Annotated in this window: 53 protein-coding genes (1 of these 53 running past the window's edge); 5 read left to right on the top strand and 48 right to left on the bottom strand. The window is 49.4% G+C overall.

Features of this window, described 5'->3' with window-relative positions:
* Both DWY93_RS11085 and DWY93_RS11080 read left to right on the top strand, forming a co-directional pair.
* A protein-coding gene (locus DWY93_RS11085; RefSeq protein WP_117470619.1) for a TAXI family TRAP transporter solute-binding subunit crosses the window boundary here: on the top strand, positions 1-646 show its 3' portion. 368 nt of this gene lie to the left of the window's left edge; 646 of the gene's 1,014 nt are visible here — the last part of the coding sequence; its start codon lies beyond the left edge, outside the window; it ends in the stop codon at positions 644-646.
* Positions 647-793: 147 nt separating this feature from the next.
* Positions 794-1,414, top strand: coding sequence for a DUF1836 domain-containing protein (locus DWY93_RS11080; protein WP_117470618.1), 621 nt, complete (start codon positions 794-796; stop codon positions 1,412-1,414).
* 82 nt (positions 1,415-1,496) lie between these two features.
* Here the strand turns inward: DWY93_RS11080 and DWY93_RS11075 are convergent, their stop codons facing one another.
* The 36 genes from DWY93_RS11075 to mtaB all read right to left on the bottom strand — a co-directional run bounded on the left by DWY93_RS11075 (position 1,497) and on the right by mtaB (position 41,199).
* On the bottom strand, positions 1,497-1,817 hold the full coding sequence (locus DWY93_RS11075; RefSeq protein WP_021905286.1) for a YerC/YecD family TrpR-related protein: 321 nt from the start codon (positions 1,815-1,817) through the stop codon (positions 1,497-1,499).
* A 194-nt stretch (positions 1,818-2,011) separates the two neighbouring features.
* Complete coding sequence (locus DWY93_RS11070) at positions 2,012-2,845, bottom strand: Cof-type HAD-IIB family hydrolase (RefSeq protein ID WP_117470617.1); 834 nt, start codon at positions 2,843-2,845, stop codon at positions 2,012-2,014.
* A gap of 34 nt (positions 2,846-2,879) precedes the next feature.
* Positions 2,880-4,502 carry a phosphoenolpyruvate--protein phosphotransferase gene (ptsP, locus tag DWY93_RS11065; RefSeq protein WP_117470616.1) on the bottom strand — a complete coding sequence of 541 codons (1,623 nt, stop codon included), beginning with the start codon at positions 4,500-4,502 and terminating at the stop codon, positions 2,880-2,882.
* Between the two features lie 15 nt (positions 4,503-4,517).
* Positions 4,518-4,775, bottom strand: a complete 258-nt coding sequence (locus DWY93_RS11060) for an HPr family phosphocarrier protein (protein WP_117470615.1) — start codon at positions 4,773-4,775, stop codon at positions 4,518-4,520.
* A gap of 14 nt (positions 4,776-4,789) precedes the next feature.
* Complete coding sequence (locus tag DWY93_RS11055; protein ID WP_117470614.1) at positions 4,790-6,898, bottom strand: PTS transporter subunit IIABC; 2,109 nt, start codon at positions 6,896-6,898, stop codon at positions 4,790-4,792.
* Between the two features lie 115 nt (positions 6,899-7,013).
* The gene (locus DWY93_RS11050) at positions 7,014-8,168 is read right to left on the bottom strand and encodes a M23 family metallopeptidase (protein WP_117470613.1); all 1,155 of its coding nucleotides are present in this window, start codon (positions 8,166-8,168) and stop codon (positions 7,014-7,016) included.
* 65 nt (positions 8,169-8,233) lie between these two features.
* Entirely contained in the window at positions 8,234-8,650 is a 417-nt protein-coding gene (locus DWY93_RS11045; RefSeq protein WP_015554986.1) for a DUF3842 family protein, read from the bottom strand.
* 48 nt (positions 8,651-8,698) lie between these two features.
* The gene (locus tag DWY93_RS11040) at positions 8,699-9,613 is read right to left on the bottom strand and encodes a ketopantoate reductase family protein (RefSeq protein ID WP_117470612.1); all 915 of its coding nucleotides are present in this window, start codon (positions 9,611-9,613) and stop codon (positions 8,699-8,701) included.
* Positions 9,614-9,616: 3 nt separating this feature from the next.
* Positions 9,617-10,603, bottom strand: coding sequence for a TPM domain-containing protein (locus DWY93_RS11035; RefSeq protein ID WP_015554988.1), 987 nt, complete (start codon positions 10,601-10,603; stop codon positions 9,617-9,619).
* Complete coding sequence (locus DWY93_RS11030) at positions 10,603-11,700, bottom strand: TFIIB-type zinc ribbon-containing protein (protein ID WP_117470611.1); 1,098 nt, start codon at positions 11,698-11,700, stop codon at positions 10,603-10,605. The genes DWY93_RS11035 and DWY93_RS11030 overlap by 1 nt, the downstream gene beginning before the upstream one ends.
* Positions 11,701-11,769: 69 nt before the next feature.
* Positions 11,770-13,092 carry an SPFH domain-containing protein gene (locus DWY93_RS11025; RefSeq protein ID WP_117470610.1) on the bottom strand — a complete coding sequence of 441 codons (1,323 nt, stop codon included), beginning with the start codon at positions 13,090-13,092 and terminating at the stop codon, positions 11,770-11,772.
* A 91-nt stretch (positions 13,093-13,183) separates the two neighbouring features.
* Positions 13,184-14,017, bottom strand: coding sequence for a deoxyribonuclease IV (locus DWY93_RS11020; protein ID WP_015554991.1), 834 nt, complete (start codon positions 14,015-14,017; stop codon positions 13,184-13,186).
* 3 nt (positions 14,018-14,020) lie between these two features.
* A complete protein-coding gene (locus DWY93_RS11015) occupies positions 14,021-14,959 on the bottom strand; it encodes an ABC transporter permease subunit (RefSeq protein WP_117470609.1) in 939 nt (312 codons plus the stop codon).
* On the bottom strand, positions 14,949-15,899 hold the full coding sequence (locus DWY93_RS11010; RefSeq protein WP_015554992.1) for an ABC transporter ATP-binding protein: 951 nt from the start codon (positions 15,897-15,899) through the stop codon (positions 14,949-14,951). Before DWY93_RS11010 ends, DWY93_RS11015 begins: the two co-directional genes overlap by 11 nt.
* Complete coding sequence (locus DWY93_RS11005) at positions 15,899-18,376, bottom strand: hypothetical protein (protein ID WP_117470608.1); 2,478 nt, start codon at positions 18,374-18,376, stop codon at positions 15,899-15,901. Before DWY93_RS11005 ends, DWY93_RS11010 begins: the two co-directional genes overlap by 1 nt.
* A 272-nt stretch (positions 18,377-18,648) precedes the next feature.
* A complete protein-coding gene (locus tag DWY93_RS11000) occupies positions 18,649-19,785 on the bottom strand; it encodes a HAMP domain-containing sensor histidine kinase (protein WP_117470607.1) in 1,137 nt (378 codons plus the stop codon).
* On the bottom strand, positions 19,775-20,479 hold the full coding sequence (locus DWY93_RS10995; RefSeq protein ID WP_117470606.1) for a response regulator transcription factor: 705 nt from the start codon (positions 20,477-20,479) through the stop codon (positions 19,775-19,777). Before DWY93_RS10995 ends, DWY93_RS11000 begins: the two co-directional genes overlap by 11 nt.
* A 278-nt stretch (positions 20,480-20,757) precedes the next feature.
* Positions 20,758-22,440: a M3 family oligoendopeptidase gene (locus DWY93_RS10990; RefSeq protein WP_117470605.1), complete on the bottom strand. Its 1,683-nt coding sequence runs from the start codon at positions 22,438-22,440 to the stop codon at positions 20,758-20,760.
* A 62-nt stretch (positions 22,441-22,502) separates the two neighbouring features.
* A complete protein-coding gene (locus tag DWY93_RS10985; RefSeq protein WP_021905303.1) occupies positions 22,503-22,994 on the bottom strand; it encodes a DUF5721 family protein in 492 nt (163 codons plus the stop codon).
* Between the two features lie 267 nt (positions 22,995-23,261).
* Complete coding sequence (locus tag DWY93_RS10980; RefSeq protein ID WP_117470604.1) at positions 23,262-24,236, bottom strand: peptidylprolyl isomerase; 975 nt, start codon at positions 24,234-24,236, stop codon at positions 23,262-23,264.
* A gap of 16 nt (positions 24,237-24,252) precedes the next feature.
* The gene (locus DWY93_RS10975) at positions 24,253-24,840 is read right to left on the bottom strand and encodes a Maf family protein (RefSeq protein ID WP_165860005.1); all 588 of its coding nucleotides are present in this window, start codon (positions 24,838-24,840) and stop codon (positions 24,253-24,255) included.
* Positions 24,841-24,984: 144 nt separating this feature from the next.
* Positions 24,985-26,373 (bottom strand): glycine--tRNA ligase, encoded by a 1,389-nt coding sequence (locus DWY93_RS10970; RefSeq protein WP_117470602.1) that lies wholly within the window; start codon positions 26,371-26,373, stop codon positions 24,985-24,987.
* A 142-nt stretch (positions 26,374-26,515) separates the two neighbouring features.
* Complete coding sequence (locus DWY93_RS10965) at positions 26,516-27,157, bottom strand: hypothetical protein (protein ID WP_117470601.1); 642 nt, start codon at positions 27,155-27,157, stop codon at positions 26,516-26,518.
* Positions 27,158-27,280: 123 nt separating this feature from the next.
* Complete coding sequence (gene recO, locus DWY93_RS10960) at positions 27,281-27,934, bottom strand: DNA repair protein RecO (RefSeq protein WP_015555001.1); 654 nt, start codon at positions 27,932-27,934, stop codon at positions 27,281-27,283.
* Positions 27,935-27,937: 3 nt separating this feature from the next.
* Entirely contained in the window at positions 27,938-28,840 is a 903-nt protein-coding gene (gene era, locus DWY93_RS10955; RefSeq protein WP_015555002.1) for a GTPase Era, read from the bottom strand.
* Positions 28,841-29,435: 595 nt separating this feature from the next.
* Positions 29,436-32,369, bottom strand: a complete 2,934-nt coding sequence (locus DWY93_RS10950; protein ID WP_181968537.1) for an insulinase family protein — start codon at positions 32,367-32,369, stop codon at positions 29,436-29,438.
* Between the two features lie 257 nt (positions 32,370-32,626).
* Positions 32,627-33,448, bottom strand: coding sequence for a YdcF family protein (locus tag DWY93_RS10940; RefSeq protein WP_181968536.1), 822 nt, complete (start codon positions 33,446-33,448; stop codon positions 32,627-32,629).
* Positions 33,449-33,591: 143 nt separating this feature from the next.
* Complete coding sequence (locus DWY93_RS10935; RefSeq protein ID WP_015555005.1) at positions 33,592-34,821, bottom strand: U32 family peptidase; 1,230 nt, start codon at positions 34,819-34,821, stop codon at positions 33,592-33,594.
* A 70-nt stretch (positions 34,822-34,891) separates the two neighbouring features.
* Positions 34,892-35,551: an O-methyltransferase gene (locus DWY93_RS10930; protein WP_117470599.1), complete on the bottom strand. Its 660-nt coding sequence runs from the start codon at positions 35,549-35,551 to the stop codon at positions 34,892-34,894.
* Positions 35,548-35,952 carry an endolytic transglycosylase MltG gene (locus DWY93_RS10925; protein WP_015555007.1) on the bottom strand — a complete coding sequence of 135 codons (405 nt, stop codon included), beginning with the start codon at positions 35,950-35,952 and terminating at the stop codon, positions 35,548-35,550. The genes DWY93_RS10930 and DWY93_RS10925 overlap by 4 nt, the downstream gene beginning before the upstream one ends.
* Positions 35,953-36,122: 170 nt before the next feature.
* Positions 36,123-37,790, bottom strand: a complete 1,668-nt coding sequence (locus tag DWY93_RS10920) for a ribonuclease J (RefSeq protein WP_117470657.1) — start codon at positions 37,788-37,790, stop codon at positions 36,123-36,125.
* Positions 37,780-38,265 (bottom strand): Fur family transcriptional regulator, encoded by a 486-nt coding sequence (locus DWY93_RS10915; protein WP_181968271.1) that lies wholly within the window; start codon positions 38,263-38,265, stop codon positions 37,780-37,782. Before DWY93_RS10915 ends, DWY93_RS10920 begins: the two co-directional genes overlap by 11 nt.
* A gap of 213 nt (positions 38,266-38,478) precedes the next feature.
* The gene (locus DWY93_RS10910; protein WP_015555009.1) at positions 38,479-38,748 is read right to left on the bottom strand and encodes a DUF1292 domain-containing protein; all 270 of its coding nucleotides are present in this window, start codon (positions 38,746-38,748) and stop codon (positions 38,479-38,481) included.
* Positions 38,749-38,884: 136 nt separating this feature from the next.
* Positions 38,885-39,319 (bottom strand): Holliday junction resolvase RuvX, encoded by a 435-nt coding sequence (gene ruvX, locus DWY93_RS10905; protein WP_117470598.1) that lies wholly within the window; start codon positions 39,317-39,319, stop codon positions 38,885-38,887.
* A gap of 90 nt (positions 39,320-39,409) precedes the next feature.
* On the bottom strand, positions 39,410-39,673 hold the full coding sequence (locus tag DWY93_RS10900) for an IreB family regulatory phosphoprotein (protein ID WP_021905317.1): 264 nt from the start codon (positions 39,671-39,673) through the stop codon (positions 39,410-39,412).
* A 200-nt stretch (positions 39,674-39,873) separates the two neighbouring features.
* Positions 39,874-41,199, bottom strand: a complete 1,326-nt coding sequence (mtaB, locus tag DWY93_RS10895; RefSeq protein ID WP_117470597.1) for a tRNA (N(6)-L-threonylcarbamoyladenosine(37)-C(2))-methylthiotransferase MtaB — start codon at positions 41,197-41,199, stop codon at positions 39,874-39,876.
* 201 nt (positions 41,200-41,400) lie between these two features.
* On the opposite strand from mtaB, the gene DWY93_RS10890 reads away from it, so the two are divergent.
* Complete coding sequence (locus tag DWY93_RS10890; protein ID WP_015555013.1) at positions 41,401-41,637, top strand: PTS HPr component phosphorylation site; 237 nt, start codon at positions 41,401-41,403, stop codon at positions 41,635-41,637.
* 277 nt (positions 41,638-41,914) lie between these two features.
* Here DWY93_RS10890 and thiI read toward each other — a convergent pair whose 3' ends face one another.
* From thiI to DWY93_RS10865, 5 genes are all read right to left on the bottom strand, one after another.
* On the bottom strand, positions 41,915-43,096 hold the full coding sequence (gene thiI / locus DWY93_RS10885) for a tRNA uracil 4-sulfurtransferase ThiI (RefSeq protein ID WP_117470596.1): 1,182 nt from the start codon (positions 43,094-43,096) through the stop codon (positions 41,915-41,917).
* Between the two features lie 128 nt (positions 43,097-43,224).
* Entirely contained in the window at positions 43,225-44,388 is a 1,164-nt protein-coding gene (locus DWY93_RS10880) for a cysteine desulfurase family protein (protein ID WP_117470595.1), read from the bottom strand.
* Between the two features lie 190 nt (positions 44,389-44,578).
* Complete coding sequence (locus tag DWY93_RS10875; RefSeq protein WP_117470594.1) at positions 44,579-45,334, bottom strand: 16S rRNA (uracil(1498)-N(3))-methyltransferase; 756 nt, start codon at positions 45,332-45,334, stop codon at positions 44,579-44,581.
* Positions 45,334-46,290 (bottom strand): 50S ribosomal protein L11 methyltransferase, encoded by a 957-nt coding sequence (prmA, locus tag DWY93_RS10870; RefSeq protein ID WP_117470593.1) that lies wholly within the window; start codon positions 46,288-46,290, stop codon positions 45,334-45,336. The genes DWY93_RS10875 and prmA overlap by 1 nt, the downstream gene beginning before the upstream one ends.
* 452 nt (positions 46,291-46,742) lie before the next feature.
* The gene (locus DWY93_RS10865; RefSeq protein ID WP_021905324.1) at positions 46,743-47,444 is read right to left on the bottom strand and encodes a demethylmenaquinone methyltransferase; all 702 of its coding nucleotides are present in this window, start codon (positions 47,442-47,444) and stop codon (positions 46,743-46,745) included.
* Positions 47,445-47,825: 381 nt separating this feature from the next.
* Between DWY93_RS10865 and DWY93_RS10860 the strand changes: the two genes are divergently transcribed.
* A complete protein-coding gene (locus DWY93_RS10860) occupies positions 47,826-48,776 on the top strand; it encodes a LysR family transcriptional regulator (protein ID WP_117470592.1) in 951 nt (316 codons plus the stop codon).
* 74 nt (positions 48,777-48,850) lie between these two features.
* On the opposite strand, the gene DWY93_RS10855 is transcribed toward DWY93_RS10860, so the two are convergent.
* From DWY93_RS10855 to DWY93_RS10830, 6 genes are all read right to left on the bottom strand, one after another.
* Positions 48,851-49,999, bottom strand: coding sequence for an amidohydrolase family protein (locus DWY93_RS10855; RefSeq protein ID WP_181968535.1), 1,149 nt, complete (start codon positions 49,997-49,999; stop codon positions 48,851-48,853).
* 92 nt (positions 50,000-50,091) lie between these two features.
* Entirely contained in the window at positions 50,092-51,594 is a 1,503-nt protein-coding gene (locus DWY93_RS10850) for a tripartite tricarboxylate transporter permease (protein ID WP_117470590.1), read from the bottom strand.
* 15 nt (positions 51,595-51,609) lie between these two features.
* Positions 51,610-52,071 carry a tripartite tricarboxylate transporter TctB family protein gene (locus tag DWY93_RS10845; protein ID WP_117470589.1) on the bottom strand — a complete coding sequence of 154 codons (462 nt, stop codon included), beginning with the start codon at positions 52,069-52,071 and terminating at the stop codon, positions 51,610-51,612.
* A gap of 76 nt (positions 52,072-52,147) precedes the next feature.
* Positions 52,148-53,236, bottom strand: a complete 1,089-nt coding sequence (locus DWY93_RS10840) for a tripartite tricarboxylate transporter substrate binding protein (RefSeq protein WP_117470588.1) — start codon at positions 53,234-53,236, stop codon at positions 52,148-52,150.
* A gap of 178 nt (positions 53,237-53,414) precedes the next feature.
* Positions 53,415-54,398 carry a 2-hydroxyacid dehydrogenase gene (locus DWY93_RS10835; RefSeq protein WP_117470587.1) on the bottom strand — a complete coding sequence of 328 codons (984 nt, stop codon included), beginning with the start codon at positions 54,396-54,398 and terminating at the stop codon, positions 53,415-53,417.
* 15 nt (positions 54,399-54,413) lie between these two features.
* Positions 54,414-55,412, bottom strand: coding sequence for a 4-hydroxy-2-oxovalerate aldolase (locus DWY93_RS10830; RefSeq protein WP_181967975.1), 999 nt, complete (start codon positions 55,410-55,412; stop codon positions 54,414-54,416).
* Positions 55,413-55,547: 135 nt separating this feature from the next.
* Here DWY93_RS10830 and DWY93_RS10825 point away from each other — a divergent pair, with 135 nt between their 5' ends.
* Complete coding sequence (locus tag DWY93_RS10825; RefSeq protein WP_117470585.1) at positions 55,548-56,513, top strand: LysR family transcriptional regulator; 966 nt, start codon at positions 55,548-55,550, stop codon at positions 56,511-56,513.
* A 45-nt stretch (positions 56,514-56,558) separates the two neighbouring features.
* Here DWY93_RS10825 and DWY93_RS10820 read toward each other — a convergent pair.
* Positions 56,559-57,671: Ldh family oxidoreductase (locus tag DWY93_RS10820; protein ID WP_207658701.1), on the bottom strand; the 1,113-nt coding region annotated here is incomplete at its 5' end.

Genomic DNA, 57,671 nt, shown 5'->3' with positions numbered 1-57,671 from the left:
GGTCATCGCAGCCCTCTATCCAAGCATCTCGAATTGGATGGCCCGGGATGATTCCGGTATTTTTTACGTGCATGATCTGAAGGGGAATAAACTTGGGGTCGGTCCTCATGATTCCACCACGGAGCTCGCCGCAAAGATCTCCCTGAGTGTTCTCGGTGTCACGGAACAGAATTCCACCCTTGTCAACTGCGGCCTCGGCTCGGGCGCTGAGGAGGTTAAAAACATGACCCTCGACGCGATCCACGGGTTTACCGGTGTGCCAATTTCCGGACTCGCAAAGCTGGCGGACGCGGTTCCGTGCCATCTTTTAAAATACACGGATTCTGAGCTCCGCTCCATCATCCGCTCCAATCCATTCTATTATATGGAGGAGATCCCCGCCGGTACCTACAACGGTCAGGACGAGAATGTTGCGACCTTTGGGATCAAATGTCTCCTCTGCGTCAGCGAGAACATGAGCGACGATCTCGTCTATGAGATCACCTCAATCCTCTACGAGAACCGTGACCGCTTAAAGGATCTCCATCCCGCCCTCTCCTATGCCTCACAGACGGGATTCATGTACGAGGATCTTCCGATCGAGCTTCATCCGGGAGCTGAACGGTATTATGCGGAACAGGGACTGCTGCAGGAGCATAGCAGATAACTCTTTTCAGTATAAAAGTATAAACAGTCGAAAGCGCACCATCCGGGATATCGTCCCCGGATGATGCGCTTTTTGTTTAAAATCATCTTTGCCCCTTGTCATATAGTTTTTAATACTATATAATAGATGGATGAAAGGAGTTTCACCATGAGAACGAATGAAGAACGACTGAATGAGCTGCTTGCCCACCTGGACAGCCTCGACCACATTCATGTGGATGAGATCCCGCAGATCGACCTCTATATGGATCAGGTGACGACCTTTATGGAGAAGCACCTCGGTGAGTTAAAGCGCTACCCGGAAGACAAGGTTCTGACAAAGACTATGATCAACAACTATGCGAAAAACAACCTGCTTCCATCCCCGGTACGGAAAAAATATACCCAGGAACATATCCTGCTTCTGGTATTTATCTATTATTTTAAAAATCTGCTGAGCTTCACGGATATCGAGACGGTTCTTTCCTATATTACGGAGAACCATTTCGGCACATCGGAATCCTCCCTGGCAGAGATCTACACAAAGATCTTCTCCATGGAACATGATCAGATGGATCGGCTGAAGGATGATGTGAAAGAGAAATTTGAGAAGGCGAAAGAGACGTTTCCCCCTGCTGCGGAAGGTGCCGCGGACCCGGAGAACGAGGAATCGCTGCAGCTCTTCGCGTTTATCTGTGAGCTGGCGTTTGATGTGTTCCTGAAGAAGCAGATGATCGAACGGCTGGCGGATGAGCTTCGGGCCAAGAATCCGCCGAAGAAAAAGAAATAATTCAAAAAGACCTTCCTTCAGAAGCAATCCCCATTTTGCTTCTGTCAGAAGGCCTTTTTTTACATATTAAAAATACTTTCTCTTATTTCTCCGCGCCGTTCTCATCATCGAGTTTCTCGAATCCAAGGCGCTTGAATACCATATCGTATCCGTCACTTCCGTAATTTAAAGACCGGTTTACACGGCTGATCGTTGCGGTGGAAGCACCTGTGCTCTCCGCGATATCGAGATATGTCCGTTTTTCCCTCAGCATCTTCGCAACCTCATAACGCTGAGATAAGGACAATAGTTCATTCACCGTGCAGACGTCCTCGAAAAAGGCATAGCACTCTTCCGGCGTCTTCAATGTCAGAATCGCCTCAAAAAGGTGATCAACTGCGTCTGTCTTGATTTTCTTATTCATGTTTACTGTTACCCCTTCTGCTTCATATTTGCAGCAAGCTCAGAACAATATTTTTGCTGCATCTTTATGGATCATTTCGTTCAACGCACTAATCACAGTTTAACACGTTAGATTCAAAAAGTCCAGTGTTTCTGCATAAAAAAGCAAAAAGAGTTATGGCTGCCATATCCCGTTGGAATATAAGCAGCCATTTTCTATGCCAACATAAATTTCTCCACAACCAGCCCAACACCGTCATCGTTGTTGGACGCCGTGATATAATCCGCCGCACTCCGCACCGGCAGGACCGCATTTTCCATGGCAACACCGAGGCCCGCATACTTGATCATCGTGAGGTCATTGTAACCGTCCCCGCAGGCGATCATCTGCTCTTTCGTGAGTCCCAGGACTTCCAGCAGGCGCTCCAGACTCTGAGCCTTATCGATTCCCTTCGGCAGGACCTCAAGAAAGAACGGATCTGAGCGGTAAATGCTGAAATTTTTTCCCATGGCCGCCTTCACCTTCGGCTCCACCATCGCAAGGTAATCGCCGTCCTCCATCATAAGAAATTTCGGGACCTCAAAGTTTACATATTCCTTCATGTCCTCCGGTTTCCAGAGCTCCATCCCGTTGATCCGGCTCTCCAGCCTTCCGTACGGGGACTCCGGATTTGAGGAAATGATCCTGCTGCCCTCGTATGTGGCGATGTCCACCTGATGTTCCTCTGCAAGCCCAATGATCTTCTTATTGGCAGAAACCGGCAGAGATCTCGCAAACACGGTCTCCCCGGTCTTGCAGTTGATGATCCGTCCGCCGTTGAAGGAGAGAATATACCCGCTGTACTCGTCCAGGCGCAGCTCTTTCGCAAGCGGCATCACGCCCTGGGTCGGGCGTCCCGACGCGAGAACCACCTTTTTTCCGCGCTCCTGCGCCTTCATAAGTGCCGCCTTCGTCCGCGGTGTGACCACCTTGTCCCGGTTTGTCAGCGTGCCGTCCAGGTCCAGTACGATGATCTCGTATGGACCTGCCATATTTTTTTCTGTCTGCATTTATGACTCCTCTATGCGCAGGATGCGCTCGATTTTATTTTGTAAGATCCGTCTGTCTGATCTTCTCCCGCACTTTTAACAGGAAGGACGGGGACACCGACAGTTCATCGATTCCCATCTTCAAAAAATCTTCCGTGAGATCCGTCTCCGCGCCAAGTTCACCGCAGATTCCAACCATACAGCCGTACTTATGGCCACTCTCCGCCACAAAGCGGATCAGCCGCAGCACCGCCGGATGTTTCGGATCGTAGAATTCATCCAATTTCTCGTTTTGTCTGTCGATGGCTAACGTGTACTGGACAAGGTCATTGGTTCCGATACTGAAGAAATCCACCTCTTTTGCCAGATCCTCGCTGATGATCGCCGCCGCCGGGGTCTCGATCATGATGCCGATGGCCACATTGCCGAATGGAACGCCCTGTTCCTTTAGTTCATCACGGACAGAGGCCGCGATCTCCTTCGCCTTCTGGACTTCCCAAAGGGATGCGATCATTGGGAACATGATGGAAATCTTTCCGAATGCGCTGGCGCGATAGATCGCCCGAAGCTGGGTTCGGAAGATTTCTGGTCTTGTGAGGCAGATCCGGATCGCGCGGTAGCCCATCGCCGGGTTTTCTTCCTTCTTCAATTTAAAGTAGTCCGCCTGCTTGTCGGCGCCGATGTCCAGAGTGCGGATAATGACCTCTTTTCCCGCCATCATCTCCGCCACCTGACGGTATGCTGCAAACTGCTCTTCCTCCGTCGGGTATGTCTTCTTCTCAAGATATAAAAACTCACTCCGGAACAGGCCGATGCCCGCCGCGTTGCTCTTTAAGACCTCCGCAACATCGGAAACATCCCCGATATTGGCGTAGAGCTTCACCTTCGTTCCGTCCAGGGTGACATCCTCTTTGTCCTTTAATTCCTGCAGCAGGCGCTCTTTTTCTTCCTCCGCCTGCTTCTTCTTCTCCATGGCAGCCAGCGTCTCCTCGTCCGGATCCACATAGAGCATTCCCGTCTCGCCGTCGATGACCGCCATCTTTCCGTCCCAAGCTTCCTTGACATCCACGGACACAAGAGCCGGGATGTTCATGCTGCGGGCCAGGATCGCCGTGTGGGAGTTCGGGGAACCCTGCTCGGTGATAAATCCAAGCAGCATGTCCTTTTCCAACTGTACTGTCTCACTGGGGGCCAGGTCCTCCGCCATCAGGATCACTGGCTGGGTTAGGAAGCCCGACTCCACCGCGTCACCGGAGAGTATCTTTACAAGGCGGTTCGTGATATCCTTCACATCCGCCGCCCGTGCGCGGAAATATTCATCCGACATATCCGCGAAGAGACGATAAAAGTTGTCACCGGTCACCGCCGCCGCGTACTCCGCATTCGTCTTCTGGTTTCTTATAATGTTCAGCACAGAATCACGGTAGTCCGCGTCCTCCAGCATCATCATATGGACCTCAAACACCGCCGCCCCCGTCTCTCCTACCTGTTCGCAGGCTTTCTCATGGAGTGTCTTTAATTCGTCCTCCGCGCACGCCACAGCCATCTCGTACCGTTTTACCTCCGCCTCGGTATCCTCCACCGTCCGGCGCTTTACCTGGCTTTCCGTCTTTCTGTGGTAGAGGATCGGCCCGATCGCTACCTTATTTAAGATTGATTTTCCTTTTATGATCTCCATACTCATATATCCGCCTTACAGTTTTGCCTGAAAAAAGTCCTGTACCGCCTCTGCCGCCTCTTTTTCGTCCGGACCGACGGTCTCCACGGTGACCGTCTGACCGTGACGGATCCCGAGGGCCATCACCGCCATGAGCCTTTCGGCATCTGCCTGTTTTGTCTCTGTCTTTATCGTGATCTTCGACTGGAATTCCTTTGCAAGCTTCGCAAGCTCTCCCGCCGGTCTCGCATGAATTCCGATCTCGTCTGTAATTGTATACTGAAATGTCTCCATAATCAACCCACTTCCTATTTTTCTTTATTATGCAGCTCTAAAAAAGGTTCCCCGCTCCGGATCTTTCCGCGCTTTAAAATATGAACTTCCAGGCAGTCCGGAAGATCTGTGAAAAGAACCGGGGATGCCAAAGATGGAACTTTATCTTTGATTTTCTGAATATCTGCCTTCAAAAGCTTATCCCCGGTCCGTACATGATCCCCATCGTGCACAAAAGCCTCAAAGCTATCTCCTGACAACGATACTGTATCGATTCCAACATGGATCAACATCTCATGTCCAGCATCAGTCTGGAATCCGATTGCATGCTTTGTCGGGAATACAAATGTTACTGTCCCGTCCGCCGGTGCGTACACATATTCATCATCCGGAATTACCGCCGCACCGTCCCCCATCATTTTTCCGGCAAATGCTTCATCCGGGACTTCCGAAAGCGGGATTACGGTTCCTGTCATGGGACTTTTTATAAGTTCATGACTATCACCTTCCTCACTTTCATCCCCGTACTTTCCCAGATACTCTTCCAGATCCGATTTGATAACCGACACCTGCGGACCATAGATGATCTGAACACCTTTTCCTTTTTTGATGACACCGGATGCCCCGGTCGCTTTTAATACGGACTCGTCTACTTTTTTCTCATCCTTTACGGTGCACCGGAGTCTCGTCGCACAGCAGTCCACATCCGTGATATTGTCCGGCCCGCCAAGCCCCTCAAGGATCTCCCTGGAACGTGTTCCCGTCTTCCCCGCAGATTTTTCCCTGCCGGCCTGTCCGGGACCAGTTCCTTTTCTCTCTTCCTTCCTCTGCTCCACATCGCTTCTCGTATAGAGCTTCGCCGCAGCCCCCACTTCCCGCCCCGGCGTCTTATAGTCAAGTTTCCGGATCAGAACCAGGAACACCGCGTAGTACATGAGAAAATAGAAGACTCCGACCACAACGATCCAGAGCCACCCGGTCTTTTTGTTTCCTTGAAGGATTCCAAACAGAAACAGGTCGATGAGCCCACCGGAGAATGTCATTCCGACTCCAACGTCGAGCATGTGCATCAGCATGTACGCCAGTCCTGCGAACACGCAGTGGATCCCGTAGAGAAGCGGCGCGGTAAAGAGGAATGTAAACTCCAGCGGCTCTGTGATCCCCGTGAGCATGGAGGTCAGTGCCGCGGAGAGGAGAAGTCCCGAGACCTCCTTTTTCTTTTCCGGGAGCGCCGCCTGGTACATGGCCAGGGCCGCTCCCGGAAGTCCGAAAATCATAAGCGGGAACTTTCCTGCCATAAACCTTGTGGCCTCCACGGAAAATCTCGTATTTCCTGGGTCCGCAAGCTCCGCGAAGAAGATGTTCTGAGCACCTTCCACGATTTTTCCGCCGATCTCCATGGTGCCGCCCACTGCGGTCTGCCAGAACGGGATATAAAACACATGGTGCAGGCCGAAGGGGATCAGGGCACGCTCCATGAAGCCGTAAAACCATGTTCCAGGATACCCGGAGCGGAGCACGAAGCCGCCGACTCCTGAGATCGCCGCCTGGACCGGAGGCCAGATAAAGTACATGAGAATTCCCACGAGGACATAGAACAGGGCGCTCACGATGGGGACGAATCTTGTCCCGCCGAAGAAGGACAGCACCTGTGGGAGCTCGATCCTGTAATACCGGTTGTGGAGCCATGCGGTCCCAAGTCCCACCAGGATTCCGCCGAACACCCCCATCTGCAGGGACTGGATCCCCGCCACCATGGCACCGGCCCCCTCTTTTAAGGCATCCGTCCCACCGTTTACCGCGATCATCGCACCGATGGCCGCATGCATGACGAGAAAGGAGATGACCGCAGCCAGCGCAGCCACTTCCTTCTCCTTTTTTGCCATGCCGATGGCGATGCCCATGGCAAACAGGATCGGAAGGTTCGCGAACACGATATCCCCCGCCTGACTCATCACCGTGAACAATGCGTTCCAGAAGGTTCCCGGTCCCATGATCCGCGTGAGTCCGTACGTTTCAAGCATCGTGGTATTCGAGAAGGAACCGCCGATACCAAGCAATAGTCCCGCCACGGGCAGCAGTGCGATCGGCAGCATAAACGACCTCCCGATCCTCTGCAGGACGCCAAAGACCTGATCTTTCATGAATCTCACCCTTTCGTTTCTTTATTAAGAAAAAAGTTCCGGAAAGTGGTACCGGAACTTTCTTACCTGGGTTATTATGGGGAGATTTCTGAAATTCTATCCATGCTTCCCGCCTTTATTCAGTCGTTGGACCTTCACTTTCCTCCGGCTGTTCTAAATTTTCTGTACCTTCTGAGCTCTCTGGAATCCCGGGGTCCTTCATATTATAGACTCTCGTCCACTCTTTCGTCCCTTCCACCTTCACCGTCTCACTCTGGTTCATCCGCAGAAATTTCACGATCTCATAGCAGTTGATCCAGATCTCATTGTTTCCTTCTTTCTGTGACTCATCAAAAATGAGCTGGATTCCGAAGTGAAGGTGCGGTGTCGTGATATTGTTTGTATTCTCCGTGGTGCTGTACCCGGTCCTGCCGAGATATCCGATCACATCGCCTGCCGTCACGATACTGCCCTCTTTTAAATTCGACTGATACGGGTAGTTCTGGCGCAGATGGGCGTAATAGTAATACCTCTTTTTATCAAAACTCCGTATTCCGATCCGCCAGCCGCCGTACTGGTTCCAGCCCAGAGCCTCCACATACCCGGATTCCACCGCGATCACCGGCGTCCCCACCTGTCCCATCATGTCATGGCCCAGGTGCTTCCTCTTAAATCCGTAGGACCGGGACGCGCCGAAATCGTCAAAATCGCTGTAGGGAAAGTTTTTCGCGATCGGCGAGAACACCTTCAGACCATATTTTCTGAGCCAGACCTTATTATTGCCGCTCTCCTGCTCAAAATACCCCACCATGCCATCCAGGACCGCCCCATATGCCTCCCGGTAATAAGCATAATACTTCATGTCCTTTGTGATTTCCTCCATTGCCGCCCCGGACTTCAGTTTCTCCACCACCGCGTCCAGATCCGCCTGCCGGAACCGCTCAAAATCTCCGCCATACTTCGCCCCGAGATATGCCAGCAGCTCCACCCAATTAAAATGCACCTCTTCCTGCACCGTCCCCATGTCCAGCCGGAACGCCTTCTCCATCACGTCCGCCGGAACATTAAATTCCACCCAGTGGATATATTTTTTCTTTTGGCTGTCCCCCGCTTCCCCGGCTTTTTCAGGCTCCCCAGCCCGACTGCCTTCACCGCTCTTCTCCATCACCGCATATGTATTCTCCGCCGCCGCTTTTCTGCTCTGAACGCACAGGGAAACCGTCAAAATAAAAAGGATCACCAGCTGTGCCCCGATCACTGCTGCCGATCCCGAATGCTCTTTTTTCCTCATGGCACACTCTCCTTCCCACATACATCCCAGTGTATGCGGACAGGCAGAGAATTATGCCATGAAACCTATATCTCCCCACGGCGGATCTTCAAAACTTCCTCCACCGCAAGCTTCACATACTCCCCCATAGAAATATCCCTGCAGCCCACGACAAAGTGCTGGCAGCGGTTTACGGGGATCAGAACTTTTTGGGCCAGGCTCTGGCCAATGGCGACGGCCATTTTTGGCGTGATCTCACCCATGAGGGAATCAGCGATGACGATTCCCATGGGACCGACAATGATGTCGGCGGTGCGGCTTGTGACTACCGCCGGGTTTTCCCCTGTGGCGCCGGCATCCGCCCCCGCCTTCAGCATTGCTGCTGTGGCAATGCTGTTCGTTCCGATCGCCAGGATCTCATCTTCCGGGCAAAGCTTCTTTAACTGTTCCACCAGGCCTTTGCCCATCTTTCCGCCCTGACCGTCTATTACCATGATCGTCATGTGTTTCTTGTTCTCCTTTGTCTGAATGATAGCATTGACTCACCGCGCTCAATCCGGAGCGCCTTCTAATTCCTTCAGCTTCTCATATAAAAACGTATTCACAGGAAGAGAAAATCCCTCTTTCTTTGCGATCTTAAGCATCGTTCCCGCGAACAGGTCCACCTCTGTCGGGCGTCCTGCCAGAACATCCTGGCACATGGAGGTATGTCCCTCCGGGTTTAAGGTCGCAAGAAGCTCCAGCCAGTAATCGATGTCCGCCTCCGTAAGATCAATGTCCTGGGTGTCCGCCACACGGAGAACCTCCCGCATGGCCTCGATCATCATGGTACGCGCCTCTCCCTCTTTCTGGATCAGGCTGTATGGCGCACCGTAGACCGCTGTCACCTGATTCACACCGGTGTTTAACATGAGCTTGTTCCACTGTTCCCGAAGAATATCATCCGGAACCTTGTAGGCCAGCCCCGTCCGGTCAAAAAGCTCCGTCACCGCCTTCAGCTTCTCATCATGGCTCCTGTCCTTATTTCCGATGGTGATATAACCCATATTTTTGTAGGTGACCTCATTTCCGTCCTTTCCTGCGTCCATGCCCTGCACGCAGGCGTAGAGCACATGATCCGCGCCGTAGGCTTTCTCGATCATCTCCTCGCTGGAAATTCCATTGAGTACCGACAAGAACAGGGTATGCTCCCCGACAAACGGCTTCACGGTCTCAAGCGCGCTCTCCATTCCCATGAACTTCACCGCAAAGATAATGAGATCCGCCGTCACCGCCTCCGCCGGAGACCGGTAGGAAAATCCACAGGCTTCCCCGTTGCAGACCATATCCGCGCTCCGGTAGCGGTTTACGCGCCCCTCATCCGCGATAAAAAAGACATTCTCATTTCCCATCCGTTTTTTCAGATAATTTCCGTACATGACGCCGAGAGCGCCCTGTCCGATAATTCCGATCTTTTTGATCTCCATAACTTAAAACTTCCTTCCTCCGCCGCCATGGCTGCTTCCTCCATAGCTGTGGGTGGATGATCTTCCGCCGCCGGAAAAGCTTCCTCCGCCTGACCCCGGTCTGTTATTCTTTTGTGTCTGGATCACCTGCTGGGTGATATAGGATGTCAGCAATGCATCCGCCAGGACATTCCCCATGGTGAACCGGCTGTCTCTCCGGTAAGAGAGTTTAAAGTTTGCGGCCATCCGCTTATCTTCCCCGTGAAGACCGTAGCTTCGAAGTACCGATGCCACCGCAGTACCCCCGCAGACCGCCGCCACGCCGAGGGCGATCAGGATCTCATACCATTCGATATGGTGATAACGGCTGATCTTTCCCGTCTCCGTGTCATAGTTGTACTGATCTCTTGAAATCCCGTTGGAATAGCACTTTTCCGTATCCGTCAGAAACGCCGCCGCTGCCCCGTAGTAATCGGCATCTGCCGCGTAATTATAAACATCGTCCAGAACATCATTGATGCGGCTGTCCGTCATGTAACGGATCATCTGTCCGTTTGTAGATATGTAGAGTTCCCTGTTATCCATATCGATGAGAAACAGGATTCCCGAGTGGTCGGAACCGGTTCCGAAACCGCCTTCCATGTAAAATCCGTCCGCGAACACCTGGGCGGAGTCGGAATTCTCCTCGGTGGTGACGATGACTGCTTCCATCTTCATCGTATCTGAAAGGACCTGTGCCTGCTCAGAAAGCTGTTTTTCTTCCTCATCGGTAAACAGATCCGCCATGTCGTAGACATCCGCATAGCTCTCCGTTCCCTCTGCCATCTGATAGGCATCTTCTCCAGCTGCCGCAAAGGCGGTTCCTGCCAGAAGCACTCCAAGAGCACTCGCTGCAAAGACAGTTCTCGCCGCTGTCTTTACAGCATGAAAAACGTTTTCCACCGCACTTAACTTTCTTCCGTTCTCCAGGCTGTTCCCTGCTGTTTTTCCATTTATCTGCTTTGTTTTCATTACAGGAACCACCCCCCGATCATCAGAATCGCCGCAACCGGCACAAAGATCTCCAGGAACAGTTTCACAAGTTTTCCCTTCGCCACCGGGAGCTTTCCGCAGATCTTCCCTGTCTGCCCGTTCATGGCAAAGTAGTAGAGCTCGTCTTTTCCCGCCTTATCCCGGTAGGTCAGGATCCACACCGGAAGCAGGGCGTAGTGCCATCTCGCGTCCCGGATATCTGTATCGCTCTGATCCACCTGCACCGAGGAATACTGTCCCATGATGTCAGCCTTCAGCTGCTCCACCGTATACTGTTTTACCTCGCTCTCCACCTCCGGGGTCAGGGACTCTTTCTCCATGTCCCGCTTCTCCGCCTGAAAACCGGAGAGGTATCCCATATCAAAGGGCTGGAGTTTTTCCATGTCAAAAGGCAGGACGCCTTCCACGAGAGCGCTGTTATTCTTCTTAAGCGCGTTTCTCGTGACATTCTTTACATCAAGCTGTCCCGCACGTTCCATCCGGTATTTTTTATGCTCCGTGTAGCGGATATTTCCCGTCACCCAGGTCCGGTTCTTCTCGCCTTCCGCCTGGATCCTTCCGTCGACCCTGCAGCTGTACATCAGGTACGGGAAGTACACACCAGAAAACTTCTCGATCTGGTCCTTCGAGAAGAAGTCGTCCGGGATATATTTTTTCTTCTTGATCCAGTCAAGGAATATCCCCGTTGCTTTCTTCTTGTCCATGGCAAAGGGGATCACATAGTCCGGCAGGAATTCGCCGGAAAGCTTTCCTGAAAGCACTACCGGGTTGTGACAGTAGTAACAGAATGTTGCCGCCGTCGTTGCGTCCGTCACGACCTCCGCGCCGCAGCTCGGGCAGATATAGACCAGGGCATCCTCGTTCTGATTCGTGCTGCCCGCGTTATTATTCTGTGCTGTATCTGCCGCACTGCTTTCCTCCTGCGTGCCGCTGGTCTCCGTAGATTTTAACGCCGCGGCTTCCATCTCTTCTTTCGTAAATTCCGACATGCAGAACTCACAGCAGAACTTCTGCTTCTTCGGATCAAAGACCACCGAGCCGCCGCAGTTGGGGCATTTATAACTTACAAGTGCCATTTTCTTTCCCCCTGTATCTGGCTTAAGCTTCCCATCTGCCCTAAAAGGCAGCCAGGAAGCTTACATTTTTTACTGTCTCGGTTTTCCGCAGTTCGCACAGAAGTTTCCTTTATTTTCCTGTCCGCAGGAGCAGGTCCAAACGGCATCCGGGCGTTTCTTTCCGCAGTTGGAGCAGAAATTGCCTGTATTCTCCTGTCCGCAGCTGCAGGTCCAGGATCCGCTCTCCTCCGGTTTCTTCTTTCCGCAGTTGGAGCAAAAGTTTCCGGTATTTCCTTCCTGTCCGCAGGAACAGGTCCATCCGGATAACGGTGCCATCTTCGCCGGACCGCCGGATGCCTGCTGTGCCTGGTCTGCCATAGCAGGATTTCCCTGCTGTCCCTGTCCGGCTGCCATGTTAAACAACCCCTGGGTGTTGAATCCGCCGTTCTGGGCTGCCATATTCATTCCCGCAAATGCCATCATCGGTCCTGTGGAGGTATTCTTTGCCGCGCTCTGCATCGACTCAGCCTGTGCGCTGACTAAATGCGCCGCCGCCATTCCCGGGTTTCTGAATGTGGCATTTCTCTGGAGTTCCTTGATCATCGCCTCATCTTCCTCAGAGGCCTTCACGGAGCTCACACCGATCTTGCTCACAGTAATTCCGTATACATCGTCCCAGCTGTCGGAGAGGATCTCGCGGAGCGCGTTCGCAAGCTCCACCGTATGACCCGGAAGCGCACTGTAGCGGACTCCCATCCCGGAGATTTTCGCGAAGGCCGGCTGCAGAGCTGTCAGAAGCTCGCTGCGGAGCTGGGAATCGATCTTATCTCTCGTGTAATCTTCCTCGATATTTCCACAGATGTTCTTATAGAAGAGGATCGGATCCACCATTCTGTAGGAATATTCGCCGTGGCAGCGGATCGCGATGTCCACGTCGAGGCCGATATTCTGGTCTACAACACGGAACGGGACTGCGTTCGCTGTGCCGTACTTGTTTCCGACGATCTCCTTCGTGTTGAAGAAGTAGACTCTCTGGTCCCTCGCCGTGTCGCCGCCCATGGTGAAACGCTTTCCAAACTGCTTAAAGCTGTCCCCGATGCTCTTTCCAAGGTTTCCGTAGAAAATACTCGGCTCTGCGGAGGTATCATAAACGAACTCACCGGCCTCCGCACATACCTCGACGATAGCGCCCTGGTCAACGATCATCATGCACTGTCCCTCGTTGACTGCGATGATGGAGCCGTTAGAGATCAGGTTGTCGCTGCCCTTTGTGTTATAGCTTCTCTTTGATTTCCGGTTCTCACCTTTCTTTACAAGAACGTCCGCCTCCATGGACGGGCAGTAAAAATACTCGCGCCACTGGTCTTCCAGCACACTCTTTAACGCGCCGGCACCAACTTTTAAAATACCCATATCCCGTTTCCTCCTTTTATCACTCACCGGTCGGATTCCTGGACAGCGGTTTTCGCCGCCTATACCCGCCGGTCCGGATTTTTTCCGAAAATTATCCGATCCTATGATCTTTCAAGAACCTGATCTCCGCTGCATACCCCGGAAGCTCATTCGGCGTCTCCAGGCAGAACGGCAGATTCCTCAGCGCCGGATGGTTGATCACCCGCACAATTGCCTCCGCGCCAATTTCACCTTCCCCGATCCGGGCGTGGCGGTCCTTCCCGGCTCCCCGGACATTCATGCTGTCATTTAAATGGACCGCTTTCAGGCGTTCAAGCCCCACAACACGGTCAAATTCCGCCAGCACTCCGTCGAGATCATTCACGATGTCATATCCGGCATCCCATACATGACAGGTATCCATACATACACCCATCTTATCAGAAAGTTCAACTCTGTCAAGAATTTCCCGAAGTTCCTCAAAACTTCTTCCGACCTCGCTGCCCTTTCCCGCCATGGTCTCCAGGAGCACCGTGGTGTGAAGCTCCGGCTTCAGGATCTCATTCAACATCTCCGCGATATAGGTGATTCCAACCTCCACACCCTGCTTCACATGGCTTCCCGGATGGAAATTGTAGAGGTTTCCGGGAACCGCCTCCATGCGCTCCAGGTCATCCGCCATGGTCCGCTTCGCGAAATCCCGGATTTTTTCATCCGCTGAGCAGCCGTTCAGTGTGTATGGCGCATGGGCCACCAGAGTCCCCAGCCCCAGCTCCTCTTTTAGTTTCAGGAACGCTGCGATGTCCTCATGGTCTAACGGCTTCGCGCTTCCGCCCCTGGGATTTCTTGTAAAAAACTGAAACGTCGTCGCGCCGATCTTTTCCGCGTCCTTTCCCATGGCAAGGAATCCCTTCGCCGAGGAAAGATGGCATCCGATATAAAACATTGTCTATGACCTCCGTCCTGTTCCTGTGGGCTTTCCAAAGGAACCTGTTTTTTTCGATCTCTCCGGCTTTAAGAAAAATACCGCTCCCCAGGTAAAAAGCACAGAGAGCACCGCCTGGATCACCAGACTGCAGAATACCCAGTGGTTTGTGATAAAATTTCCGCCGTTGTCACCGAGGAGATGTGTGATCGTAAAGTTTCCGCCGCCACCTGCCACCTGATTCTCCAAAAGCTCCGCGAACATGATTGCCGGATTCAGGAGAAGAAGGTATACCGACGCTCCGGAGCTCGCCTTCGGGATCGTCTCCCCGGAATTGAGCGCCATCGTGCTGATCTCTGTCTCGGAGATATTGAGGAGGAACACATTCAGCATGTATGTTCCAACGACAACAACTAACATGATCCCGTAAGTGATCACATTGGAGAATGTGGACCGCTTCATGAGGGAGGACGCGAAGATTCCGAGGCTTCCACAGTACAGCGCCCCCACCACATAGCTCACAAGAAGGATCATGAGATCCCCTGAGCTGATACTTCCATAGATAAAGGTCAGCATCAGGATCGGCAGACTCGATACCACTAAGATCATAAGCTGGGAGAATGCGGACATGAGCTTCCCGACAACGATCTCCACAGGACGGATCTTCGTGGTAAACATGAGTTCCAATGTGTGCCGCTCCCGCTCCCCGCTGATGCTGGCGGAGGTCAGAGCAGGCATGATAAACATCAGAAGCATAAATTCCAGCGCTGCCACAAAGGCGTAGAGCTGGAGAAAATTTTCATAGCGCACCGAGCCGCTGACCTTCACCTGGGCGATGCTCTGGTACATGTTTAAGAGTGCCACCACAGCCAGGATCCCGTTGAAGATCATGATGATGAGCGGAATCCGGAAGCTTCTCGAACGTACCAGCATTTCCCTCTTATAGACCGGATTATTCTTCACTCGTCATCACCACCTTTTCCATATCATGATCCGTGATCTGCATGAAGATGCTCTCAAGGTCACCAGGCTCTCTCCAGAATCCGCAGATTCCAATATTGTGGGCCACAAGTTTTGCAAGCAGCATCGCCTCAGCGTCTTTTCCGCCGTGGAATCCCACGACGATATCGTTTCCCTCCACCGTGATGGTCTGGACCTCCGGCTCCGTTCGGAGAAACTTCACCGCTTCCCAGACATTCTCCACAACCTGGATCCGGATCGGGTTAGAGTCATTCACCTTCTTTAAGATCTCCCCCATGTTTCCCGATAGGACGACCTTTCCGGCATCGATGATCCCGATATCCGTACACATCTGGGCCAGCTCTGAGAGGATGTGGGAGCTGACCACGATGGTTTTTCCCTCAGCGCAGAGTTCCTTTAAAAGCTCCTTAAACTCGATCCTGGCTCTCGGATCCATGCCGGACGTGGGCTCGTCTAAAACAAGGAGCTTCGGATCGTGGATCATGGCCCGCGCCAGGCAGAGTCTCTGTTTCATTCCCCTGGACAGGCTGTCCACAAAGAATTCCTCTTTTCCCGCGAGTTTTACCTGTTCCAGAAGCTTTGTGCACCGCTCTCTCGCCACAAGGCCGGAGAGTCCGTAGCAGGAGGCGAAAAAGTCCATGTATTCCCAGACTTTTAAGTTGTCGTAAAGTCCGAATTCATCCGGCACATAGCCGAACTCATTTTTCACCTGCCCGCTGTAGAGGAACGCGTCCTTTCCGCCGATCATGACGGTTCCCTCATCTGCTTTCAGGAGTCCCGTGATAATGCGGATCGCCGTGGTCTTTCCGGCTCCGTTCGGTCCGACAAAGCCATAGAGCGCCCCCTCCTCCACTTCCATATCAAGCCCGGAGAGAGCCTCAAAATTTCCGAATTTTTTTTTCAGTCCCTGTATCTTCAACATCAGCTTTCCCTCCCCGTCACCATCAGGAGTGGAAGTGTCTGGCTCACTCCGATTTCCGCATTGCTTCCGGCTGTGTAGCGGACCGTGATCTTTCCGTCGGCAGCGATATAATCTGCCAGCTCTTCCCTTGAGAAATCCTGTTTCCGGATATCCACCGGGTCATAGCTTCCTGTCTTTTCGTTGTAAAAACTCGTCTCCCCGGAGAATGGGCGGATATAGGAATACTGGTTGCCCTGGAAAAAGTCGTCGGACACCGGAAGAAATGAGAATTTCTCGATCACAATGTCCGTTCCCGGGTCATATTCCACCACCACCGGGTCTGTCCCGTAGAGGATCATGGAATTTCCATAATTTGCCCCTATACCGGAGGTCACGGATGGTTCCCGGATCTGACCGCAGCGGTAGACCTCGCCATCTGTTCCCATGGCGCAGTCGATCTTCTGGGTGTAGAAGGTCCTTCCGTCCCAGTTTTTTCCGAAGAGATCGTCGTTTCCCTCATAACCTTCCGGGAGGAACGCGCCGAAGCGCACCTCGCCATTGTAGGACGAGTAGTAACGATCCGTAAAGTATCCGCTGAGGTTGGATTTCTGGACATTTTTAATGTACTCCTCATCGGAGTCTTCCTGACGGTCCGGCGTTCCGGTCAGGGTGTCCGAAAGCATCCATGTCATGCCCAACGGCCATACCTTTAACGGCTCCCGGTTGAATTCCAGATACTGTCCCGGTTCCATGTTTCCAATGATCAGCACCTGGCCATAGAGATAGACTGCCGCGTTCTCAAGCGTCACAGGGAGCTTGTTCTCCACATGCCCCGTGATTGTCCCGTCCGACACAGCAAAGTCCGCCTCCACATTTCCAGCCCCCAGGTCTTTCTGCCGCTCCAGAAGGAAAAATCTGGAATCGAAGGCCTTGGACTTCCGACTCCAAAGCACGGTCTGGTCTGCCTCTTTCCGGATCCCGATGGATGCCTGGCGCTTTTTCGGGTAGTCTTCCAGCTGGTTCATGTCGTAGCGGGCGCTCCTCGTAAGGGGTGTGACCCTGTAATCCGTCGGAAGATCCACGGTAAATCCGCTGCTGTCCGGAGTCCGGACGTTTAAGAAGGTCATCTCCTCCGCGCTGTCCCCGGATGCGTCCAGGATCGTCGCTGTCGTGCAGAATTCACTGGTGAATCTCGTCTTAAAACCCATTCCCCAGATCACGACACAGGAGGCTGCGGAAAAAACAAGCACTGCAGTCCCGTAGTACCGGTTGATCCCACGCTTCTTTAAAAGAATATACAGCCCGGGTCCCACGATCACCAGATATCCCACAACGATGATCCCGTAGACCGCAAGATTGGGGATCCGTTCCCCGTTTCCCCCGCTGACAAGATTGTAGGCGTTCCAGTAATCAGCATCGCCGCCCTGGGAATAATAATAGATCGTATTCAGTTCATCCTCGTTAAAGATCTCACTGAGAAAATACGACGCGAAGGACGGGTTCTTTTTCGCAAAGCCGGAGAGATCCGACAGGCTTACCCCGTAGACACCGATGGTCCCCTTTCCGTACTTCATGGTCTTAAGAAGCGGCGTTCCATCCGTCACCATCCGCTCTTTGGCCCCGGAGATCACAGGTTCCGTGTAGGTCACGCGGACTTCCGAGTCCTCAGGACTGTTTTTCGTGTATTCCGTTCCCATGCCGACCAAGAGAACCTCCGGATCCCTTAAGCTGACCTTCGGCTCTGCCTCTCCCAGGATATCCAGGGTCTTATCCCTGTCTCTTCCCGTTCCGATAAGCAGTGTTCCGCCATTTTCCACCCATGTGAGGACGGCTTCTTTCTGGACATCATTCAGTGTCCGGCAGTCATATCCGTTTATGAGGAGCACATTAAACATGGAAAATCCCCGGGAATCTTCCGGGAAGTCTTCCCCTGGGATCTCAACGACCCGTGTGGTGAGCATTCCATAATTCAGCCCAATCCCGTCAATCCATGAGAGACTTCCTGACTTGTTCTCCAGGACACCTGCAAACAGACGGTTTTCGTCCTTAGAAACGTCAAATTCCATGGAGGTCTCCCCCATGGTCTTCTTCTTCCCGTCTTTTAATGTCAGGTGGATCGTCCCGCTCTTCTGTCCTAAGGGGACATAGAACTCCATCGTCTTCGTCTCCGCCGGTCCCACCTCTACTTGGTACGAATACTCGTATTCCTCCGTGCCTTCATCGTTATCACTCTCCAAAGTAGAGACAGTAAGTGTGCCGGAAAACGGTGCCTCCGTCTGGCCGTAGATGCTGACCTTTATGGGCACAAAGCTTCCGGGCTTCGCATTTCTTCCGTAAACTGCCGTGATGTCCACCGCCACCGGCACAGAATTCTGCGAGCTGGACTCCATGTTTGTGCTGAAGCTGTCCTGGTCCTGGGCAAAGGCCGGGAATGCCCCCGCGGACAGGACCAGGGCCGCAAGACAGCCAAACAGCAACTGTTTCTTTTTATTTCTCATACATTCTTCCTATCATTGATCAACGGGTATCCCTGTTCAGTATTTTCGTTACAGTTCAGCCATGCGCTGATTTGAATGAGAAAGTGTGTTGCAAGCTTGCTTGCATAAGCACTTTTTCATCCAAATCAGCATATGGTGGAACCACCAAGCTTCTTGTTTTCATGAATATGAAAACAAGAAGATGTAATGGCTGAACTGTAACGTATTTTCAGCTGTTTTTCTGCCGTCAGAGCAGGAACTATGCGTTTTTGCTGAACAGCTGTTATCTCTCTTTACTGGATCATACCAAAATTTTCTTTATTCACATCAAAATCCACCTTCAGCTTCACCGTGAACACCGTTCCGTTCAGGTCGCTGGCCACGGAGATCGTTCCGCCGTGCATGTCCACGATATTCTTTGCGATGGCAAGACCAAGACCCGTTCCGCCTGTCTTTGAGGACCTCGACTGCTCTACCCGGTAGAACTTGTTGAAGATCAACGGCAGTTCCTCCGCCGGGATCACATAGCCATAGTTCGTGACAGACACCGTGACGATATCGTCCTTCGCGAATACCTGGATCAGGACCTTCTTTCCCTCGGCACCGTACTTGATGGCGTTGTTGATCAGATTATCAAAAAGTCTCGCCAGAAGGTTTCCGTCCGCCGTGATGATCTGGGACGGGACATTGCTCTTGAGCTCATAAGTCAGGTCCTTGTCCGCGAAGCTCGGATAAAATTCCTCCAAAAGCTGCCCTAAGAGCTTTACGATATCCACCTTTCCAACATTCATGGATATCTTTCCGTAATTCATCTTCGTGAATCCGAACAGGTCCTCAATGAGTTTTTCCAGACGCTTTGCCTTCACATAGGCGATATCGATATACTTTTTCTGCATATCCAGGCTGATGGCCGGTCCGGAAGACAGGAGTTCCAGATAACCGATAATGGAAGTCAACGGTGTCCTTAAGTCGTGGGCCACGTTCGTGATCAGCTCATTCTTCGTCCGCTCCGACTCTCGTTCCTTATCCATGAGCTTCCGGATATCCGCTTCCATCCGGTTCAGGTTCGATGCCATGGCGGAGAACTCGTTGTCCCCCACCACCTCGATCTGGGTGTTTAAGTCGCCCTCGGAGATATTCTGGATCGCCACCGCGATCTTCCCTATATACTTCATATTTTTCTTCTCGATCATGAGAAACGCCAGCGCAAAGATCCCGATTCCAACGATCACATAGAGGATCGTGGTGATCGTACCCATCTTAAAGATCTGCAGGATCAACAGATTCGCGTATCTGGTCTGGTCCAGGTACGCCAGAAGGAAGTTCATATTCATGATGAGGAACGCGTCCACCAGACATGCGATCAGGGCACTGTAACAGATGTTCACCGCGATCTGCCTGTAAAAGCTTCTGCTCCAATCATTTTTCAATTTTGTATCCTACCCCCCAGACCGTTGTGATGATCTTATCCTGTCTCGTGTCCTCTTTCATCTTTCCGCGGAGTCTCCGGATATGTACCATGACGGTGTTGTTTGCCTCGTATACTTTCTCGTTCCATACCTTCTCAAAGATCTCGTCGGTGCTGAACACCCGGCCGGGATTCGATGCTAAAAGATACAGGATATCGAACTCGATGGGCGTCAGCTTGATCTCCTCGCCATAGACAACGACCTTGTGGTTGTCTTTATTGATGGAGAGGCCGCGGATCGAGATCTCGTTCTTTGCCGCTTTTCCGGTGCTGCTGTTAGGGTTTAACTGGGTGTAGCGGCGGAGCTGGGATTTCACGCGGGCCGTGAGTTCCAGCGGGTTGAACGGCTTTACCACATAATCGTCCGCGCCGGTTCCCAGACCCAGGATCTTATCAAGATCCGTGGATTTTGCGCTCAGCATGATGATCGGAATATTGTTGGTCTCGCGGATCTTCCTGCACATCTCAAGACCGTCCATTCCCGGCATCATGATGTCTAAGAGCACCAGATGGATCTCCTCCTGATCCAGGATCTCCAGCCCCTCTTTCGCGTTATTTGCCTTAAATACTTTATATCCATCGCTGACCAGATAGATCTCTATAAGGTCCGCGATCTCTTTTTCATCATCCACTACCAGGATATTGATCTGCTCCATGATTTTTCCTCCTTTTAGACTTATTCCTAATATCCCTATCGTATCATATTTCGACCTTTTTTTCCTTACTTTTTTCTGAAAACTAATGAGTAAATGTTACAATTTTTTCCGTTCTCTGGAAGGTTTCCAAAAAACAGCGCACTTTGCTGAATGAACGCCATGTCTTGTGTATACACGCTCATTATCTGTGTATAAAAGAGGCAGCAGAACTACTCTAAAAAGAATATGTCCCACTGCCTCATTTTAGATTTTAATTCTGTTTTCTCCGTACAGTACTTTTATAACCCTAACTCCTCGAACACACCTTTCAGGATGATCTTCACAGAACCATCCTCCAGCACCTTGTGAAGTCCGCTGTATTTCAGAAGGTCGAAGTATCCCATGGATCCGCCCGCTGCGCAGAGCTTATAATAATCTGCCCAGGCTGCCTTCCGGTCTTCCTTCATCTTTGTGTAGAACTCAAAGGCGCCCATCTGTGCCATCGCGTAATCTACATAGTAGAACGGATACAGGAAGATATGCTGCTGTTTGATCCAGAATGCTCCACTCTCGAGGAACTCATTTCCTGCATAATTTCTCCAGGGCATGTAGATCTTCTCCAGACCGCTCCAGACTGCTCTCCGCTCCATTGTGGTCATTTCCGGATTTTCAAATACCTTATGCTGATATTCGTCTACGCAGAGCATATACGGGATCTTCATAAGAGCGTCTGCCAGATGCTCTTTGCGGTATTCCTCCGCCTTATCTCCAAAGAAATTCTCCATCCACGGATAAGTCCAGAGTTCCATGCTCATGGAATGGATCTCATTGATCTCACTGGTGGAATGACATAATTCCGGGGTCTTCTGGTATTTTGCCGCTGTAAATCCTGCAAACGCGTGACCGGCCTCATGGGTCAGAACATTGACATCTGCGTCGGTTCCGTTAAAGTTTGAAAAAATAAACGGTGCATGATACTGCGGGAGTGTCGTACAGTATCCGCCGGCGCGTTTTCCGTGCTTGGAGTCCAGATCGAAAAGCTCATGCTCCATCATGAAATCAAAGAACTCTCCGCTCTCCTTGGAAAGCTCACGGTACATCTTCTGGGCTTCGCCGACAAGATATTCCTTATCTCCGATCGGAACCGGATTTCCGGACGGAGAAGCGATGGATTCGTCATAATAATAGAGTGTATCGATCCCAAGAGCTTCCTTCTGACGCTCGTACAGCTTTGCCGCTGCCGGAACCACGACCTCGCGGACCTGTTTCCGGAATACCTCCAACTCCTTTTCCGTATAGTCAAAACGACGGCGGCGCAGATATCCCATCGGAATAAAGCTCTTAAATCCAAGCTTCTTTGCCATACCGGCACGGACCTTTACAAGACCGTCATAAACTTCCTCTAACGTCGGCGCAATTCCCTCATATAGCTTTGCCCATGCCTCAAACGCCTCTTTTCTCTCCGCACGGTCTGTGCTCTGCATGATCTTTAAGAGTCCGTAGTTTCCGATCTGCTCTCCCTTAAATTCCACGGTAGCAGCCGCCTGCGTTTTCATAAAGCGGCTGACAAGCTCCGCCTCTTTCACCTGATCATCCACAATGGATTCGTCAGAAAGCTGTTTCTGGGCCTCCATGTTCTGGATCAGGATCGCGCCGAATTCTTTTTCCATCTCAGCCTTAAACGGAGATGCCACGATCACCTCGCCCATCTCTTTTTTCAGGATTTCATATTTCGGCATCTGGCTGTTGAAATATACCATCTCCGCCTCATAGAATTCATCTAAAAGATTGATCGTATTCCGGATATGGGCGACAGTCTTTGATGTCTCAAGCTCCGTGTCGGCTTCCACATAATCCATATAGGCATTCCGAAATTCCTCGTAGTTCTTTGCTTCCTTCAACACTGCGATATCCCCCGATACGCGCGCGAAGATTTTTTCCATGTCCGGACGGACATACTGAAGCTCTGCAAATTTTTTCATGATAAGTAACCCCTTTCCCCAAGTTTCTCATCCCGTTCCCTGCTGCCCGCAGGGGCGGGTGCCTAACTAAAGACTACCCCGTTCTTTTTTAAGAACTTCTTTACATTCTCATCCCACTCGTTCTCTAACGTCCTGTCCAAGGTAAACTGCTTCATGGACGTCCCCGTAACGCAGATCATCTCGTGGTTCTCATACTGGATATTGATGTAAAGCCCGCCGACCTGATCCGGATAGATTCCCGGGACTTTCCCGGCCACGAACCGGTCCCTGGCGGATGGGGGCATCTGAAATACAATGCGGAAGCTCTCCGGAAGCCGTTTTCCCTTGATTAAGGAGTAGCAGACCGGCTTTAAGGTCTTCCATGAAGAGTACTCTTCGATCCTGTTTTCTTCCAGTTCCTCTTCGGAAAAATAGCCCTGACGAACCTTTCCGTCGATCGTGAACTGGTTGTAGGTCACGATCTCCGCTTCCCGCACCAGAAATTTATCAAAGATCTCCCCAATGAAAAGCCCTGCCGTAAACGCTTTCTGCTCTTCGATCTTTAATGCAACCATTATTTACCTCCGCATGTTGTTTCCCTGATTATGTCTGGAACTTTTTACCTGTTCCATATCTGTCCTGCTTAAAATAGTTACTGTTCACGCTTTGCGCAAACAGTAACTGATTTTGCCGATGCTTCGCATTCCGAATCGGCAAAATCCACTACCACCACTGTATTGTACGGAATTTTCAGTTCAGAAAATTCCTACCCGTGTACAGTAACTTAAAATATACTCTTATGTCATTACAGCTGTGCGGACCTGGTGAATATTTTTAAGCTGTTAACTGTCTGTACCTTTACATACTGTTTCAAATATCTCGAAAAAGTCCGCCGATGTCCTCTCTCCATCTGTTATCGAGAGATTCTTCCACAGGCTGTCATCCTTCGCGAGATGGACCTTCGCCGCGTACTCCGAGTAGGTCTCGTAAAACACCTCATTCCTCTTCTCCCGGACCATCTCTTCCTTCCGGGCCTTTGTGGCAGCTTCATCGTAGTCGTTGACGCAGCGCAGGATATAATATTTTCCATCTGCCTCGATCACATCGCTGGTCTCCCCTGTGGCCAGGGCGTAAGCAGCCTTTTCGTAAGCCTCCGGTCTCAAGCCTCTGGAGATCTTCTTCTCGATCTCCTGATCCTCGGAGACCCCCTTTGCGACGGTCATAAAGTCGGTTCCTTCCATCTGGACTTTCTTTAACGCCTCATCCGCCTGATCCTTATCGGAGAGCACGATCTCATCCACGGTGATGACCTTCGCCTCGCTGTCGCTGACTTCCAGGTTGACGCTGCCCGTCAGCGTCTCCACCAGTTTTTCGGTCTTCCAGTAGTCTTCATATAAAGATTCTACCACATCTTTGTCGATTTCGGAACTCTCCCCGGCGTTTTTCAGTTCTTTCATGTACTGAGCCGCTGCCTGTTTTGCCAGTTCCCGCTCTTTTCCGGAGAGCGTGACTTTTTCCTCGTCCGCCATGCGGCTCATGGTCTTTAATTCCTTTAAGAAATCATGGATCTGGGACAGCAATGTCTCCTCGAAGGTAGTTCCAGACTCGTCCACCACCGTATCCCAGATCTTGTCTGTATATAATTCTTCATAACGGAGCCGCTCCGTGGTGACGATCACCATGGTCTCGGCTTTCCCGTACTCTCTTTCACTTTTTCTGCCAGAAAGCAGCGTTTCCTTCACGCCGCATCCGCAGACGACTGCTGCCGCGAGGACGACCGCCGCAAGCGTCCGTCCCCATCGGTTCCATTTTCCCATATTTCTGTCTCCACTTCTACACAGCGCCAAGTTCTTTCAATTTCTGGTACACTAAATGCACCGGAAGTCCCATCACATTCGCGTAGGATCCCTTTAATCCCTCAATATATCTCGCAAAAAATCCCTGGACCGCATAAGATCCCGCCTTGTCCATGGGCTCCTCGGAATCCGCGTACTCACGGATCTCCGCCTCTGTCATCGTGGACACGTTCACGTCCGTCTCATCGTAGAAAGAAACAACGGTATCTTCCTCTCCCGCAGTTCCTTTTTTCACGATGCACACGCCCGTATAGACCTGATGGCTGCGTCCCGCGAGTCTTTTTATCATCTCATATGCCTCTTCATGGCTCTTCGGTTTTCCGAGGATCTTTCCATCTGCCGCAACGACCGTATCAGATCCTAAGACTACCGCGCCTTCCGGCATATCTTCCGCAACATCAACGGCTTTCTGCTCCGCAAGGCTCATAACTACCACCGAGGGCTCATCCGATGTGATCTTCTCCTCCACGTGGCTCACGATGATCTCCGGGACGATTCCGATCTGCAGAAGCAGTTCTTTCCGTCTTGGGGAACCGGATGCCAGGATGATTCTCTTCTTTTCCATCTTGTTTTTCTTTCCTTTATGTCTTTCCTGCACGGACAGTTTCATACTCAAACTATCGCATTTTTCTATTTTATAGAAGAAAGAGGCGGTCTGACATAAGATCCAGCCGCCTCATCCTGTCCTAATCACTGATTTTTCCAGTAATTAGAAGCTTAATTTTTCCTCAAAATAGCTCTTTAACTCTGCGATCGGGATACGAACCTGCTCCATGGTATCTCTGTCACGAACGGTTACAGCTCCGTCTGTCTCAGAATCAAAGTCATAGGTTACGCAGAATGGCGTACCGATCTCATCCTGTCTTCTATAACGTTTACCGATATTTCCTCTGTCATCGAACTCACAGTTATAGTACTTGGAAAGCTCTGCATATACCTTCTCTGCACCCTCGTTTAACTTCTTGGATAACGGAAGGATACCAACCTTCACCGGTGCAATCGCCGGATGGAAGTGCATAACGGTACGCACATCTCCGCCCTCTAATTCTTCTTCGTCGTATGCGGAGCAGAGGAATGCAAGTGTCACACGGTCTGCACCAAGAGACGGCTCGATTACATACGGAATGTATTTCTCATTTACTTCATCATCAAAGTAAGACATATCCTGACCGGATACATTCTGATGCTGCGTCAGGTCATAATCGGTTCTGTCTGCGATTCCCCAAAGCTCTCCCCAGCCGAACGGGAATAAGAACTCAAGGTCTGTGGTTGCCTTACTGTAGAAGCAAAGCTCTTCCGGAGAATGGTCGCGGGCGCGCATCTCGTCCGGCTTGATGCCGAGATCCTGCAGCCACTTGATACAGTACTGTTTCCAGTATGCGAACCAGTCAAGGTCTGTACCCGGTTTGCAGAAGAACTCTAACTCCATCTGCTCGAACTCTCTGGTACGGAATGTGAAGTTACCCGGTGTAATCTCGTTACGGAAGGACTTACCGATCTGTCCGATACCGAACGGAACTTTCTTTCTGGATGTTCTCTGTACGTTCTTGAAGTTTACGAAGATACCCTGTGCTGTCTCCGGTCTCAAGTAAACCGTGTTCTTTGCATCCTCGGTAACGCCCTGGAATGTCTTGAACATTAAGTTGAACTGACGGATATCTGTGAAGTCATGCTTTCCGCAGCTTGGACACGGGATCTGGTTATCATCGATATACTTCTTCATCTGCTCCTGGCTCCAGCCGTCGATCGGAGTCTCCGGCTCAACGCCTTTCTCTGCCATGTAGTCCTCGATGAGCTTGTCGGCACGGAAACGCTCTTTACATGCCTTACAGTCCATTAACGGATCGGAGAAACCGCCGATATGTCCGGATGCTACCCATGTCTGGGAGTTCATTAAGATCGCGCAGTCAACACCTACGTTGTACGGATTCTCCTGAACGAATTTCTTCCACCATGCGCGCTTTACGTTATTCTTAAGCTCTACGCCCAGATTGCCGTAATCCCATGTGTTTGCAAGACCTCCGTAAATCTCGGAACCCGGATATACAAAGCCTCTGGATTTCGCAAGTGCTACAATTTTTTCCATTGTCTTTTCCATTGTGACTCTCCTCTTGATCTCTTTCTGTCCGTGCTGGTCTGCGCGGCAGAGTAATTCTTCTATTGTAACTGTCCAGCCCTTCAAACAGTGTTTTCTTACGGCCGGCGCAGGAAAACGCGCAGACCAGCTGAACAGTTTTTCACTATTTAAATATAATATAGGACGTCTCACCTTCCGGTGTCTCGGCCATACTTCCGTTAAGGGTCACACCCTCAGACACATACCGGACCTGTCCGTCTGTCTGGATCTTTGCGCTGCCCTTCACACATACCACATAGAGCTTTTTCTGTTTTGTTATATCCACAGCGGAGACCTCGGTATTCTCGTCTCCCGCCTTGTAGAACGTGGATCCGACGATATAGCCCTTTTCCACCCCATCCGGAACGGAAACGACATCCAGGCTCTCAATCCGGATCCCACTCTCAGTATCCGGATATTCCTCCGCGAAGCGAAGATATTCCTCCGCATCCGGAAATGTGATGAGAAGCTTTGCGGTTCCGTCTTTCACGGTGCATTCCGCGATCTCAGCCTTTTTTTCGCTGCTTCCGGACTGATTTCCACTCTCAAACACGCCCAGCATTTCTTCTGCGTAAGCTTTTAATTCATCAGCACTGTAGTAATCATTCTCGTAGGACTCCACATCCGCGCTTGTGACGGTGCCTTCCTTTGTGACATAAAGGCTGGACTCCGTCGGGGCAAATGCGGTCGTTCCGTTTCCTCCGCCGCAGCCATTTAAGGCAAGCGAAAGAAGGAGAATGGCTGCTGCCGTCTGTCCTTTTTTCATGAATTCCTCCTTATCCCTAAAAATCCGTAACGCTCCAGTACCTTCATCGTTACGCACGGATATTCCGGTATCTCCGACTGTACGAATAAGCCGCACAGATGTCCGCTATTTTTAAGGATTACCCTATTTATATACAAGAACATCCAAAATGTCAAGTGAATGGAAGGTTTTATCTACGAATCGCCGCTTATTTTCCGCTACGCACTTCGTAAATTCTTCCAGAACTTTCTCTGTGACCGTAAAGGTATAGAGCTTTTCCACCGGCGACGCAAGGACGTACTCCCATGTATAGATCGTGGAATCTTCCAGTCTTCCCAGAGGCTTTTCCATATACTCACCGTTGATCTCCATGAGTTTCAGTTCGAAGACTGCCCGCACAAGGCGATTGGGGATCGCGCTTTTCAAGAGCGCCCTGAGGGACTGATAGAGAAGCTTTAAGGTCTCCACTGCCTCCAGATTTTCTCTCCCGTAGTAGTCCGCAAACTCCAGAAAATAGGAGCCGTAACACGCCGCCTCCATATCCTCCGTGATCTCCCGGAAGTAGTTCTGTACATCCACAGAGACGAGAGAGTAGGCATCCCGGCCCTCATAGAGAGCAAATGTGCCGAATACAAAAGGCGCGGATGCCGCCATCAGCGTGCTTCCCGGTCTTCTTGCGCCTCTGGCGAAAGCCGTGATCTTTCCCCGTTCACAGGTCAGGATCACAAGTCTTCTGTCGTATTCGCCCGCCGGGGCGGATTTGATGACCATCCCGGTCAGAATCACCTGTTCTCTCATATCTTAAATGTCTTTCGAATTATAACCGTAGTTCTTCATGTAGAGCTCGGAATCTCTCCATTCCTTGCGGACCTTGACCCAGAGCTTTAAGTTGACCTTCGTGTCCATAAGGTTTTCGATCTCGATCCTGGCGGAGGTACCGATGCGTTTTAACATCTGGCCGCCTTTTCCGATGACGATTCCCTTATGGGACTCACGTTCGCAGATGATCGTCGCGTCGATATCAAACATGCCGTTATCGCGCTCTGTCATGCGCTCGATGGTAACTGCGATTCCGTGGGGGATCTCGTCAGACATCATGCGGAGTGCCTTCTCGCGGATCAGCTCCGCGGCGATCTGGCGCATCGGCTGGTCTGTGACAGTGTCCTCATCGTAATACTGCGGTCCTTCCGGCAGATACTGGAAGATCGTGTGAATCAGGGTATCCGTGTTTGTCTTCTTCATCGCGGATACCGGGATCACCTCTTTAAAGTGATACGCGTCCTTATAGGTCTCGATAGTCTTTAAGATGTCCTCTTTCTTCACCGTATCGATTTTGTTGATGACGAGGATCACCGGCGTCTTTACCGTCTGCAGCACCTTTAAGATATGCTGCTCGCCGGAACCGATGTAGGTTCCCGGCTCCACGAGCCATAAGATCACATCCACTTCGCGCAGCGTGTGCTCCGCTACATTCACCATGTACTCACCAAGCTTGTTTTTTGCCTTGTGGATACCAGGTGTGTCCAGGAAGATGATCTGACCGTGCTCATCTGTATACACGGTCTGGATCCTGTTTCTCGTGGTCTGCGGTTTTTCCGATGTGATCGCGATCTTCTGTCCGATCAGGTGGTTCATCAGCGTGGACTTACCAACGTTCGGGCGTCCGATCAATGTCACAAAACCAGATTTATATCCCTTTTTCATGAAATCTCCTTAATTCTTTTATATGTATCTCTCCCATACCGAATTGCTCCCGCATCTACGCTTCGCTCCGGTCGGTGCTGGACATGTGCCACCGGCACATAGCACCTTCAAAAGCATTCGTAATCCGCTCATTTTTCTTCGAAAAATGGCTACTTACTCATGCTTTTGGCGGGCCAAAAGGTCAAAACTTCTCCTGCAGGCAAGCCTGCGTCGAAGTTCCGGCCTTTTTTCCCTTGGTATTCTCTCTCATACCAGGTTGCTCCGCACTGCGTGCTCCCGCAACCTTCAAAAGCATTCGTAATCCGCTCATTTTTCTTCGAAAAATGGCTACTTACTCATGCTTTTGGCGGGCCAAAAGGTCAAAACTTCTCCTGCAGGCAAGCCTGCGTCGAAGTTCCGGCCTTTTTTCCCTTGGTATTCTCTCTCATACCAGGTTGCTCCGCACTGCGTGCTCCCGCAACCTTCAAAAGCATTCGTAATCCGCTCATTTTTCTTCGAAAAATGGCTACTTACTCATGCTTTTGGCGGGCCAAAAGGTCAAAACTTCTCCTGCAGGCAAGCCTGCGTCGAAGTTCCGGCCTTTTTTCCCTTGGTATTATGCAAACAGCGGCTTGATCTCCTTAAATATCTCGCTGTCTGCCTTGATCTTATCCTCATTTCCGACCACGCATACCGCGCCAGTCTCAAGGATCGCCTTCGTGATCGGTGCAAGGGCGCGGATGTCTTCCACAGTCGCGTTTAAGATCTCCTCGCGCTCCTTCTTCAGCATCTCGTCCGTCACTCCGGAATACCATGCGGAGAGTCCGCGGCTTCCCTGTAAGGACGGAGTCAGCGGTGTGTCGATATCGCTGATGGTTCCGATGACATATTTTGTCATGGTGCGCTCATCCGCCTCGAAGTTCTCAAGATAAGCCGGAATGCCGAGATAGATATCATCGCTCTTCTTCACTTCCGGATCGCGATAAGAGACAAAATATCCCTCGCCGGAACGTCCAATGCCGCTCATACAGCCGTAAGCGCCGCCCTTCACGCGGATGTTGATCCAGAGGTAATCGTAGCTCAGCATCACCTTCAGGATCCGAAGCGCGCCTGTGTAGGAATATCCGCTTCCCGCGAAGGTTCCACAGTGTGCCACATAGTTGACCTTTGAGGAGGAAGTAAATCCCTCGTTTAAATTCTCCTTCGGTGCCGTAAACGGATAGATTTTTCCGCTGCCCGCCGGAAGCTTCTCAGAGAGCTTCTTCATAGCATTCCCGAGGTAAGAGAATCCCTCGTCGTCCGCCGTGTAGCTGACGGTCATGTTCTCCCTTGTAAAAAGAGCTTCCATCACACGCTTCAGACCTGCGATGATCTCGCTCTTCTTCTCGTCAAAGTTCTTCGCACAGTCCTCCAGGAACTTAAAGTATCCAATCCCGCCTGTCATATCGTTATAGTAGGAGGTGTCAGAGAAGTAGGATGTGGCTCTCGCGACTGCCGCCGTGTGGCCAGATCCCATGAGTTTCATCTGGGACTTTGATTTTCCCTCGCTTAGGATCTCGTTTAACCGCTTCTCATCATCGAGAACAGAGCGGTTAAGGATCTCCTCCAGGATCTCGAAGCCGAAGTCAAGCTTCTCGTAGAGCACTCTCGCGCTGCAGACAAAGACACCTGTGAAGCTTCCTGCCTTTGTGAGATCCGGGTAAGATGTCACGGAGAAGGAAATTCCACCGCTGTTTAAAAAGATCTCGCTGCTTAAATCGCTGTAGCTGTAATTTTTCGTATCCACATATCCAAGGACAGATTTTAAGAGTCCGAGATACGGCAGGTCCTCCATCGGAATCCGGTCCGTGTTGAAGAGGACCTTCAGATAACCGATCCCTGACGTGAACATGTTGTGGCGGACCACTGTGATGCCGTCCAGCTTCGTCTCCTCGAAGATCAGCTTCGCCGGTTCCCTTCCGATCTCCTCTCTCGTGAGCATCGGGATCTTCTCGAGATCCTCCTTCGGTGACGGGGTATCCTGGTATTCCTTTAATTCCTTCGTCTGGCGTACCAGAGTCTCGATCTCCTCTTTAGAGAGACTGTCCTTATATTCTTTTAACTTTTTCGCCGTCTGCTCCTCGATCCGTGCGGCGAGGTTCTTCTTCGGGCTCGCGATCACAACAGCCTCGTACGGGTTGTCAAGAAGGTATGTCCTGATCAGTCCCTCAAAATATCCGCTGTCCGCGCCTTTCTTCAACGCCGCGAAGGTGTCCTCATACTCTAAGTGCATCATCGGATCGCCGCCGTAGAGCCAGCTGTCCAGGCACTGGAGACCGTACATGAGTCCCTTCGGCGTGGAGCCATAATCCGCCTCGCGGTACTGGAATTCATAGTTGTTGATTCCGGCTTTCAGGCACTTTTTGTCGATGCCGCCGTCCGCGAGCTTCTTTAACTCCGCCTTTACGATCTTTACGAACTCGTCCTTCTGCTCTCTCTCCGCGTTCTTCGCGATCACGGAGAAATACGGCTGTAAGATCCCATACTCGTAGCCGCCCATGATGTCATCGCCAATCCCGGCATCCAGAAGCGCTTTCTTAAGCGGCGCGCCCGGGGCATCTAAGAGCACATACTCCAGGATCTGGAATGCCACGTACTCCTTCGGGGAGAGTTCATTTCCCGCCTGGGTATTGATGGAAAGGTAGGTCGCGTGGTCAAGGCTCTCGGACTCGGATACGGAGTAGAAGATCTCCCTCTCGATGGGTTCCTTGAATTTCTTCTGGATCTGGATCTCAGAATCGATCTCTTTTCTGTCGTACTTTCCGAGGTACTCCTCATCCAGCCATCTTAATTTCTCCGTCATGTCCATATCGCCGTAGAGGTAGATATAGCTGTTGGACGGATGATAATATTTATGATAGAACGCGAGGTAATCCTCGTAGTTCAGCTTTACAATGTCTTCCGGATCTCCGCCGGACTCCACGCCGTAGCAGGTATCCGGGAACATTGCCGTATGGATATAGCTGTCCAGGACACTCTCCGGGGAGGAGAACACGCCCTTCATCTCGTTGTATACAACGCCGTTGTAGGTGAGCTCGCCTTCTGGCTCTTCCAGCTCGTAGTGCCAGCCTTCCTGCATGAAGATTTTCTTCTCTTTTCCGATATTCGGGTGGAAGACCGCGTCCATGTAAACGTCCATGAGGTTCTGGAAATCAGTGTCGTTGCAGCTTGCGATCGGATAAACGGTCTTATCCGGGTAAGTCATGGCGTTTAAGAAGGTGTTTAAGGATCCCTTGACGAGCTCCACAAATGGATCCTTCACCGGGAATTTATCAGATCCGCAGAGCACGGTATGCTCGATGATATGCGGAACGCCGGTGCTGTCTGACGGCGGCGTCCGGAAACCGATACAGAATACTTTATTATTGTCCTCGTTGCTCATGAGGAATATATTTGCGCCTGTTTTTTTATGCTCTAAGATCATACCGTCGGAATTCAGTTCCGGGATATGTTTTACCTGCCGAAGCCGGTACGCGTCAAGGGCTTTGACTGATTCAATCTGGCTCTCCATATCTGAATGTCCTTTCTGTTGTGCTTTAGGCTATAGTTGTAACCGGATCGCTCCGCACTTCGTGCTTCCACGTCTGCGCTCCGCTCCGGTCGGTGCTGATCATGTGCCACCGGCACATAGCACCCTCAAAAACATTCGTAATCCGCTCATTTTTTCTGCGAAAAAATGGCTGCTTACTCATGTTTTTGGCGGGTCTCAAGGTCATGCCCTCTCCTGCAGGCAAGCTTGCGTCGGATTCCTGACCTTGATGCCCTTATTTACATATTTCCCACAAATTTATCTTTTAATATCGCAAAACACTCTCTGACACAAAAATGTGCAAAAAGCACCGGATCCGACTTCGCGGAAATTCCGCTGACATTCGGGATTCCGACGTGTCTTGCGATTCCTTTTGCCCGGAGTTCGTGGAAATTGCTGGTGAGGATGCCCACGCGGATCGTGATTTCCTCATCCGGCGGAAGAAGGTAACCGTATTCCGCCATGGCCGCGCGCAGCGTTGCCCGGCGGAGACGTTCTCTTTCCGTAATCAGAATCTTACTGTATACCATATTTTCGTAAGTGCTGCGGGACGATTCCTCTAAGAGGAGCTGGTAATCCGGCACCCCACGGCTCTTCATATATCGGTACATAGCGGATGCCTCTGTCACATCCTCATCATCGCCCTGTCCGCCGGAAAGAACGAACACCGTGTTCGGATGATAGGCCGCGTACTCCACCGCCTTATCCAGGCGCCGCTCCAGGGTGCGGCTGATCTTGTTTCCGCGCACCTGGGCGCCGAGGACGATCACGTAGTTCACACTCTCCTTCTGGAAGGAGATAGCGCTGAAACCCATCATGAGTTCCACCACGACAAAAATAAAGGCGATGGCTGAAAAAAACGTGATCACCGCCACTTCCAGCTGCACCGGAATCTTGTCGCGGAATCTCGGGTAAAACTTCATCACCGCGGCCGCGGCAAAAAATCCCAGCGCCAGTATGATCCAGATCGCCGAGAACGAAGTTCCCGCGCCGGAGTAGATCACGATCACGCCGTAATACATGAGGCATAATATTCCAAGGATGCCAAAAACTACCGCCACAATTATGCCTCCTTTCCAGTCTTTCACATTATTATCTGCAATTCTGTCAACTCTGAAAATGTTTCCCTCCAGCCCCGCAGGATCCCAGCCAGCTCTGCGTGCTGTGAACATTTCTACTCAGGGAATCGCCACCCGGTAATCTCTTACTCTGCCTCTTTCTTACGCAGAATATCGTACTGCTCCACTTCCCCGTCCAGGTCGATATAGAGGACCTGTTTCGGATGCGGTGCACTCTCCTGGCTCTCGCCCTCCTCGGTGTAGATGCCGCGGACAAGGGCGGAAATATTTCTTCCGTCCGGTTTCATGATCTCGATGGTCTCACCGACGGAGAACTTATTCTTCTGCTCGATCTTCGCGAATCCTCTCGCATCGCGCTCTTCCGCAGTTCCGAGATAGATATAGTTCTTTACATACGTGTTGCTGTCGTAGATCTGGGTCTCGGACGTCGGTTTTCCAAAGTAAAAACCTGTGGTAAACTCACGGTAAGTGCACTTTCCGATCTCTTCCTTGTACCACTCCATGTTCGCTTTATATTTCTCCGGATTCTCCAGATAGTCATCGATGGCTTTGCGGTAGGTCCTGGCAACTGTTGCCACATAGAGTGCCGTCTTCATGCGGCCTTCGATCTTAAAACTGTCGATTCCGGCGTCGATCATCTCCGGCACATGCTCGATCATGCAGAGATCCTTGGAGTTGAAAATATAGGTTCCTCGCTCATTCTCGTATACCGGCATATACTCGCCCGGTCTCGTCTCCTCCACAACGGAGTATTTCCAGCGGCACGGATGGGTACAGGCACCCTGGTTCGCGTCGCGGCCCGTAAAGAAGTTGCTGAGCAGGCATCTTCCGGAGTAGGAAATGCACATCGCGCCGTGGATGAAGCTCTCGATCTCCATGTCCTCCGGGATATGCTCCCGGATCTCCTTGATCTCCTTTAAAGATAACTCTCTGGCGGAAACCACACGCTTTGCGCCGAGCTCATGCCAGAAGAGATATGTTCCATAGTTTGTATTGTTCGCCTGGGTGCTGATATGGATCTCCATATCCGGGAGTACCCGCTTTGCGATGGTGAAAACACCCGGGTCTGAGATAATGAGAGCGTCCGGACGGATCGTCTTTAACTCCTCAAAATACTCCTCAACACCCGCAAGGTCGTCGTTGTGCGCGAGGATATTCGCTGTGATATACACCTTTACGCCGTGGTCATGGGCAAATTTGATGCCCTCCATGATCTCTTCGTTCGTAAAGTTTTTCGCCTTGGCGCGGAGGCCGAATGCCTCACCGCCGAGATATACAGCATCAGCGCCGTAGATAACGGCTGTCTTTAAGACATCAAGGCTTCCTGCCGGAATCAGAAGTTCTGTTTTTCTCATAATTCATCCTTTCCAAATGTTCAACCGGTCTGCAGACCCGCTGCGCTGACCGCGTGAAACAAGTCCGCCTCTATTTTGCCGGACCGCTTCCTTTTTTCACACTGAGCGCGACCCCGTCGCCCACCGGCAGGATCGAAGTCTCGAATTCATCCATATGTTTTAACGTATATAAATACTCCCGCATCCGCTCGTGGATCGTCCGGTCACGGCGCTCCACCGCGTAACGCGATTCCATGATCGTTCCGTCCTGGAGGACATTGTCAGACATTAAAAGTCCGCCATCCCGCAGAAGGCGCAGGATATCCGGCAGCCAGTTGATGTACTGGCCCTTTGCCGCGTCCATGAAGATAAAATCAAAGGAGCCGGAAAGACCCGCAAGGATTTCCCCGGCATCGCCCTCCAGCAGCGTGATTTTTTCTTCCATCCCAGCAAGGCGGAAGTTTTCCTTCGCCTCCGGGATCCTCTTTTCATATTTTTCAATGGTCGTGATCCGGCACTCTTTTGGCATCACCGATGCCATCAAAAGTGCCGAGTATCCGACCGCAGTTCCAACTTCAAGGATCCGGTTCGGAGCCACCAGCGTCACCATCGTCTTTAAGAGCGATGCTGTCTCCCTGCGGATGATCGGAACCCTGTTCTTCACAGCATTCTCAGCGATCGTCTCAATAAGCGGTCCGTCTCCCTGGGCCAGGGAATTTATATAAGTCGTAAGTCTGTTCTCCGTGATCATGATTTTGTGTCTTCCTTCGCGGTATCGTCCGGATTTTCCTTTAAAATATTGATCAGCTCCTTGGAATCCTTCGAGGTGTTTAACTCGTAGGTTCCCGCGTTCACTTCATATCCATAGCATTTTGCCTGGATCGTAAATGTGCGGGCATCGCGGATCAGACCGGCTTTCTTTAAGATCTTTCCGACCTCTTCCACCGACTCATCCCCGTCCAGTTTGATACTCTTTTCTGTTCCAGGCTCTGCTTCCATTGCCGGCGCGTAGAAGATCCCATGTCCGAAGGAGTAGGCGCTTCTCGCCCCCGTAACAATGAGTACCGCAGCGAGACCGTACAGGATGATCCTTCCGGATGTGCTGATGACAAACAGGCTGATTTTGTTGATTTCTCTCGTTATCTTGCTCATATCATTTCCCTTGCAGGTAGCTCCGCCGTGTATCTTCTTGTTTTCATGTGCATGAAAACAAGAAGTCGGGGGCGTTCCCCCCTATACTGAGCTGTGCCAAAAATTGCTTATGCAAGCAAGCTTGCAACACAATTTTCAGCCCAGCTCGGTGCACGGCTAACTGGGTTCATTTAAACTTCCATGATGATCGGAAGGATCATCGGGTTTCTCTTGATTCGTTTCCATAAGAAGTCGCTTAAGCTGTCACGGATGATGTTCTTGATCTTGCCCCAATCAGACACGTGACGCTCTAAGCAGTCTGCCACAGCCTGATCCACGATTGCCTGAGCCTCTTCCATCAGATCCTCGGATTCACGCACATAGACAAATCCTCGGGATACGATATCCGGTCCGGAGAGCAGCATATTGGAATGCTTCTCCAGCGTCAGGACAACGATGATGATGCCGTTCTGGGCAAGATTCTGACGATCGCGGAGTACAATGTTTCCGACATCTCCGACGCCGAGTCCGTCAACGAGAACACCGCCGGACTGTACATGATCGATGACGTCCGCTCCGCTCTCACCGATCTCAAGCACGTCTCCTGTGTGGAGCATCACAACATTCTCCTTCGGGATTCCAAGAGAGATCGCAAGCTCCTTCTGTGCCATTCTGTGGCGGTATTCGCCGTGGATCGGGATCGCAAATTTCGGGCGTACTAACGCGTAGATCAGCTTGATCTCCTCCTGGCAGGCGTGTCCGGATACATGGGTATCCTGAGAGATGACCTTCGCGCCCTTCATAGAGAGCTCGTTGATCACTCTGGAAACAGCCTTCTCATTTCCCGGAATCGGTGTGGAGCTTAAAACGACCACATCGCGCGGAGTAATGGAGACCTTTCGGTGCATGGAGGATGCCATTCTGGAAAGGGCTGCCATGGACTCACCCTGGCTTCCTGTTGTAATGAGGACGGTATCCTCCTCCTTATAATTCTTTAACTGTTCAATATCCACGAGCGTTCCATCCGGGATATTGATATATCCGAGCTCCTGGGCAGTTCCGATGACGTTGACCATGCTGCGGCCTTCCACAACGACTTTTCTGCCGTACTTGCATGCGGAGTTGATGACCTGCTGGACACGGTCCACGTTGGAAGCGAATGTCGCAACAATGATACGGTTCTGCTGATGCTCCGCAAAGATCGCATCAAAGGTCTTTCCGACGGTTCTCTCGGACATGGTAAATCCAGGACGAATCGCGTTTGTGGAGTCGCAGAGAAGGGCAAGAACACCTTTCTTTCCGAGCTCTGCCAATCTCTGGAGGTCTGTCACATCGCCGAATACCGGAGTGTAGTCGATCTTGAAATCACCGGTATTTAAGATGATTCCCGCAGGTGTGAATACCGCAAGGGCAGCCGCGTCCTCAATGGAGTGGTTCATCTTGATAAATTCTACGCGGAAACAGCCGAGATTGATGGACTGTCCGTGCTTTACGACCTTGCGCTTTACGCTGCGCAGCATGTTGTTCTCTTCGAGTTTATGGTCAATTAAGCCCATGGTCAGCTTTGTCGCATAGACCGGCGCGTTCACCATTTTTAACACGTACGGAAGCGCTCCGATATGGTCCTCATGACCGTGGGTAATAACGAATCCTTTTACTTTCTCATAATTATCTTTTAGATAGGTCACATCCGGAATGACAAGATCGATTCCAAGCATGTCATCACTGGGGAATGCAAGTCCGCAGTCCATAATGATGATGCTGTCGCCGTACTCGATGGCTGTCATGTTCATTCCGATCTGTTCCAGTCCCCCGAGAGGGATAATTTTGACTTTGCAGTCTGCTGTATCATTCTTCACGTTCTTCACGATTCATAACCTCTTTCTTATTTTCATTCTTCGTCCTGCATTCACTGCAAAGTCCATAGAGCTTTACCTCGTGGTTTGTCACGAGAAAGCCCAGTTTCTCCATAACCTCCTCTTCCAGACTGTCCAAAAGGTCTGATTCCAGGGAATACACCTTTCCGCAGCCGGTACAGATGGCATGGTGGTGGCGGTGTCCCGACGCGCTTTCTTCACCGTTCAGCTCATACCGGGTAAAACCGTCATCAAATGTGACTTTGTCGATTACATGCAGGTCTAAAAGGACCTGTACGGTCCTGTATATCGTAGCCAGTCCGATCTCCGGGCTGTTTACTTTCGCTAAATCATAAATTTCTTCCGCAGTCAGATGTTCCGCTGGATGGGACGCAATAATATCAAGTACCATCATACGCTGATTTGTTACTTTGAGTCCTGCCTTGCGCAGCAGTCCTTTTACCGTTTCGTCGTTCATTTTCATTGTCCCCCAACATCTGTCCTCCGAAAACCTTCCTGCTGCCAGCGTTCTGCGCAGACAGCAACCGGTCCTGCATTCGATCAGCTTCTTTTCCAAGCACCAGGCCCGCCTTTTTCCCGTCATCCAGACGGGCAAGTTTCCTGACTGTCAATACGATTATTTGTCTGTATCTGTGTATTAAATGTTTGTTTTCTGCTTTTTGTACGTGCTCTACTGTTTCTCGAGATCCACGTCGTCAAGAAGCTCCGCGAAGATCTTCATGAGACCTTCCAGCTCGTCCTCATCTTCCACGAACTCATAGAGGGCATCAGACTCGTCTGCGCCGGACATATCCTTTAAGATATAGCAGTCGCCTTCCTCGTCGTCATCTTCCGCGTCTGTGACAAGAAGATAGTTTGCCCCGTTTAATTTTGTCTCCTCCACAACATAGAATTCCAGTGTCTGGTCATCGTCGACCAATGTGATTTTTCTCTCTTCCATACATATTCTCCTGTCTCTGAAAAATGTGTAACTTTTCAAGACCTTCACTTACAGAACCTTCCACCGGCAGCTTCTTCCGGATGCACGGCAGCGGTTACATGTACAGTAACGAAAAGTTCTCAGGTATCGTTTCGTATTATTCTTTTTCCTTCGTTTTCAGGCAGTCCAGATAACCCTGTAAGATCAGCCCCGCAGCGACTTTATCGATCACCGCTTTTCTGTTCTCGCGGCGCACTCCGCTCTCTATCAGGATCTGTTCCGCAGCAACGGTCGTGAGACGTTCATCCCAGTAATGCACCGGAAGTCCGGTACGGCGCTCCAGCATTTCTCCGAAAGCTTTCGTCTTTTCGACGCGCTCTCCTTCTGTATTGTTCATATTTTTCGGAAGTCCCAGCACGATCTCCGTGATCTCGTACTCCGCGATCAGCTCCTCGATCCGGGCACATGTCTTGCGCAGTTTATTCTCGTCCTTGCGCTCGATGGTCTCGACACCCTGTGCCGTCAGAAGAAGTCCGTCGCTGACTGCGACTCCTACGGTCTTTGAACCGAAATCCAGTCCGAGTATTCTCATAACGTATATTATCCTATCTGTTTTTCCTCATAGCAAAACCAGCCGGTGATTCCCGGCTGTCTGCATATTCTTTCTTATCTTTCCCAGAAACTAGCGGAGTCTCGTATCGATATAATTCTCCATCAGTTCTTCCAGGATCTCATCACGTTCCACCTTCATGATCAGGCTTCTTGCGCTCTTGTAGCTTGTAATATAGGTCGGATCACCAGACATGATATAGCCGACGATCTGGTTGATCGGGTTGTATCCCTTTTCCGTGAGCGCCTCGTAAACCTCACGGAGGACCTCACCGACCTCCAGTTTTTTATCTTCCTGTACCGCTTTAAAATATTGTGTATTACTGATATCGCCCATAAATATCCTCACGTCCTTCGACGGCTGTCCCGCGCTTTTCGCGCAAAGCCATCCCTTTTGTTGCTATCCTTATTCTACTCTACTTTCATATTTTGTGCAATATAAAACTTACTCGCCCAATTTAACGCTGTTTTTCATTTTCAGCCAGAAAAATCGGGACTTTCAACACTGTTTCACGGCATTTTGGGTGCCAAAAATACTTATTTTTCGTTCAGAAGCAGAATCTCCTCTGTCAGAAAATCTCCAAGAATGCCCGAAACGAACGTATTTTTCAGCGCTTTCGGATCACGTCCGTCGAGACGGATCGCTGCCTTTACATATTCCTTTGTATACCCGGTCATGTAGATCTCGTCATTGATGGTCACCGGTTCCTCCAGAAGGATCTCCTGTTCTGTTCCCGTGAAGGAACTTCTGTACTTCCCGGACATCTTCTTCTCGAGTTTTAAGAGAACGGCGCTGCGCTCTTTCTTCACCGGCTCCGGCACCTGGTCAGGCATCCGGTCCGCGCGGGTTCCGGCACGTCTGGAATACGGGAACACATGCATCTCGTAGAAGTAAACTTTTTCGAGGAATCTCCTTGTTGTCTCAAAGTCCGCATCCGTCTCTGCCGGAAATCCGACGATAACATCCGTCGTGATCGCCGGATTCCTGAAGTGTTTTCTTAAGATCTCACAGCGGTCCGCATATTCCTCGCAGGTGTAATGGCGGTTCATGCGCTTCAGGGTATCGTCGCATCCGCTCTGCAGGGACAGGTGGAAATGCGGACAGATCTTCGGAAGCCTGGAAAGCTCCGACGCGAACTCTTCTGTGATGACACGGGGCTCTAAGGAACCAAAACGGATCCGCTCGATTCCGTCGATCTCATGAAGTCTCTTAATCAGTGTCAGAAAGTCGATTCCCTCATCCTTGAAATCGATGCCGTAGGAGGTCAGGTGGATTCCGGTGAGAACGATCTCCTTGTAACCTTCCTCTGCCAGGATCTTTACTTCCTCCTCCACATCCTCCGGCCGGCGGCTTCTGACGCGGCCTCTCGTATACGGAATGATGCAGTAGCTGCAGAACTGGTTGCAGCCGTCCTGAACCTTGATGAAGGCGCGGGTGTGCTCCGCCTGTTTGTTGATGTGAAGTTTCTCGTACTCGTTGGATCCCGCAAGGTCCGTGATGGACTCCCAGATCTCTTTTCCGGCAAACCATGCCTCCAGAAGCGGGACAAGGTCCGCCTTGCGGTTGTTTCCGATGATCAGATCAACAGCGGCATCCTCTCTCAGTTTGTCCGCCGCCGCCTGGACATAGCATCCTGCCGCAACTACCACCGCGTCCGGATTCTTCGCCTTCGCGCGGTGCAGCATCTGGCGGGATTTTTTATCTGCAACATTTGTCACGGAACAGGTGTTGATGACATAGACATCCGCTTTCTCCTCAAAGCTCACGATCTCATAGCCTGCAGCCTCCAGAAGCTGTTCCATGGCCTCCGTTTCGTATGCATTTACTTTGCAGCCAAGATTATGCAGCGCTGCTTTTCTCATATTCAATCTCCTTGTAATTACTGGGGTGATTTCTCTGCCATGCCATGTTTCCGTCCTCAAAATTTCAGAATCATATCATGTGCAAAGCTTGTTTTTTATTCAAGATACCTCTTGACTTTTCATGCATGTCCATTTAGTATGAAGATAGGTTTTTTTATTACCAGAATCAAAAAATATTCGAATATTGGGAGGAACACTGACATGAAAACCGTTAAAATTTCTTTAAACTCCATCGATAAAGTGAAATCTTTTGTAAATGACCTTACCAAGTTTGATACCGATTTCGACCTTGTTTCCGGCAGATACGTCATCGACGCAAAATCCATCATGGGTATCTTCAGTCTGGACCTTTCCAAGCCGATCGATTTAAATATCCACGATGGCGGAAATACAGAAGAGATCCTTACTGTACTTGCACCGTATATCATCGAGGCATAAGAAAGTGTTTTTAAAAACTGCCGGAAACTAAATTCCGGCAGTTTTTTACGCGTGCAACGAGCCAAAGTCCATGCTTGCATGAGACCTTGGCGTTGCTAAGCGCCGGTGGCGCTTGTTTAGCAACGACCGAAACGGAGTGTAGATGCCGCGATAACTTGAGAAGCTCGCAAAGCGTGCTTCTCATAGTTTCCTTTTCCGCCAGTTTTTTCCGCACCGCATAACATCATTTTCCATGCTGCGGCACATTTCAGTCCAACTGGAAATCCCAAACCGCATTTTAGATGCAGCGGATCACCTCTCTCGTCTCCAGTGCTGTCTTCATCAGCTCGTCGATCTTCTCATCCAGCTTTTTCTCGGAATTTTTGATCTTCTTTAAGCTCGGCTTTGTAACCGGATGCTTTGCGACGAAGATCGTGCAGCAGTCCTCGTACGGAAGAACAGATGTCTCGTAGGTGCCGATCTTTAAGGAAATATCAACGATATCCTGCTTATCGAAGGCGATGAGCGGTCTCATGACCGGAAGCTCGCAGACTTCATTTGTGACAGCTAAGGACTGCATCGTCTGGGATGCGACCTGACCGATGCTCTCGCCGGTAACAAGTGCCAGACAGTCATTCTCCTTCGCGATCGTCTCTGCGATCTTCATCATATAGCGGCGCATGATGATCGTAAGCTCGTCATGCGGGCACTGATCGTAGATGTAGAGCTGGATATCGGTAAAGTTGATGATATTTAAACGAATCGGTCCCGTGTATTTCGCAACAAGCTTCGCGAGATCAACGACCTTCTGTTTTGCGCGCTCGCTCGTATACGGCGGCGCATGGAAATAGGTCGCATCGATGGTCACGCCGCGCTTTGCGATCATCCATCCGGCAACCGGGCTGTCGATTCCGCCGGATAATAATAACATGGCGCGTCCCGCTGTTCCGATCGGCATTCCGCCCGGTCCCGGGATCGTCTCGGAGAAGATGTTGATCTTATGGCGCACCTCCACACGGAGCAGCACATCCGGTGTGTGGACATTGACCTTTGTCTCCGGGAATGCGTTTAAGATCACCTCGCCGAGGTCACGGTTGATCTGATCGGAAACAACCGGATACTGCTTGTTGGCGCGTCTCGCAACGACCTTAAAGGTAAAGTTCTTATTCTCATAGGCATCATCAATATATTTTACGACCTGTGCCTTCAGGTCCTCATAACCGTTGTCTTCGATCTGAACCATCGGGCAGATCCCGACGATACCGAATACATGCTGAAGAGCGTCGATCACCTCATCGTAATCGAAGTCTTCTGCTGCCTCCGCATAGATTCTTCCCGCTTCCTTTGTGACGGAAAAATCACCTTCCAGATTCTTTAAACGGTGATGGATCTGTTTTACAAGGGCATCCTCAAAGAGGTAACGGTTTTTTCCCTTTACGCCGATCTCTGCGTATTTGATTAAAAATGATCTGTATTTCACGGAATATCCTCCATAGGATCCTGAATGTTTCATAGCCGGCATTTTTTAACCTTTGCCGCGTTTCAGGACATTTTCTTAGTGACTGACCGGGAATTCTTCGTTTTCCCGCCAAGTGTTGTATATGATCTTTATGCTCTCCGATATCTTCTGAGCATCGGCACAAGTTCATTCAGTACTTCCAGACAGTAATCCACTTCCTCCTCAGTATTAAATGCACCGAAGGAGAAGCGAAGCGTGGAATCCAGCAGGGAATCCTTCACACCGATCCCCTTTAAGGTTCCTGACACACCCGGATGGTTGGAGGAACATGCGGAGCCGGAAGAAACATAGATTCCCTTATCCTCCAGCGCATGGAGCAGTACCTCTGCCCTCACGCCCTCAAAGCCTGCCGCAACGATCTGCGGAGCGCTGTCCCGGCCGGTAAGACCATGGACTGTAACGCCGTCCATCGCCTGAAGACCTTTCACCATGCGGTCCTTGATCGCATAGAGCTTATCGATCTTTGCATCATGGTCGGTGTAGACCATCTTTGCCGCCAGACCGAGACCTGCGCATCCCGGAACATTCTCGGTGCCGGAGCGCATGCCTTTCTGCTGTCCGCCTCCGTAGATGATCGGTTTGATCTTTACCTTCTCATCAATATAGAGGAAGCCGGTTCCCTTTGGGCCGTGGATCTTATGTCCGCTGGCTGATAAGAGGTCGATGCCCTGTTTTTTCGGGCGGATCACATATTTTCCGTAAGCCTGGATCGCGTCCACATGGAAGTAGGCGGACGGCTTTTTCTCCTTGATGATCTTCGCGATCTCCTCGATTGGTTCCACCGCTCCGATTTCGTTGTTTACATACATGACGGACACAAGGATCGTATCGTCGCAGATCGCTTCCCGGAGCGCATCTAAGGATACATGTCCGTTATGATCTACCGGAAGATAGGTCACACGGAAGCCAAGCTCCTCGAGGAACGCTGTCGTATTGTAGATCGATGCATGTTCCACGCAGGAGGTGATGATGTGGTTTCCGGCGCGCTTATTTGCAAGCGCCGTTCCGATCAGCGCCAGATTGTTGGACTCGGTTCCGCCGGAGGTAAAGAGGATCTCTTTATCCTTCACTTTTAAAGTCTTCGCGATCTCCTCACGGGCAGTCTTAATATAATTTTCCGCCTCTACACCTTTCATGTGTCTGGAGGACGTATTGCCGTAGTCCACGGTCATTGTCTCCGCGACGATGTCGCGCACCTCGTCGAAGGCGCGGGTCGTCGCAGAGTTATCAAAATAAACTTCTCTCTTTTCCATGAGTTTTATTTACTCCCAGTCTGGACCGGCAAAACATTCTCCATATTCATATACCGGTCTTTTTACTTCTTAAAATTTACCCTTTATAGCATAATGCTATTTTCAACTTTTTTGTAATCGTTCAGTTATTCACAGTTATAATTAAAAACTCATCCTGAATTTTTCTTCGGTCTGCACTGAAATTTTTACTTCATGATTCCAGTAATAATCCCACAGCCGCCATCACAAACATTCCGGCCGTTTCCGTCCTGAGGATTCTCTTTCCGAGCGTCACCGGCTTCACCCCGGACTGCATCGCAAGTTCCACTTCCCCGTCGGAAAATCCGCCCTCCGGTCCGATAAAGATGGACAGACTCTGCCCCGGTTTTAAGCTTCCGATCAGTTCTCTCGTGAGTGCCATTCCGCCCGCTCCCGGAAGACTCTCAGAATCTTCGTAGGGAATGATCGCCAGATCATCCAGCGCTGCCGCCTCAATGGCCGCCTTGAACTTCATCACATTTCCAACTTCCGGAACGATCATGCGCTTCGACTGTTTTGCCGCGCTCTCGGAGATCCCGTACCAGCGTTTTCTCTTCGCCTCTTCCTTCTTCGCGTCGAGCTTCACCACCGCGCGGTCGGTATCCACCGGAACGATCTTTGCGACCCCCAGTTCTACACATTTCTGGATGATGAACTCCATTTTATCTGCTTTCGGAAGTCCCTGATACAAGGTTACTTTTACCGGAAGCTCCGTATCGTCCACTTCCTCCGGCAGGATCTTCGCAAGAACTTTATCCGGGAAAAGCTCTGTGATCTCACAGAGACAGTTTGTGCCCTTGCCGTCGCTGAGCAGGAGCTTCTCCCCCGGTTTCATCCGCAGTACGTTCTTAATGTGATTCACATCGGGACCGGTGATCACGGCCTCCGACTCTGTAAAAAATTCTGTTTCCGTAAAAAAATGGTACACTATTTCTTCCTCGCTGTGAAGGATACCCACTCGCCCTGTCTTGTCACTTCGATGATCTCGAAGGCATCGTTCGCCTCAAGCGCTTCGCGGACAGCCTGTTCCTTCATATCAATAATGCCGGAGCTGATGAAGATTCCGCCTTTCTTTAAGTGGAACGGAACCTGTTTCTGGATCATGATGATAATGTCGGCAAGAATATTTGCAACAACAATATCGTAGCACTCATATCCCGCCGCATCCTGTGTCGCCTTATCGTCGATAATATTTCCCTGGATCACACCGAACTTCTCCTCCGGGATATCGTTGGCTGCAAGATTTTCATGAACTGCAGTGATGGCGTTCTCATCGAGATCCGTTCCAAATACATACTCTGCACCAAGCTTTAACGCGGCGATTCCGAGAATTCCGCTTCCTGTTCCGAGGTCAAGAACCCTTACGCCCGGCTTTACATACTTTTCGAGCTGGCGGATACAGAGCTGTGTCGTCTCATGTTTTCCGGTTCCAAACGCAGTTCCCGGATCGATCTGGATCAGGAGCTTGTCCTTATGTTCTTCCGGGATCTCCTCCCACGTCGGCTTGATCAGGATATGATCAACCGTAAACGGTTTGAAGTACTGTTTCCAGTTGTTGATCCAGTCCTTATCGTCCGTCTCAGACTCTGTGATCTTCGCGGTACCGATATTCACGAACTGGCGGATCTCCTCAAGCCCCTCACGGACAGCCTTCAACTTTTCTTCCGTATCCTCGTCCTCGTCTAAATAGAAGCTGACTCTCGCGGTACCGTCATCCGGCGGAAGCTCCGGGAGAATATCGATGAACATTCCCTTCGTCTCGCTTTCGGTAAGCGGTACGTTGTCCTCGATCTCCATTCCCTCGATTCCGATATCATCAAACATGCTTCCGAGATAATCCACCGCATCCGTGGTCGTCTCAAGCGTAAATTTCTTCCATTTCATATATCATTTCTCCTTCTATGTTCTTTTGCCTGTCCAGGATCAGAACTTCCCGCTGCTCTTTCACGTTCTTCGACCATCATTCCGATCTTTGGTTCCAGACTCACCGCACATATGCCCGCATCCAACATGGACGCAGACGAAATCACATGATATCATAACATAGTTTTCCGGGGTTTGCAAGGTGGGAAAATGCTGAAACAGACCAGGGACAGGTTGAGCTTCCTGTCCCTGGTCTGCTTTTCGCAAAATAAGGTTTGGGGTATAACAAACATAAAGTATAGAGGTCTTCATTATGAAATGAATTGCTGCTGAATTCTCCCCGGGCATTTGACCGTCCGGGAAGACAGCAGTTCTATTTCCATGCCTAATTTAGTCAAACGTCTCTGCAAATAAACCCACAGCGGCTTTTCGACCAACTCCGCGCATAGCGAACTGTCAGTATATGATCTGGATTACGGCTCGTAAACGTCGTCGATGATCTCGAACTCTTTTGCCGCGAGAGTCTTCTCAACCCATTCTCTCTTTGCTGTGCCGTTCTTTGCAGCTGCGAGCTTGCTCTCATCTGCTGCCTGGAACTTCTTTGCGTCCTCTAAGATCTGCGGAGCGTCTTTTCTCGGGATAACGATAACGCCATCCGGATCAGCCAGGATGATGTCTCCCGGGTTTACGCTGATTCCGCCGCAGGATACCGGTACGTTAACCTCACCTGGTCCCTCTTTGTACGGACCACCCGGTGTTGTGCCTGTGCAGTATACCGGGAAATCCCATTTTCCGATCTCATCGATGTCACGGATCGGTCCATCAAGAACAATACCTGCGATCTTTCTGTCATAACGAAGATAAGCCATCATGATCTCGCCCATAAGGGAACGTGTATCATCTTCCTCGTTGGACACTACGATAAAGTCGCCTTCCTGAGCAATGTTTAATGCTGCGTGAAGAGCAAGGTTGTCGCCGCCTCTTGCCTTAACGGTGAGTGCCGGTCCGACTGCCATCTGCTCTTTCGGCTGGCTTACAAGGCGGATTCTCGGATTCATCGCCGCGTTTCTTCCCATTACATCACATGTGTTGGACGCCGGAATGTTCTTGAACTGCATCATAACCTCTTTGTCCGGCATGTGTCTCTTTAAATAGATTCTCTTGCCTACTGCCATTTTGTAATCTCCTTTTCCTTGGATTTTTATGTGGTTGAGATCGCTTCTTTTGCTCTCTCATCTCTTTCTGACCATATTGTATCGCAGCACTACGACAATTACAAACAATGTATTTGTTTGCTTTTCACAATATTTTTTTGTTATCCACTTTACATCCTGATAAACGTTATATATAATGAAAATACCGGTGGATAATCCGTCATTTTCGCAAAACGTTGTTTTACAGTAACTGTTCAGGAGGCCTGCGCAGGTGCTATGGGCCAGTGGCACACGTCCAGCACGGATCGAAGCGGAGCGTAAAACGTTTTAAAATGGATTTTTGCTCGCAGCTATGAAGGTACTGAATCGTTACGTCCTGCAAAAGATAGAAGGGATCTTTTTATGAATTTACTCAGCTTGTACTATTTCGTTGAACTTGCCAAAGAGCTTCACGTCACCAACACAGCCCAGAAACTCTATATTTCCCAACAGAACCTAAGCCAGCATATCCAGCGTCTGGAACAGTATTACGGTGTCCCTCTCTTCCACAGAAAGCCAAAGCTCGCCCTTACCTATGCAGGGGAGCAGCTCTACGCTGTCGCCGTAAAAATTCTTGCCGAGGAACATGAATTCCAGAACCGTCTCGCCGACATCTCCGAAAAGAGCATCGGCAATCTGAAACTCGGTATCCCGTCTTACCGCGGCCAGATCTGTCTTCCGGAGATCCTGCCGAGATTCTACGCGAAATGGCCGAATATCAAGATCGAGCTCTGCAATGAATCCTCCAACACAATGGAAGAACGTCTCTACAATGGGGAACTTGATATTTTTATCGGTGTCATGTATCAGGATAATCCCAAACTGGAATCTTCCACTCTTCTGACCGACCATATTTATCTGGTCTGTTCCGACGAGCTTTTGCAGCGCCACTATCCCGATTCCTGGCAGACCTTAAAAGAAGGATCCTTAAGCGGCGTGGAACTGGCACATTTTTCAAAAATTCCGTTCCTGCTCCCAGCCTCCTCCATGAAGCTTCGAAAAACTCTGGACCAGTGTTTCCTCGACGCAAAGGTAAAGCCGAATATCTTTCTGGAGTCGCAGACCACAGAACTGTTCATGTCCCTGTATCCGCATAATTACGGGGCATTCTTCTGCACCCAGATGCGTCTTCCGATGCTCTTAGCTGCCCACCCGGATGCCAATGCGTTTCCGCTCGCGCTGAAAAAGTCACTGATCAACCACCGGCTGGTCCTTGCCTATCACAAAGAACGTTTTCTTCCAGAGTATGCCCATGATTTTATTGAGATCACGAAGGATGTGTTTGATGGGATCGCGGAGGTTCGTCCGCATTAGCAGCTACACCCAATCCCCTGTCATGTATCATATATTGATAGGGGATTCTTTTTTGCTATTTCGATAAAAGACCTCTAGAAGGTCACATTTCTATAAACCATCTCTCCCTTTTTAACAGTAAGTACTGGTTCGAACACCCTATTGCTTTCTCTAAATGAAGCTGTCTCATCTGTATACGGTCTGTCGCCGAATACATTTTTACCTTCATGTACTCGGAACACTGCAATATCAGCCTGTTTTCCTTCCTTAAGGCTACCTACACGATCCGAAATTCCCATATTTTCCGCATTATTCCAAGTCGCAGCCTTAATTACTTTCTCAAAAGGCATTCCCAGATACGTGTATTTTGATATCTGCATTGCCATATTAAATGCTGTCGGACGTAAATGCATGCTTAGGCGGGTAACATCAGTGCCTAACAGATCCGGGTAGAATTTTTCAGAGATTGCTTTTTCGGAAACCTCAAATGAGAAGTGCGCTCTTGCATCCGCTGCTTCAAAAATAATGCCTCGTTCTCTCGCTTTCCATACGCAGTCAGCAACATGACCATTTTTTAAAATTGTATAACCAACATTCTGATACATGTGTGTCACGATATCACCTGGTCTAAGAATCTCTAAAACCTTTTCCATCTCTGCCGGTGGATTTGTAATATGTACCATCAACGGTCTGTTAATTTTTTCTCCAATTTTAACTGCTGCTTTTAATGGTTCAAGTCCCAGCTCCCCTACAATATTTTTGCTTGTTCGAAGTTTTAAGCCAAGCAGTTCATCTCCGTACTTGTCAAATAATTCTTTGAGTTTTCCCACATCCATGTGCTCTGGTTTAACATCTTCCATCTGCTTTGGAAGTGTAGATAAACCCACACTGCAAACATTGATATACGGCATAATTGATAACTTTTCCATTCCGATCCAGCCACGATACTGTTCATAATTGTCACAGCCCGTGCTTCCTGCATCCACTGCAGTCGTAACACCAGATCCAAAGCATACTGCTTCACCAGCTGTTCCAATTGCTGCCAATGGATAAATATGAGTATGATGGTCAATTAATCCTGGCGTTACATAGCATCCGTCTGCATCAATTTCACTTGTTGCATGTTCTTCTATATAAGAACAAACTTTTACAATTTTACCGTCTTTTACTGAGATATCGCCTTTCGCGATCTTTTCATTCTCGACATCAACAATCAGTCCATTTCGAATAATAATATCTTCCATTTGCACACCTCATAATAAAAAGGGACATTGAGCTTCTCAATGTCCCTACCAACAGTATCCATGTGAAAAGGGGCATTTACACAGCCTTCCTTTTATGACTGAGTCTTTTTCTTCTTTCGTGCACTCATTAAAGGCGAGAAGCAACTTGCCACACAAACAATCAGAAGAACAAGGCTGATTGGTCTTGTTATGAAGCTCATTAAAGTTGCACCTATAGCTTTATGGCATAAGTTAAATGCCTGCATAAATCCAGCCTCTGCAAGAGAACCAAGCATTAAGCCAAGAACGATTGCAGAAATATCAAATCCAGCTGTCTTTAAGAAATACCCGACAATACCAAAAATAAGCATAATATAAACATCTGTAATATTATTGCTTGCCGCATAAGAGCCTACTACACACAGAACACCAATACCTGCTAATAGAAATCCTTTCGGTACTTTAACCACCTGCGCAAACTGTTTTGCACCAATTAATCCTACAATTGTGAATGCAAACTGGGCAAGTACGAAACCTGCTAAGAACGGATATGTTACATGCGCATAGTTTGTAAATAAACTGAATCCCGGATTCAAACCCTGAATCATAAGTCCGCCCATCAGCACTGCTGCTACGGAGTTTCCAGGAATGCCGAGCGTGAGCATTGGGATCAAAGATCCACCGCAAACCGCATTATTTGCTGACTCTGTCGCAGCTACACCTTCGCGACATCCTTTCCCGAATTCATCAGGTGTTTTTGACGTTCTCTTTGCCTCATTATACGCCATATAACCAGCGATATTTCCGCCAGCTCCTGGTACGATTCCTACAAACGCGCCAATGATGGAAGACTTGATATAGGTAAGTGGATATCTCACGAAATCTTTCGGTGTGATCTTCGGTACGTGAAGTTTTTTAATATTATCATCTGTTAACACACCTGTTTTTTCTCCTGATGAAGTCAACAATTGTGTCAAAGAATATAAACCAACAATTGCCGGAATAATTGCAATGCCGCCATATAAGGCCGTAATATTAAAGGTATATCTTGGATATGCTGTCGCAACATCCATTCCAACCATTGAAACAAGAAGACCTAATAATCCAGAAAGGAATCCCTTTAAAAGAGAACCACTTGAAAGAGATACGATGATCGTTAGTCCGAATACGGCCATCATTGCGTTTTCCTGAGATCCAAATTTCAATGAGAAATTTGCGATTGGAGGTGCCAGAAAGAATAATGCAATCGCTCCTGCAATTCCACCCCAGAAAGATGCGATGCACGCCTCCTGCAACGCCTCACCACCACGTCCTTTTCTTGTCATTGGAAAACCGTCCATAGTTGTAGCTGCTGAAGCCGGTGTACCAGGTGTATTAAGCAGACAAGCAGAAATACTGCCTCCATATGTTGAACCACAATAGATACCGGCCAGCATGATCAATCCACTCGCCGCATCCATTCCATAAGTAAGAGGAATCAGCACCGCCACCCCCATTGTAGATGATACGCCCGGAAGTGCTCCAAATAAAATTCCTAAAACAGTTCCCCCCATAAGGAGCAGTAAGTTCATTGGGTTAAATGCGGTACTAAAACCCATCAGAATATTGGATAACATATATTTTTCTCCTCCTTAGATCAAAAATCCTTTTGGCAACGGAACCTGTAAAAACATACTAAAGATACCATAAATAACCGCTAACACCCCAATTGCCACAACTGGATATGTCCATAACTTATGTTTTTCGGTATCAATTACATATGAAAACGCAATCATAAACACAAAAGAGATCGTGTAAAATCCCACTATTTTAATTAAACCGACATACACTACAAGCATCAGAATTGCGATTGCGATCTTCTTTGATCCTTCTTTTTGTTCTGCCAGTGCTGCAGCATCAAAATTTTCGTCTTCCTTGTAGTGCATATAAAATGTACGCACAAACAGCATAACACTCAAAATACATCCAAGGACTGTGATTCCTGTCGGAATAATTTTCGGAATATCTGGGAACTTTCTGCTGTAAACAAACGCAAATCCAAACACAAGGAATAAGAACACAGCCGATACGCGTTCTTTTAATTTCATCGTCATACTAATCAACCCTTTCTGTACCTAAAACCACTGGGCGATGCAGAATGTATCCGCATCGCCCATTTTTCTTCGCTTCTTACATTCCAAGAGATTCTTTTAAATCATACCAAATCGGGTTGTACTCGCTGAAAGTCTTTAATGCCTCATCCGTGTTCTGGAAACGAATTACAAGTCCCATGTTATCTGCTTCTGCGATGAAATCCGGATCCTCACAAACCTTTTCCATGATCTTATCCCAGTACTCAACAATTGCAGGATCAACTTTTGAGGACATTGCTAAACCACGGTATGTGGAAAGAGAAGTACAATCATATCCAAGCTCTTTTACTGTAGGAACATCGTCATAAATTCTTTCATCTGTCATTGTGAATAATACTTTACACTGATTTTCATCTAACATTGTTCTTGCCTCGCTGACACCTGCCGACATTACATCACAATGTCCGCCAAGGAATGCTGCTTTTGCTTCAGAGGAGCCATTATATCCGATGATATTAAACTCTACACCAGCTGTATTTGCAATGTACTGTGTTGCAAGAGCTGCGATAGTACCTGTTCCAGATGCCGCAATGCTGATCTCGCCCGGATGATCCTTTGCATATGCAAACATTTCTTCTGCTGTAGTAAATCTTGTTTCATCCGGCTTCACAGCCCATACACGGTCATCTGCTACAAAGAAGCCGATATGTCCCATATCATTTACGACATCAAATGGGCAGCTGGAATTCGTGGTAGAAACATACTGTGCGCCCGGATCGATATGCCACATAACAGATCCGTCTGTAGCACGCCCTAAACCAGTCTGGATTCCTACAAGTCCGCTTCCGCCTGTAATATTTTCAACGATCAGTGTTGCATCTGTCCATTTCTGAGCATATTTAGCAAATAAACGATCACCAAGATCTACACCGCCACCAGCCGAGAATGGAGCAATAATCGTCACAGTACCAGACGGATATGTCTTTCCATCTGCAAGTGTGATCGTCTTAGACCATTCACCTGTATCTCCTGTCGATGTAGCCTGTGTATCAGAAGCTGTTGTTTCCTTTTCGGCCTGAGTCGTTGCTGTTGCCGTTGTCTCCGGCGCTGTACTGTTTGAAGCGCATCCAGACAAACTTGACATAACGAGTGTTGCTGCTGCCAGTAAAGCTATACGTTTTTTCATATTGATTCCTCCTAAGTTTTTCTTTTGTTGTTATTTGTGCTGTTTTTTTCTTGATTTTTGTCTGTCTTTTTATTGATTTTATATTATCATCATTAGACAAATATATCCAACAATGATTTTATATATTCTTAACAAGTTTTCTTTGTAGTTATTGGGATATTGATCTATTTTTTTGCTATTAAGCACTTTCTTTCCCACGCAGTATATATTGCTTATTCACTACATACTTCAGTGCCTTCTCTTCCTCCAGCAATTCAATATTCTCCGTGATCATCGGGAACATGACATCTGAGATATCCGCAGAACCGCCGCCTACATGTGGTGTCACGATAATGTTCGAATTTTCGAGAATCAAACTGCCCGGTTTTGCCGGTTCTTCCTCCACACAGTCGATTCCGGCACCTGAAAGTTTTCCGGAATTGACTGCGTTCACAACAGCCTCATCATCCATAAGTCCGCCTCTCGCAACGTTGATTAGGATCGCGCCGTCCTTCATTTTTTCGATTTCCTTCTCACCGATCATATGACGCGTGGAATCCATGAGCGGTACATGAAGGGTGATCACGTCGCTTGTACGGATCAGTTCCTCAAGTCCTACATATTTCATATGCAGTTTTTCTTCCATCTCCTCCGGCAAGCGGAACGGATCGTAATACTGGACTGTAGATCCGAAGGCCTGTACCCTGGATGCCACCTGACGACCGATATTTCCTCCGCCGATGATGCCGACCACCTTATTGTTTAAAGTTCTCGTCAGGTTTAAAAATGTGTTCTTACTCCACTCCCCCTGATGAATCGCACGGTCATGGCAGATCAGTTTTCTTCCGACTGCTAACATCAATGCCACCGTAAGCTCCGCCACAGCATACGCGTTTGCTCCCGGAGTATTGCAGACATAAATTCCATGTTTTCCTGCTTCTTCAATGTCAACAGAATCAAAACCGGCTCCCCAGCGCATGATCATCTTTAATCCTTTGATCCTTGCGACTACTTCCTTCGGCATTTTTAAAATTCGAAGAACGATGGCGTCTGCCTCTGTCAGTGCATCAAATTTCTCCTGTGTATCAACTTCAACCACTTCAATTTCCGGCTTTTCAGAAAAATAATTTTTAAACTTTTCAAATGTACCTGCCGGATATGTTCCTACGATTGCTACTTTCACGTTTTTTCCCTCTTTTTATTTGATTTTCTCTGCCACTTCTCTCATGAGATCTTCGCTCGGATTCTTTCTGTTGATCTTGCTGACCTCAACGATCAGTTTATAGAGATCAACGCCTGTATCTTTTGCGACCGCCTTGAAAGTCTTTCCGAAGCTGGAATGCGCTCCGGATACGCCGAGGATCAGGTCGTACGGCGGGATCGCGTCATGGTAGGAGTGCTTTTCCATTGCCGGAAGAAGTCTCTGGTCGATTCCGTTTAACATCGCGTAAAGGTCAATATCCTTGAACTCCCCGTATTTCTGCATAAATGCCACAGCTGCCTCTGTCGGAAGGTTTCCTGCGCTTCTCGCCATTCCCATAAGACCGCAGTCTAAAATATCTGCTCCGCTCTCATAGGCAGCGATGGCATTTGCTGCGGAAAGTCCAAGGTTATTGTGACAATGGAAAGCCACCGGGATCTTAACCGCGTTCTTGCAACACTCCGTTGCTCTCTTTACGTCATCCGGCATCATAGTTCCGGCGGAATCCATGATCGTAAATTCGTCAAGTCCGATGGACTCCAAGAACTTCGCTTCCTCCGCCAGTTCTTCCGGAGTGAGAAGATATGCTTTCATTGCGGAGTAGTACGCTTTCATTCCGCATTTCTTGATCGTTTTTACCGGAACTTCTGAGATCTTTCTCGCATCCCCGGCATCAGCACCACAGCGCAAGAACTTCATTCCCTTGGATGCCGCAAGCTCAACATTCGGTTCGCGGAATCTCTTTGCGTTTAAGAACATGCCGATCTCTGATTTTCCCAGATACGGCTGTACCAGATCCAGATACTCCATGTCAGTCAGGGCGTTTGTGAATCCCGCAACCTCATAAGCTCCGATTCCGCCTGCGTTTCCGAATTCAATAATCGGAACATTGCTCTCTGTCAGGATATCCAGAACGATCTTTGTGATCTCCGCGTCAAACCCTTTTCCTACTACATTTGCACCGTCTCTCAAAGTACAGTCCATCAATCTAACCATCACAAATACTTCCTTTCGTTAATTTGCTGTAAAATATACTGGATTTCTTGTTGTTTTTATACTATCATACAGTTATGACAGTTTTCCAACAGTTATATTTTTAATTTTAAACAGCATTTTCCTGTGGAGGCATCTATGAACCTTAAAACATGTCAGTACTTTGTAGCACTTGCGGAAGAAATGAATTTTACAAAAGCATCCGAATCTCTTCATATCACACAGCAGTCCCTCTCCGGCTCGATCAAGCGCCTAGAAGAGGAATATGGAGTGGAGCTGTTTCAGCGAAAACCATATCTGAAGCTCACACCTGCCGGGGAGACTATGCTTTTTTACTCAAAACAGATGCTGCGAAATGAATCCCAGATGATGGCATCCCTGGCGGATCTCTCCGCCGAATGTTCCGGTCATCTTGTTCTTGGAATGTCAAGGCAGCGGATCCAGGTATTCTTTCCGGGAATCTGGGAGCGATACCACAACGCCTACCCAAATGTTTCTCTGGATCTTCGTCAGTCTTATACTCTGAAAATGGCTGACTCTCTTCAGGCTGGAAAGCTCGATCTTTTCATCGGTGTTGATGTTCCAACTGCATCTAATCTAAATATGATCCCTTTAGCGTCCGAATACCTTTTCTGTCTGATCCACGATAATATTCTGAAGGAATGCTGCCCGAATCACTGGCAGGAACTTTTAAATAAAAGTGCCATCGAAGGTCTTGATGTCTCTGATCTCAAAGACTTTCCAATCCTCCTCCTCGCTTCGGACAACCGAATCCGTTCTCTTTTAGAACGCGCCTATGATCGTTGTGGAATCATGCCTAAGACAATTCTCGAGGCATCTGACCAGAACATCATCTATCAACTCGCCTGTTCTGCCCAGGGAGCCGCTTTCCTGTCTCCGATGATCCTTTTTGATCATAAAAAAGGGGCGATCACTTGGCCAGAGAACTGCCATTGTCTGAGGATGAACCACTCTTTCTCAAAAATCGATATCTCCCTGGTCTACCGCAATGACCTGATCCTGCCCCACTATGCTGAAGGCATGAAAAAAGCCATCACACAGGAATTTTATTCCTACGCGATGGCGATGAAGTCGATTTCTTAAACAAAAGCTGCCTAAAAATATTTTCAGGTAGCACTCTTTATTATTTTAGTTGAATGGAACCTTATATTTCATACTGATTTCCTCAAGTTCTTTTACCACAACATCTGAAATTTCCATTCCCTCTCTCTGCGCTTGTTCTGCATGATTCAATTCAATCTCACCTGGTAGATAAATTTCATCACAGTCTTCTGCTCTTGGTGATTCTTTAATTGATGTAAGAATTACATCTGACTGTTCCTTAAATTTTTGTTCTTCAACAACTGCACCAACATTAATTGCACCAATAAAATAACCAACATCCTGCTTTTTTCCACTAAAATCATAAAATGATCCCATTGTTAATCCACTTTTAGCTCCTGCTAGTCCGCAGCACATCAGTTCGATCAACAAACCAATTCCATACCCCTTGGCTCCGCCAAACGGAAGCATGCACGATACTTTATTAGGATCAGTTGTCGAATGTCCATCTTTATCAATTGCCCATCCTTCTGGAATTTTTTTCCCATTTTTCTTTGCGAGTGTCACTTTTCCTCTTGCAACAACACTGGTCGCCATATCAAGCGAAACTGTCCTATATTTTTCAGAAGGCACAGACACTGCAAGCGGATTTGTCCCAAGAATTGCTTTCTTTCCCCCTATCGGAGCCAATGCTGCCGGTCCATTGGTCATTGCGATTCCTATCATTCCATTCTGTGCTGCATAATCAGTAAAAAATTCCCCCATTCCAAAATGATTTCCTCCTTTTACCGCCGCAAAACAACAACCTATCGTTTTTGCTTTCTCAACACATAGTTTCATTGCATCCATTGCTGCTGGAACTCCCAGCCCATTGTTTGCATCCATCAGGATCAATGCTGGAGTTTCTTTTATAATTGTTGTTTCTGCATGTGCATCGACAAGTCCCGCCTCCAAACGATATGCATATGTTTTTAATCTTGTGACACCATGAGAAGAAATTCCTCGCATGTCTGCTGCTATAAGACTTTCTGCAAATAAATCACTTTTCTGCTTTGATAAGCCATTTTTTTGCATAATTGCACTTGCAAATTCACGCATCTTATTACAATTATATTTCATGATGACCTCCACTCTGCTTATCGGCTTTTTCAGAATATTGTGAATATTCCGTTGCGGCGAAGCCGTCTGTCCGGAAAAATG

Source organism: Clostridium sp. AF28-12, assembly GCF_003435225.1.
Lineage (GTDB): Bacteria > Bacillota > Clostridia > Lachnospirales > Lachnospiraceae > Pilosibacter > Pilosibacter fragilis.
Note: the sequence above shows the minus strand (reverse complement) of the source record. Positions and strands in the feature narration are given on the sequence as shown.

What these genes read in the sequence shown, in the direction of transcription:
- DWY93_RS11080 (WP_117470618.1), top strand. Translation starts at nt 794, where the DNA reads ATGAGAACGAATGAAGAACGACTGAATGAGCTGCTTGCCCACCTGGAC.
- DWY93_RS11075 (WP_021905286.1), bottom strand. Translation starts at nt 1,817, where the DNA reads ATGAATAAGAAAATCAAGACAGACGCAGTTGATCACCTTTTTGAGGCG.
- DWY93_RS11070 (WP_117470617.1), bottom strand. Translation starts at nt 2,845, where the DNA reads ATGCAGACAGAAAAAAATATGGCAGGTCCATACGAGATCATCGTACTG.
- ptsP (WP_117470616.1), bottom strand. Translation starts at nt 4,502, where the DNA reads ATGGAGATCATAAAAGGAAAATCAATCTTAAATAAGGTAGCGATCGGG.
- DWY93_RS11060 (WP_117470615.1), bottom strand. Translation starts at nt 4,775, where the DNA reads ATGGAGACATTTCAGTATACAATTACAGACGAGATCGGAATTCATGCG.
- DWY93_RS11055 (WP_117470614.1), bottom strand. Translation starts at nt 6,898, where the DNA reads ATGAAAGATCAGGTCTTTGGCGTCCTGCAGAGGATCGGGAGGTCGTTT.
- DWY93_RS11050 (WP_117470613.1), bottom strand. Translation starts at nt 8,168, where the DNA reads ATGAGGAAAAAAGAGCATTCGGGATCGGCAGCAGTGATCGGGGCACAG.
- DWY93_RS11045 (WP_015554986.1), bottom strand. Translation starts at nt 8,650, where the DNA reads ATGACGATCATGGTAATAGACGGTCAGGGCGGAAAGATGGGCAAAGGC.
- DWY93_RS11040 (WP_117470612.1), bottom strand. Translation starts at nt 9,613, where the DNA reads ATGGAGATCAAAAAGATCGGAATTATCGGACAGGGCGCTCTCGGCGTC.
- DWY93_RS11035 (WP_015554988.1), bottom strand. Translation starts at nt 10,603, where the DNA reads ATGAAAACAAAGCAGATAAATGGAAAAACAGCAGGGAACAGCCTGGAG.
- DWY93_RS11030 (WP_117470611.1), bottom strand. Translation starts at nt 11,700, where the DNA reads ATGGCACTTGTAAGTTATAAATGCCCCAACTGCGGCGGCTCGGTGGTC.
- DWY93_RS11025 (WP_117470610.1), bottom strand. Translation starts at nt 13,092, where the DNA reads ATGGGTATTTTAAAAGTTGGTGCCGGCGCGTTAAAGAGTGTGCTGGAA.
- DWY93_RS11020 (WP_015554991.1), bottom strand. Translation starts at nt 14,017, where the DNA reads ATGTTTTATATCGGATGCCATCTTTCCTCGGCGAAGGGATTCCTTGCC.
- DWY93_RS11010 (WP_015554992.1), bottom strand. Translation starts at nt 15,899, where the DNA reads ATGTTGAAGATACAGGGACTGAAAAAAAAATTCGGAAATTTTGAGGCT.
- DWY93_RS11005 (WP_117470608.1), bottom strand. Translation starts at nt 18,376, where the DNA reads ATGAGAAATAAAAAGAAACAGTTGCTGTTTGGCTGTCTTGCGGCCCTG.
- DWY93_RS10995 (WP_117470606.1), bottom strand. Translation starts at nt 20,479, where the DNA reads ATGGAGCAGATCAATATCCTGGTAGTGGATGATGAAAAAGAGATCGCG.
- DWY93_RS10990 (WP_117470605.1), bottom strand. Translation starts at nt 22,440, where the DNA reads ATGAAAAAATTTGCAGAGCTTCAGTATGTCCGTCCGGACATGGAAAAA.
- DWY93_RS10985 (WP_021905303.1), bottom strand. Translation starts at nt 22,994, where the DNA reads ATGGTTGCATTAAAGATCGAAGAGCAGAAAGCGTTTACGGCAGGGCTT.
- DWY93_RS10980 (WP_117470604.1), bottom strand. Translation starts at nt 24,236, where the DNA reads ATGGGAAAATGGAACCGATGGGGACGGACGCTTGCGGCGGTCGTCCTC.
- DWY93_RS10975 (WP_165860005.1), bottom strand. Translation starts at nt 24,840, where the DNA reads ATGGAAAAGAAGAGAATCATCCTGGCATCCGGTTCCCCAAGACGGAAA.
- DWY93_RS10970 (WP_117470602.1), bottom strand. Translation starts at nt 26,373, where the DNA reads ATGGAAAAGACAATGGAAAAAATTGTAGCACTTGCGAAATCCAGAGGC.
- DWY93_RS10965 (WP_117470601.1), bottom strand. Translation starts at nt 27,157, where the DNA reads ATGAAAAAAGGACAGACGGCAGCAGCCATTCTCCTTCTTTCGCTTGCC.
- recO (WP_015555001.1), bottom strand. Translation starts at nt 27,934, where the DNA reads ATGAGAGAACAGGTGATTCTGACCGGGATGGTCATCAAATCCGCCCCG.
- era (WP_015555002.1), bottom strand. Translation starts at nt 28,840, where the DNA reads ATGAAAAAGGGATATAAATCTGGTTTTGTGACATTGATCGGACGCCCG.
- DWY93_RS10950 (WP_181968537.1), bottom strand. Translation starts at nt 32,369, where the DNA reads ATGGAGAGCCAGATTGAATCAGTCAAAGCCCTTGACGCGTACCGGCTT.
- DWY93_RS10935 (WP_015555005.1), bottom strand. Translation starts at nt 34,821, where the DNA reads ATGAGAAAAACAGAACTTCTGATTCCGGCAGGAAGCCTTGATGTCTTA.
- DWY93_RS10930 (WP_117470599.1), bottom strand. Translation starts at nt 35,551, where the DNA reads ATGATCACGGAGAACAGACTTACGACTTATATAAATTCCCTGGCCCAG.
- DWY93_RS10925 (WP_015555007.1), bottom strand. Translation starts at nt 35,952, where the DNA reads ATGAGCAAGATAACGAGAGAAATCAACAAAATCAGCCTGTTTGTCATC.
- DWY93_RS10915 (WP_181968271.1), bottom strand. Translation starts at nt 38,265, where the DNA reads ATGAACGACGAAACGGTAAAAGGACTGCTGCGCAAGGCAGGACTCAAA.
- DWY93_RS10910 (WP_015555009.1), bottom strand. Translation starts at nt 38,748, where the DNA reads ATGGAAGAGAGAAAAATCACATTGGTCGACGATGACCAGACACTGGAA.
- ruvX (WP_117470598.1), bottom strand. Translation starts at nt 39,319, where the DNA reads ATGAGAATACTCGGACTGGATTTCGGTTCAAAGACCGTAGGAGTCGCA.
- DWY93_RS10900 (WP_021905317.1), bottom strand. Translation starts at nt 39,673, where the DNA reads ATGGGCGATATCAGTAATACACAATATTTTAAAGCGGTACAGGAAGAT.
- mtaB (WP_117470597.1), bottom strand. Translation starts at nt 41,199, where the DNA reads ATGAGAAAAGCAGCGCTGCATAATCTTGGCTGCAAAGTAAATGCATAC.
- DWY93_RS10890 (WP_015555013.1), top strand. Translation starts at nt 41,401, where the DNA reads ATGAAAACCGTTAAAATTTCTTTAAACTCCATCGATAAAGTGAAATCT.
- DWY93_RS10880 (WP_117470595.1), bottom strand. Translation starts at nt 44,388, where the DNA reads ATGGAAAAGAGAGAAGTTTATTTTGATAACTCTGCGACGACCCGCGCC.
- prmA (WP_117470593.1), bottom strand. Translation starts at nt 46,290, where the DNA reads ATGAAATGGAAGAAATTTACGCTTGAGACGACCACGGATGCGGTGGAT.
- DWY93_RS10865 (WP_021905324.1), bottom strand. Translation starts at nt 47,444, where the DNA reads ATGGCAGTAGGCAAGAGAATCTATTTAAAGAGACACATGCCGGACAAA.
- DWY93_RS10860 (WP_117470592.1), top strand. Translation starts at nt 47,826, where the DNA reads ATGAATTTACTCAGCTTGTACTATTTCGTTGAACTTGCCAAAGAGCTT.
- DWY93_RS10855 (WP_181968535.1), bottom strand. Translation starts at nt 49,999, where the DNA reads ATGGAAGATATTATTATTCGAAATGGACTGATTGTTGATGTCGAGAAT.
- DWY93_RS10850 (WP_117470590.1), bottom strand. Translation starts at nt 51,594, where the DNA reads ATGTTATCCAATATTCTGATGGGTTTTAGTACCGCATTTAACCCAATG.
- DWY93_RS10845 (WP_117470589.1), bottom strand. Translation starts at nt 52,071, where the DNA reads ATGACGATGAAATTAAAAGAACGCGTATCGGCTGTGTTCTTATTCCTT.
- DWY93_RS10840 (WP_117470588.1), bottom strand. Translation starts at nt 53,236, where the DNA reads ATGAAAAAACGTATAGCTTTACTGGCAGCAGCAACACTCGTTATGTCA.
- DWY93_RS10830 (WP_181967975.1), bottom strand. Translation starts at nt 55,412, where the DNA reads ATGGTTAGATTGATGGACTGTACTTTGAGAGACGGTGCAAATGTAGTA.
- DWY93_RS10825 (WP_117470585.1), top strand. Translation starts at nt 55,548, where the DNA reads ATGAACCTTAAAACATGTCAGTACTTTGTAGCACTTGCGGAAGAAATG.